A 53,011-nucleotide genomic window follows, 5' to 3' on the forward strand; every position below is an offset into this window, starting at 1 on the left:
TGTCCTTCTCCAGGTCCTGTCCGAACGCATAGTCCGCGGTGAGGAAGAACCAGGTGTCGAGGCCGGACTTCACTGCGGCAAGGCCGGTGACGTTGGCCTGCGCGAACGTGTCGAACACATAGTGCACGGTGAAGGGGCCGCAGGCCTCGTTGGTGAGGCGGATCGAGCCCGGACCGTTGAACATGATGATCTTGCCGCGAGCCTTGGCGATCTCGCCGGCGGCGAGCGCGGTCGCTGAGGCCGCGACGTCGAAGATCATCTCGACGCCCTGGTTGTCGAGCATGTCGCGGGCGATGTTGGCGGCGAGATCGGCCTTGTTGAGGTGGTCGCCGACCACGACCTCGATCTTGCGTCCGAGCACCTCGCCGCCGAAATCCTCCACCGCCATCTTGGCAGCGGTCTCGCTGCCCGAACCGGTGATGTCGGCATAGAGGCTCGACATATCGAGGATGCCGCCGAGCTTCAGCGGGGGTTTGTCCTGCGCCAGCGACACATTCGCCGAGATCGCAAACACGCAGGCCAGTGCACCGGCCAAAACTCGTCTCATCCACAGCCTCCCATCAAGCACGGACCTCATTCCAGGCGGTCCGCTTCGCGGGCGGATCATGCCGCATGGCCACCAGCGCAGCAAGCAGCGGCGTTGCAATGTTGGCGCACGCTTTTTCCATTCAACGGAATGGTCGAAATGTGCGAGCATGGCTTAATGCGAATCCAACGCGCCATAATTTGCTGTCCCCTGCTTGCATCGGCGATCGTCGCGTTCGCTATCTGCCGGGCCGAGGCGGCCGCATGCCATTTCGAGAGCCAGGACGACGGGCGCGTCGCCGCCATTGTCGACGCGCGCAGCTTTCGCCTCGACGACGGCCGCGAGGTCAAGCTGGCCGGCATCGAGGTGGCGGACAGAGTGAAAGCCGCGGCAGTGCTGTCGGCACTGCTGGTCGGCCGCGAGGTCGGCCTGCGCGGCGGCGACGACGCGCCGGACCGCTACGGCCGCCAGCCGGCCTACGTCTTTCTTGCCGGCAGCGAAACTACCGTGCAAAGCGAGCTGCTGCGACAGGGACTCGCTCTGGTGTCATCCGAGATCGCCGACAAGGACTGCGCCACGGCGCTGATGGCAGCGGAGGCCGAGGCGCGGCAGGCCCGATCGGGAACCTGGAGCGGGTCAGCTGTCATAAAAAACGCCGAAAGTCCGGGCGATATTTTGGCCGGGATCGGGCGCTTTATGGTGGTCGAGGGCAGGGTTTTGTCGGTGCGTCAGGCTGGGTCAGTGACCTACCTGAATTTCGGCCGAAACTGGACACGGGACTTTGCGGCGACTATTTCAGGGCGCATAGTCCCTGCGTTCGAGGCGGCCGGGCTTGCACCCAAGTCCCTCGAAAATCGAAGGATTCGTGTCCGAGGCTGGGTGGAAGCGCGACGTGGGCCGCGAATCGAATTGCTCCGGGTGGGGCAACTGGAATTGCTCGGCGGGAACTAGGGGACGTGGGACTCACAGCATCGGCCATGCCCCGGTCAATTCGCTCGAAAATTGTGAGTTTGAGACGTGATTGAGCGCGCAGGACGGCGTGGGGAAGTGACGGGCCGCTGCCTCGTGGCTGCGCCGGCGCTGATCTGCGCCGCGCTGACGCTCTCGGCCTGCGGCAATGTCGGCCGCTTCGAGCAGCCCGGGCCGACCGCCGCGGTCGCCGCGCCGGCGAAGCCGAACCGGGTGGTGCAGCAGACCCCCGCGACCGAGCGCGAGCATGAGCGCATCCTCTCCACCTATGGCGGCGCCTATGACGACCCGAAGCTCGAGGCCCTGATCAGCAAGACCGTCGAGCGGCTGGTCGCGGCCTCCGACCGGCCCGATCAGGCCTACAAAGTCACCATCCTCAATTCCGGCGCGGTCAACGCCTTCGCGCTGCCGACCGGCCAGCTCTACGTCACGCGCGGCCTGATCGCGCTCGCCAGCGACACCTCCGAACTGTCCTCGGTGCTGAGCCACGAGATGGCGCATGTGCTGGCCAAGCACGCCGCGATGCGCGAGGATCAGGCGCGGCAGGCTGCGGTGGTGACGCGCGTCGTCACCGACATGAGCACCGATCCCGATCTCACTGCGCTGGCGCTGGCGAAAACCAAGCTGACGATGGCGAGCTTCTCGCGGCAGCAGGAGTTCGAGGCCGACGGCATCGGAGTCGGCATCGCCGCCCGCGCGCATTTCGATCCCTACGGCGCGGCGCGCTTCCTGACCGCGATGGAGCGCAATGCGGCGCTCAAGGTCGGTCGCACCGCGCTCGATCCGCGCGCGCAGGATTTCACCTCGTCGCATCCGGCAACGCCCGAGCGTATCGCCAATGCGCAGACCACCGCGCGGCAGTACACCGCGCCCGACAACAGCGAGCGCGACCGCGAGACCTATCTCGCCGCGATCGACAACATCGTCTATGGCGAGGACCCCAGCGAAGGTTTCGTCCGCGGGCGCCGCTTCCTGCATCCCAAGCTCGGCTTCACCTTTACCGCGCCGGAGAATTTCACGCTCGACAACACCGCGCAGGCGGTGATCGGCGTGCGCGAGGGCGGCAGCCAGGCGATGCGTTTCGACGTGGTGCGGGTGCCGGCCGAGCAGTCGCTCGGCGACTATCTCAATTCCGGCTGGATGGAAGGCGTCGAGAAGTCCTCGACCGAAGACATCAACATCAACGGCTTCCCGGCAGCCTCGGCCACCGCGCATGGCGACACCTGGCAGTTCAAGGTCTACGCGCTGCGCTTCGGCAGCGACGTCTACCGCTTCATCTTCGCCGCCAAGCAGAAGACCACCGAGAGCGAGCGCAATGCCCGCGAGACCGTCGGCTCGTTCCGCCGCCTGACGCTCGAGGAGATCCAGGCCGCCCGCCCGCTGCGCATCAAGGTGATCAACGTGCAGCCCGGCGACACCGTGGAATCGCTGTCGCACCGCATGGCCGGCGTCGATCACCCCATCGAGCGCTTCCGCGTCCTCAACGGCCTCGACGCCCACGCCCAGGTCAAGCCGCGCGACCGCGTCAAGATCGTGGTGGATTGAGTCCGTAGGCCCTCGGCTTCAGCCCTCGGCTTCGCGCAGGCCGCTCAGCCACAGCGCCAGCAGCGTCCACACCGCGCCGGACAACAGATACGCGCCGGCCGAGATCAGGCCGAAATGGGTTGCCAGCAGGAGCGCGGCGAGCGGCGCGAAGCCGGCGCCGAACAGCCAGGCGAAATCCGAGGTCAGCGCCGACGCCGTATAGCGGTAGGTCGGCGCGAAGCTGGAGGCGATCGCGCCCGACGACTGACCAAAGGAGAGACCGAGCAGCACGAAGCCCGCCACCATGTACACGGTCTCGCCGAACGGGCCGGCATCGAGCAGTTGCGGGGCGAAGCCGCTATAGACCGCAATCGCCACCGCCGATCCGAGCAACAGCGGCTTGCGGCCGACGCGGTCGGCGATCATGCCCGAGGCGACGATCGCGGCGACGCCGACCATCGCGCCGATCATCTCGATGATCAGAAAGCGCACCGGGCTTTCCTTGGTGAACAGGAACACCCAGGACAGCGGAAACACCGTGACCATGTGGAACAGCGCAAAGCTCGCCAGCGGCGCGAAGGCGCCGAGCAGGATGTAGCGGCCTTCCTCCTTGACCGTCTCGCCGACCCGCGAGGGCTGCAGGTCGCGGCTCTCGAACAGCTCGGAATATTCATTGGTCGCCACCATGCGCAGCCGCGCGAACAGCGCCACCACGTTGATGGCGAAGGCGACGAAGAACGGATAGCGCCAGCCCCAGTCGAAGAAATCGTCGGCCGAGAGGTTGCCGGCGAAGAAGGCGAACAGCGCGCTGGCCACGATCAGCCCGAGCGGTGCGCCGAGTTGCGGCACCATCGCGTACCAGCCGCGGTGATGCGACGGCGCGTTCATTGCCAGCAGCGAGGCGAGGCCGTCCCATGCGCCGCCCCAGGCGACGCCCTGCAGCACGCGCGCGGCGGCCAGCAGCCAGATCGCCGCGGCGCCGATCGTGTCGTAGCCGGGCAGGAACGCGATCGCGACCGTCGAGGTGCCGAGCAGGAACAGCGCGATGACCAGCTTGGCGCCCTTGCCGTGGCGGCGGTCGACCGCCATGAAGATCACGGTGCCGAGCGGCCGCGCGGCGAACGCCAGCGCGAAAATAACGAACGAATAAAGCGTGCCGGTCAGTTCGTTGACGAACGGAAACACCAGCTTCGGAAACACGATCACCGAGGCGATCGCGTAGACGAAGAAGTCGAAGAACTCCGAGGTGCGCCCGATGATGACGCCGATGGCGATCTCGCCCGGCTTCGCCTGCCCGTGATCGCGGCGGGCTTCCGGGGGACCGAGAGTGGTTGCAGGGGCCTGTGCCATCGCCATTCGCGCCGTGAATCTCGTTGAACATGAGGGCCGCGGACGGAGTTCGCCAGCCGGTCCAGTGGATTGTCTGCGCCTTCATCCCGCACTGCAACATTGGACAAATTGTCCAATGTCCCGTTTGCTGCATCGCAGCTACCCCTTGGCGGAACTCATAAAATTCCAATGGGGTGAGCCGTGCGCGCCTTGAAATTATTGGCCTTATTGCCGTTTGCGGCCCTGCTCGGCGGGTGCGATTTCGTCGTCCTCGCGCCCGCCGGCGACATCGCCGCCCAGCAGCGGGACCTCGTCGTCATCTCCACCGTGCTGATGCTGATCATCGTGCTGCCGGTAATGGCGCTGACCGTGCTGTTCGCCTGGCGCTACCGCCAATCCAACACCGAGGCGGCCTACGAGCCGGAGTGGGATCATTCCACCCAGCTCGAGCTGGTGATCTGGTCGGCCCCGCTCCTGATCATCATCTGCCTCGGCGCGCTGACCTGGATGGGCACGCATCTGCTCGATCCCTACCGCTCGCTCGGCCGCATCGCCGCCGACAAGCCGATCGAGCGCAAGGACAGCGCGCTCGACGTCCAGGTGATCGCGCTCGACTGGAAGTGGCTGTTCATCTATCCGCAATACGGCGTCGCCGCCGTCAACGAGCTTGCCGCGCCGATCGACCGCCCGATCCGCTTCCGCATCACGGCCTCCTCCGTGATGAACTCGTTCTACATCCCGGCGCTGGCCGGCCAGATCTACGCCATGCCCGGCATGGAGACCAAGCTGCACGCGGTCTCCAACAAGGAAGGTACCTTCCGCGGCTTCTCCGCCAATTACAGCGGCGCCGGCTTCTCCGGCATGCATTTCGACTTCAAGAGCCTGTCGGCATCCGAGTTCGACAAATGGGTGGCCGCCGCCAAGGCGAGCAAGGACATGCTCGGCCGCAGCGACTATCTGCAGCTCGAGCGTCCGAGCGAGAACGTGCCGGTGCGGCTCTACGGCACGGTCGACCGCGATCTCTACAAGGCGATCCTCAACATGTGCGTCGAGCCGGGCAAGATGTGCATGAGCGAGATGATGGCGATCGACGCCAAGGGTGGCCTCGGCCGCGAGGGCGTCAACAACACGCTGCCACTAACTTACGACAAATACGCCCGCCGCGGCGCGCCGCTCGGCAGCGAGCCGACTTTCGTCGCCGGCATCTGCTCGATCGACGAGCTGAAGGATACGCCGCTGCGCGAGGTCACCGCGCCGCTCGACCTGACGCCGCTGCGCGGCGTCGGTCTGAGGCGCCCGCCGTTCTCTCCCGCTTTCTCCCCTGCTCATCCATCGTCGACGTCGCTGCTGCTGTCAGGCCAGCGTTCGAAATCAGAGTCCTGAGAGGGCCGCATGTTCGACAATCCTGAACTCCTCAAGCTGATCTTCGGCCGCCTCACCCTGGACGCGCTGCCGATCCACGAGCCGATCCTGGTCGGCACCTTCGCCGTGGTCGCGACCGGCGGCCTCGCGCTGCTCGCCATCATCACCTATTTCCGCCTCTGGGGCTATCTGTGGCGCGAGTGGTTCACCACCGTCGACCACAAGCGCATCGGCATCATGTACATGATCCTCGGCATCGTGATGCTGCTGCGCGGCTTCGCCGACGCCATCATGATGCGCCTGCAGCAGGCGATTGCCTTCGGCGGCTCCGACGGCTACCTCCCGGCCCATCACTACGACCAGGTCTTCACCGCCCACGGCGTGATCATGATCTTCTTCGTGGCGATGCCGCTGGTCACCGGCCTGATGAACTACGTGATGCCGCTGCAGATCGGCGCCCGCGACGTCTCGTTCCCGTTCCTCAACAATTTCAGCTTCTGGATGACGGTCGGCGGTGCGGTGCTGGTGATGATGTCGCTGTTCGTCGGCGAATTCGCCCGCACCGGCTGGCTCGCCTACCCGCCACTATCCAATATCGGCTACAGTCCCGATGTCGGCGTCGACTATTACATATGGGGCTTGCAGGTCGCCGGCGTCGGCACGACGCTATCGGGCATCAATTTGATCTGCACCATCGTCAAGCTGCGCGCGCCTGGCATGACGATGATGAAGATGCCGGTGTTCACCTGGACCTCGCTCTGCACCAACGTGCTGATCGTCGCCTCCTTTCCGGTGCTGACGGCCGTGCTGGCGCTGCTCTCGCTCGACCGCTACATCGGCACCAACTTCTTCACGAACGACTTCGGCGGCAACCCGATGATGTACGTGAACCTGATCTGGATCTGGGGCCACCCCGAGGTCTACATCCTGGTGCTGCCGGCATTCGGCATCTTCTCCGAGGTGACCGCGACCTTCTCCGGCAAGCGGCTGTTCGGCTACACCTCGATGGTCTACGCCACGGTCGTCATCACCATCCTGTCTTATCTGGTCTGGCTGCATCACTTCTTCACAATGGGCTCCGGCGCCAGCGTGAACTCGTTCTTCGGCATCACCACGATGATCATCTCGATCCCGACCGGCGCGAAGATGTTCAACTGGCTGTTCACTATGTATCGCGGCCGCATCCGCTTCGAGCTGCCGATGATGTGGACGGTGACCTTCATGCTGACCTTCGTGATCGGCGGCATGACCGGTGTGCTGCTCGCCGTGCCGCCGGCCGACTTCGTGCTGCATAACAGCCTGTTCCTGGTCGCGCATTTCCATAACGTGATCATCGGCGGCGTGCTGTTCGGCCTGTTCGCCGGCATCAACTACTGGTTCCCGAAGGCGTTCGGCTTCAGGCTCGATCCGTTCTGGGGCAAGCTGTCGTTCTGGTTCTGGGTATCCGGCTTCTACTTCGCCTTCATGCCGCTCTACGTGCTCGGCCTGATGGGCGTCACCCGCCGGCTGCGCGTGTTCGACGATCCATCCTTGCAGATCTGGTTCGTGATCGCGGCGTTCGGCGCCTTCCTGATCTTCCTCGGCATCATCGCGATGCTGGTGCAGTTCGCGGTCAGCATCCTCAGACGCGAGCAGTTGAAGGACGTCACCGGCGATCCCTGGAACGCGCGGACGCTGGAATGGGCGACCTCCTCGCCGCCGCCGGACTACAACTTCGCCTTCACGCCGGTGGTCTATGACAACGATGCCTGGTGGGACATGAAGCGCCGCGGCTACACGCGTCCGCTGACCGGCTTCAAGCCGATCCACATGCCCTCCAACACCGCGACCGGCATCATCCTAGCGGGGCTGGCGACCGCGATGGGGTTCGGCCTGATCTGGTACATCTGGTGGCTCGCCGCGGTCTGCTTCATCGCGCTGCTCGCGGTCGCGATCGGCCACACCTTCAACTATCACCGCGACTACGACATTCCGGCTGACCAGATCGGCAAGGTCGAAGACGCCAGGACGCGCGTTCTCGCCGCGGGAGCCCAGTCATGAGCATCGCAACCGTCTCCACACAGAGCTCCGAGCCGGTCTTCCACGTCATCGACGAGCATCCGCATCCGGAAGGCGCCAGCACCATGCTGGGCTTCTGGATCTACCTGATGAGCGACTGCCTCATCTTCGCGATGCTGTTCGCGACGTACGGCGTGCTCGGCGGCAACTATGCCGCCGGCCCGGCGCCGAAGGACCTGTTCGACCTCAAGCTGGTCGCGCTCAACACCACCATGCTGCTGCTTTCCTCGATCACCTATGGCTTTGCCATGCTGACGATGGAGAAGTCGAAGCTCGGCGCGACCCAGTTCTGGCTCGCGATCACCGGCCTGTTCGGTCTCGCCTTCCTCGGCATCGAGCTCACCGAATTCCACCACATGATCCATGAGGGCGCGACGCCGCAGCGCAGCGCCTTCCTGTCGTCGTTCTTCACGCTGGTCGGCACCCACGGCCTGCACGTCACCTTCGGCCTGGTCTGGCTGGTGACGCTGATGATGCAGTCCGCGCGCTACGGCCTGACCGTGGCCAACCGGCGCCGCCTGATGTGCCTGTCGATGTTCTGGCACTTCCTCGACGTGGTCTGGATCGGCGTCTTCACCTTCGTCTATCTCCTGGGAGTGCTGCGATGACCTCTGACTCTCACGCCGTGCACGGCGATCACGGCCACCACGACCATGGCGGCGCGGCGCACGGCTCGCTGAAGAGCTATCTGATCGGCTTCGGCCTCTCGGTGATCCTCACCGCGGTGCCGTTCTGGCTGGTGATGACCGGCGCGATCGCCGACAAGGCGATCACGGCGCTGATCGTGCTGGTGCTCGCCGCGGTCCAGATCGTGGTGCACATGGTGTACTTCCTGCACATGAACACGCGGTCCGAGAACGGCTGGACCATGATGGCGATGATCTTCACCGTGGTGATGGTGGTGATCGCGCTGACCGGCTCGCTGTGGGTCATGCATCATCTCAACGTCAACATGATGCCGGTCCACGACATGAGCCAGATGCCGTGACGAACGATCGTCGCGACGAGCTCCCTTCACCTCTCCCGCTTGCGGGGGAGGTCGGATCGCATCGGAGATGCGATCCGGGTGGGGGCTCTTGCCGCGATGCGATTCGTGGAGAGAGCCCCCACCCCGACCCTCCCCCGCAAGCGGGAGAGGGGGCGCAGCGCCCGCGCGGCCGCAATCCTGCGCTTCGTCGCTGCACACTGCTCTCGCTCGGCATGCTCGGCGTCGTGTTGCTGACCGCGCTCGGCGTCTGGCAGATCGAACGCAGGACCTGGAAGCTGGCGCTGATCGAGCGGGTCGAGCAACGCATGCACGCCGCGGCGGTCGCGCCGCCCGCGCCGTCAGCATGGCCAACGATCACGGCCGCCAGCGACGAGTATCGCCGCGTCACCGTGAGCGGCACGTTCCTCAATAACGACGAGACGCTGGTGCAGGCGGTGACCGCGGAAGGCCCCGGCTTCTGGGTACTGACCCCGCTGCGGATGGCCGATGGAACCACGGTGCTGGTCAACCGCGGCTTTGTCCCGCCGGATCGGCGCGATCCGGCGACGCGGCGCGAGGGCGAACCACAAGGCCTGGTCAGCGTCACCGGTCTGTTGCGGATCTCGGAACCGAAGGGCGCCTTCCTGCGCAACAACGACCCGGTGGCCGGCCGCTGGTACTCACGCGACGTTGCCGCGATCGCGGCCACGCACGGATTGCCGCAGGCGGCTCCCTTCTTCATCGACGCCGATGCCGTGCCGAATGCCGGCGGCTATCCGGTCGGCGGGCTCACGGTCGTGCGCTTTCCAAACAACCACCTGATTTACGCGCTGACATGGTTCACGCTGGCCATTATGCTGGCAGCCGCGCTCCTGCGCACGGCACGCGGCAGGAGCCGCGCCGGCGCCTCCACGTCACGACGCGCCGCCGTGCGCCGGCTGATCGGCGCAGCACGCAAGCTGTCTCGCAACCCAGGCCCAGATGCTCGAGCGCACGTCGGATCTGCATGAGGAGAGATCGGCCGCAGGCAAGGCGGTGATGCCGGCCGGCGTGGCCGGTGCCCTGCCGTTCGACCTCGCCGCACCGACCGACGTCGCCACCAACCGCAAGAACATGGCCCTGCTGGTCCAGCTGCGCTGGACCGCCGTGATCGGACAGATCGTCACTATCGCCTTCGTGCAGTTCTGGATGGGCATCGAGCTGCCGCTGCTGCCGATGGCGGTCGTGATCTGCGCCCTGATCGGCCTCAACCTGGTCAGCCATGCCTGGGTGCGCTACCGCGCCGACGTCAACAACCGCGAGCTGCTGATCGCACTGACGCTCGACGTCGCCGCGCTGACGGCGCAGCTCTATCTCAGCGGCGGCGCCACCAATCCGTTCACCTCGCTCTATCTGCTGCAGGTGACGCTCGGCGCCGTGCTGCTCGACGCGCCCTCGACCTGGTCGCTGGTCGGGCTGGTCTGCATCAGCTTCGCCTGGCTGACCGGCGATTACCGGCCGCTGGCACTGCCGCAGCACGGCTTCGCCGATGCCTTCCAATTGTACATTGCAGGCACCTTCATCGGCGTCGTGCTCGACGCCGTGCTGCTCGTGGTGTTCGTGACCCGCATCAACCGCAATCTGCGCGACCGCGACGCGCGCCTCGCCGCGCTGCGCCAGGACGCCGCCGAGCAGGACCACATCGTCAGGATGGGCCTGCTCGCCTCCGGCGCCGCGCACGAGCTCGGCACGCCGCTGGCCTCGCTCTCTGTCATCCTCGGCGATTGGCGGCGGATGCCGGCGCTCGCTTCCGATCCCGAAGTGTCGGCCGACCTGTCCGAGATGGAGACCTCGCTGCAGCGCTGCAAGACGATCGTGACCGGCATCCTGCTCTCGGCCGGCGAGGCGCGCGGCGAAGGCTCGGCGCCGACCACGGTCGCGGCGTTTCTCACAGCGCTGGTAGAGGAATGGCGGACCACGCGGCCCTCGGCGACGCTATACTTCCGCAATGCGTTCGGTGCCGATCTGCCGATCGTCTCCGACATCGCGCTGAAACAGGCGATCTTCAACGTGCTCGACAATGCCGCCGAGGTCTCGCGCGACTGGATCGAGCTGACGGCGGAGCGCAACGGCGACACGCTGGTGCTGCTGGTGACAGATCGCGGTCCGGGCTTCGCGCGCGAGATGCTGCCGCATGTCGGCAAGCCCTATCAATCGACCAAGGGCCGGCCCGGCGGCGGTCTCGGCCTGTTCCTGGTGGTCAACGTCGTCCGCAAGCTCGGCGGCGTCGTGACAGCGCACAACCGGGCCAATATCGGCGCGGCGGTGAAGCTCGAGCTGCCGCTGTCGACGCTCGCGATCGGAGACCATCTTGACGGATGAACGCCAGCTCCTGATCGTCGAGGACGATGCCGGCTTTGCCCGCACGCTGAAGCGCTCGTTCGAGCGCCGCGGCTACAGTGTTGCGGTGGCGACCTCGCTCGACGAGGTCCGCCCGCTGCTCGAGCAGCAATCGCCCGGCTACGCCGTGGTCGACCTCAAGCTCGCCGGCGGCGCCTCCGGCCTTGCCTGCGTCGAGGCGCTGCACGCGCATGATCCCGATATGCTGATCGTCGTGCTGACGGGTTTTGCGAGCATCGCGACCGCGGTCGAGGCGATCAAGCTCGGCGCCTGCCACTATCTGGCAAAACCCTCCAACACCGACGACATCGAGGCCGCCTTCCAGAAGGCGGCCGGCAATGCGGATATCGAGCTCGGCGCGCGCCCGACCTCGATCAAGACGCTGGAATGGGAACGCATCCACCAGACCCTGATCGAGACCGACTTCAACATCTCCGAAGCCGCCCGCCGCCTCGGCATGCATCGCAGGACGCTGGCAAGGAAGCTGGAGAAGCAACGGGTGAAGTAGCTGGGGCCCGGTTGCGTGCGAGAAGTTGTAGCCGGATGAGTGAGTGATCGGGCAAGTCCGCTCATTCCGGCGGGTGCTCTTTCTCCGGTTCCTGCCTGTTCCGCCGGAACCAGGTTCGAGGCTTGCGCGTCATGAAAGCCGATCGGCTATCACGGCAAGGAACCGAAGCTCATGCGGAACCCACTTCGCCTCGCCCAAAATTCTTATGGTGCGGATCGCGCTGATCGCTCTGCCGCGCCATCCAACCATCTGACGTCGGTCGCTGAAGACGAAGCCGAGTTGCGCGAACTCGGAGAACGGCAGGATCGTATCGGCCGCCCCCTGACCGCGCAGCAACGCTCCAGCGGCCGCCAGTTGCAGGACATCATGTCCGACATGGAAGCGGAGCTGAAGGAGCAGGTCGATAGACTGATCGCGGAGCGCCATTAGTGCTGCGGCCCGGACGAAGAGGCCAAGACGGGTCGCGTGAAATCGCGCCAACGACCCGTAGCCTGGATGGAGCGCAGCGCAATCCGGGAGGGATCATCCGCAGTGACTTGCCCTGGATTTCGCTTCGCTGCATCCGGGCTACGCAAACACATCACCAAACAAAAAGCCCGGTCGTGCGACCGGGCTTTCATCAAAGCTCTGTCCGTGCTGCTTACGCAGCCTCGTCCTCGACGGTCGCGTCGTCGCCGTCGGAATCGAGATCCTCACCGTCGGCATCGCCCTCGGCGTCACCTTCAGCGGTCTCGGTCTTGGCGCCGCGGCGCGGGCTCTTGGCGAGCTGGCTCTCGATTTCCTTGACCGCTTCGGTCTCCGTCGAGTGCTGCACGACGGCGATCTCGCGCGACAGGCGGTCGAGCGCCGCTTCATAGAGCTGGCGTTCAGAGTAGGACTGCTCGGGCTGCGATTCCGAGCGGTAGAGGTCGCGGACCACCTCGGCGATCGCGACGATGTCGCCCGAGTTGATCTTCGCTTCGTATTCCTGGGCGCGGCGCGACCACATGGTGCGCTTGACGCGGGCACGGCCCTTCAGCGTCTCCAGCGCCTTCTTGACCAGCGCCGGGTCGGACAGCTTGCGCATGCCGACATTGGCGACCTTGGCCGTCGGGACGCGCAGGGTCATCTTGTCCTTCATGAAGCTGATCACGAACAGCTCGAGCTTGGCGCCCGCGATCTCCTGCTCCTCGATCGCCAGGATCTGGCCGACGCCGTGTGCCGGATAGACCACGAATTCATTGGCCTTGAAGCCCTGGCGCTGGGTCACGACCTTCTTCTCTTCCGGGCGCGGCGCGGCGGTCTTTGCAGCGGCGGGAGCGGCAGCCTTCGGAGCAGCCGGCTTCGGCGCTGCGGCAGGCTTGCTGACCGGAGCCTTGGCAACCGCAGCCTTGGGAGCGGCCTTGGCGGCAGGGGTCTTCGCAGCTGCCGCTTTCGCGGCAGTCTTGGCAGTCTTTTCTGGCATCAGGCTTCTTTTGTTCTTTGAGGACTTTGCGGCCGAAGCCTTCCGGGCAACCTTCACAGGCGCCTTGGCACGGCCCTTGGATGCGCTGCGAGCAACTACAGCGGCTTTCTTCGCGGTCTTTGAAGCACTCTTTTTACGCGTTTTCTGTGACACAGCCTGCGCGTGGAAACTGCCACGCCCCTGTTCGATGTTTGCGGGAACCTCGAGGCCACAAGATACGCATGGCAGGGTTCTTGGCTTGTAATGTGTCCCATATAACACATTTTCCGCAAAAATCAATGATTTACGCCCGATTCCGGACATAAGCGGCCCCGCCGGGGTCATATGTCCGTCATTAGGGTTAAATCGGCAGGGCCCAATCAGGCCGGAAACGACCGGAGCGCTTTACCTCCGGCTAGGGACCCGCAAATCAATCGCCGGTGCCCGGGTTCGGAGAAAAATATTTCTCGAACTTGCCTTCCTTGCCTTCCCACTCCTTGGCGTCCTCGGGCGAGTCCTTCTTCTGGGTGATGTTCGGCCAGTTCTTGGCGTAGTCGCGGTTGACCTCGAGCCACTTCTCCAGGCCCGGCTCGGTGTCGGGCTTGATGGCATCCGCCGGACATTCCGGCTCGCACACGCCGCAGTCGATGCATTCGTCGGGATGGATGACCAGCATGTTCTCGCCCTCGTAGAAGCAATCGACGGGGCAGACCTCGACGCAGTCGGTATATTTGCACTTGATGCAGGCTTCAGTGACGACGTAGGTCATCCAAAACTCCGAAACGATCCAGTTTTTCTGGGGTTGCCTAGCGCAGGAATACCGCAGCCGCAAGGGAAGCGGGGCTCCAAAAAGGCAAGGAATTGCCGACCCTAGATAGCTATTCCCTGCCGCCTTGCAAATCATCATAGAGAACGCGTGCCGAGGCGGCATCGCCGCGCCGCTCGGCAAAGCCGGTCACCTTCAACACACGCACGCCGTGGTCGAGCGCGACGGTGACGACGTCGCCGAGCTTGATCGCATGTCCCGGCGATTTCTCGCGCGTGCCGTTGATGCGAACGTGCCCGGACTCGACCAGCGCGGCCGCGCTGGTGCGGGCCTTCACCACCCGCGCGTGCCACAGCCATTTGTCGAGGCGCTGCCTGTCCAACTTGGTCTGATCAGTCCTTCCGGCCGGAGAGCTGCTCTTTCAGCGCGGCGAGTTTTGCGAAGGGCGAATTCGGATCGATCGGCCGGTCGCGCTCGCGCGGTGCGCTCGAGGCGTAGGGGCGATGCGACGGCCCGCTCTCGCGCTTGTCGCGGCCGCCCTTGTCACGGCCGAAATCGCGGCCACTACGGTCACGATCGCCGCGTTCGCCCTTGCGCTCGCCGCCGCCGAACTTGTTGTCGCGACGCCGCTCGTTGTTGTCGCGATCGCGGCCTTTCCCTTCGAAGCGCTCGCGGCGGTCGCCGCGCTGCTCGCGATTGTCGCGGGGAGCCTGCTGAGCGCCGTCGGCAGGCGCGGCCGCAGCCTCGGCCGGCGCGCCCTCGCGCGGCTTGTGACGGAAATCCTGGTGACGGCGCGGCCGGCGATGCTGCTCGCGCTTCGTGCCTTCAGCCGCTTCAGCCGCCTTCTCGCCGCCCTCGGCCTGCTGGCCCTGATGACGGCCGCGGTTGCGGTCGTGACCGCGATGATGCGGACGGCGTTCGTCGGGGCGGCCGCCGGGACGCCAGACCTCGACCAATTGCGGCTCGGCCGGTGCTTCCGGGGCAGCGGCAACTGCCTCTGCCGGCGCAGCCTCGGCGCTTGCGCTCTCCGCAGGTGCCTCGGCCGCAGCCTCCGCCGGCGTCTCGGCGGTGGCGGCCCCCGTGGATGCGGGCTCGGAAGCAGCCTCAGCCGGGGGCGCTTCGGCGGCCGGCTCGGGCGTGGCTTCAATCGCCGGCTCGGGCTGTGCCTCGAGCACGACGGGCGTCGCCTCGCTGGGCGCGACGGTGGCGAAGCCGACATCGGGCAGCAGCGCGGCTGACGGCGCGGGATCGCCGGAGACCGGCTGGTCCACGGCAGCCTCGGCCTCGGGCGCAGCAGCGGTCTCGACGGCAGCGGTCTCGGCAGCAGTCGCGACGGCTACGTCGGCATCGACCGGAGCGTCGGCGGCGGCCTGCGTCGTGCCCTCGGCCGGCGGCGTTTCGGCAGCAACCGTTTCGGTGATCTCGACCGGCGCCGGTTCGGCTGCCGGCTTCGGCGGCAGCGGCGGACGGCGGTCCATGCGGTAGCCGAGAGCGCGCAGGATCGAGGCGAAGTCTTCACCGGCCGATCCCGTCAGCGAGGTCATCGCTTGGGTGACGACGAAGCCGCGGCCGTCGAACGCGCCGGCGGGCTTCTCGCCCGGCGAGGTCTCGCGCCAGGCCAGCGCCGGGCGGATCAGGTCGGCGAGCCGCTCCAGGATGTCGACGCGCACCGCGCGCTCGCCGCACTGCCGATAGCCGAGCACGCGGTAGGCATCGCGCGGCAGCGCCTTGTCGACCGGAAACGAGGTGCGACCGCTCGAGGCGAGATGCTGCACATTCGACATCGCAGCCATGTCGACATTGCTCTGCTTCTCGGCCCACAGCAGCGATGCCAGCGAACGCGCCGCGGGCTTCAGCAGTTGCGGGAAATAGATGTGGTAAGCACCGAACCGCACGCCGTATTTGCGCAGCGTCGCGCGCGACGGCTGGTCGAGGTCCTTCATCTCGGCAGAGATCTTCGAACGCTCCAGCACGCCGAGCGCTTCGACGAGCTGGAAGGCGATGCCGCGCGCGATGCCCTGCAAATCCTCGGCCTTGGAGAGCTCGAACAGCGGCCCGAGCAGCTTCTCGATATGCGTCTTGAGCCAGAGATCGAGCCTGGTCTGCACGGCCTCGCGCGAGGCGCCGGTCAGCCGCTCGTCGGAGATGATGCGCAGCCGCGGATGCAGCGCGTCGTCGGCCGCGACCAGTTTTGCCACCGCATCGCCGGTCCAGCGGATGGTGCCGTCGGAGGTCAGCACGAACTGCTCGTCGGGCGCGGCGCCCAGTTTCTCGGCCCGCGTATCGATCTCGCGCGCCAGCACCTGCTGCGCGGCCGCCTGCAGCGCCTTGGCGTCGCTGCCGGCCTCCGCCGCATCGGGCGCGAAGGTGAAACCATCGAGCCGGCCGATCACGTGACCTTCCACGATCACTTCGCCGGTCTTGCCAATTTCCGTATTCAAAACTGAGTTCTCCCGCAGGCGGCGCATCAATACACTGGTCCGCCTGTCAACGAAACGCTCCGTGAGCCGTTCGTGCAGCGCATCGGATAATTTATTTTCCAGCTCGCGCGTGATCCCCTGCCAGTGGTCGGGGTCATACAGCCAGTCCGGCCGGTTGGCCACGAAGGTCCAGGTCCGGATTTGCGCGATCCGGCCCGACAGGGTGTCGATATCGCCGTCGATGCGGTCGGCCTGGTTCACTTGCGCGGCGAACCATGCGTCAGGGATACGGCCCCTTTGCATCAGGAAGCCGTACAGGGTGGTCACGAGTTCGGCATGGGCCGCCGGCGAGAGCTTGCGGTAGTCGGGAACCTGGCAGGCCTCCCAGAGCCGCTCCACCGCCGCGCCGCCATGCGCCATGTCGCGCACCTCGGCATCGCGCGCGACATGCTCGAGCACGCGCATGTCCTCGGTGACCGGCGCCCGCGTCAGCGCCTCATGGCCGGGCGAGACCGCCAGCGACACCTGCAGCGCGCCGAGCGAGGCGAAATCGAGCTTTGCATTGCGCCATTGCAGCACCTTGACGGTATCGAACGTGTGGTTCTGCAGCGCATTGATCAGCTCAGGCTCGAACGGCGCGCAGCGGCCCGTGGTGCCGAAGGTGCCGTTGCGCGTCGCGCGCCCGGCTCTGCCTGCGATCTGCGCGAATTCGGCCGGCGTCAGGCGGCGGAACTGGTAGCCGTCGTATTTGCGGTCGGAGGCGAAGGCGACGTGGTCGACGTCGAGATTGAGGCCCATGCCGACGGCGTCGGTGGCGACGAGATAATCGACGTCGCCGTTCTGGAACATCGCGACCTGCGCATTTCTTGTGCGCGGCGAGAGCGAGCCGAGCACCACCGCGGCGCCACCGTGCTGTCGGCGGATCAATTCGGCGATCGCATAGACCTCGTCCGCCGAGAACGCGACGATGGCGGTGCGGCGCGGCTGCCGCGTGATCTTGCGGTCGCCGGCGAATTCGAGCTGCGACAGCCGCGGCCGCGTCACCATCGAGGCGCCCGGCAGCAGCCGCTCGATGATCGGCCGCATCGTCGCCGCCCCGAGCAGCAGCGTCTCGTCGCGGCCTCTGCGGTTGAGGATGCGGTCGGTGAAGACATGGCCGCGCTCCAGATCGGCCGCGATCTGGATCTCGTCGACGGCGAGGAAGGAGACGTCGAGATCGCGCGGCATCGCCTCCACGGTCGACACCCAGAAGCGCGGCGCCTTCGGCTTGATCTTCTCCTCGCCGGTGATCAGCGCGACGCTCTCCTCGCCGGCGCGCGCCGCGATCTTGTTGTAGACCTCGCGCGCCAGCAGCCGCAGCGGCAGCCCGATCAGGCCGGACGAATGCGCCAGCATCCGCTCGATCGCGAGATGCGTCTTGCCGGTGTTGGTCGGCCCGAGCACGGCAGTGACGCCGGCGCCGGGCGCGCGGTCAGTTCCGAACGAAGATGAGAAGGCCATATTTTGCAGGTGTTTCTTGTTGCCGCGTGTCGCGCGGATGCGCGCCTAGAAAATCACCTCGCCCTGCCCTTGTCCGCCGAAGCCTTGGCGAAGGCGGATGAAGGGAAGGGTCGCCGCGCTTGTGCGGCGGGCGAGGGGGAATCTCCACGCGCTGCGCCCGTGATGAGAGCCCCTCACCCCAACCCTCTCCCCGCAAGCGCGGGGCGAGGGAGAACATACAGCGCGTTCTTTCAATGTCGTCACTCCACCGCAGTCCGACAACACGTCGGACTCGCGCAATATCTGTCTCACAATGCGACGCTTTCCGCTGTCCGCTTAAGCTTCGGAACGAGTCTAGAACGAATCGCGGCCGAATCGCTGACTCCATTCCAGGCCTGAAACGTTCACCGCAACATCTCGGGTGCTGCCCAGGCGCCGGCACTAGATCAAGTTTGAACGGGCTCCACAAGCACAGGATATGCGGACTGAATTCCTTAAGTTCCAGAGGTGCACGAGTCGAATCAGAAGCGGGCCGGAGTCAACTGGATTCCGATGACGTTTGTTGACGGCCTGGGCCCGTGGCCCGCATGAGCGAAGCGATATGCGGGATCACGCCATCCGCGGACGGGCCGCCCCCGGATATCGCTTCGCTCATCCGGGCTACGAACGCGCAGCGCCTCGAGAGCACCCTCTCCCCTTGTGGGAGAGGGTGGACATAGGCGGCCTTTGGCCGCCGTCCTCTTAAGAACGCCGATGCCTCGCATCGGCTATGGCGGCAGCATCGAAGCCGGGTGAGGGGTATCTCTCCGCCGATGCCAACCCCTCATCCGGCGCGGACTTCGTCATGCCCGGGCTTGACCCGGGCATCCATCAACAAAAAACCTTCTCGAAACGAATGGATTGCCGGGTCAAGCCCGGCAATGACGAAACGTCCTGTCCGAGCTACTGCGTTTTCGCGACGCGCGGCGGCGCGGCTGTGGTCACGAACGAGGTCGCCTCCAGCATGGCCTGGCCGAGCGGGGTCGGGATCGTCATGCGGAACGGCACCATGAGGCGCGTGCCGGCGATCGGCGCGAAGGCGATCTCGATGTTGCGCTGGGCGGCGAGATATTTGATCACGGGGCGATCCGGGATGTAGCCCGCGATCGGCACGAAATAGACTGCGCAGACCAGCACCGGGCCGTGATAGCCGCGCTCGGCCTTCACCATCTCCACCCGCTTGAAATCGAGCTTGAGATCGTAGCGCATGCGGCCGTCGAACACGCCGGCGGAGGTGCGGCAGACATCCGGGCTCATCAACTCGGCATTGCCGGGCACGCGGAGCAGCGAGCCGGTCATCGGATCGAACACGCCCTTCTTCTGCGCCTCGGTGACCGGGATGCGGTCGGCATCGACCGGCGGCTCCGGGTCGATCGTGGATTCCTTGATGGTGCCGCTGGCCAGCACCATGCGGATGGTCTCGGACTTCTTCGCGGTGGTGGTGGTCGCGGTATAGGAGGTGGCGACCGGCACGCCGCCGACGACGCGGCCCTGCGAGGCGCCGCTGCCGGTGCCGCCGGAAAATGCTTTCAGGAGCCCAGCGGTGCCGCCTTGGGCCGAGGCCGAGAACGTCTCCTCGCCGATCTCGACGGTCCAGGTGCCCTTGCCGACCGGGATACCGGCGAGCGTCGCTTCATACTGGGCATCGAGCCGGCCCTGCGCTTGCGACGTCTCGGGGGCGAACAGCAGAATCGCGCCGGCCAGAAGGCCGACGAGCCACCCAGACGGGGGCAAAATGGCAATCGGGGTGGTCACTTACCTGACGGTCCTGCTATCGGCGCGGCGTTCTGTCATTTAGGCCGTAAATCCGGCTCGACAACGCGTATTCCGCAAAAGTGGATACCGGTTTTGCGAACGGAGCACGCGTCACCAAAATCCCGCGTCCTTATGGAACTGAGAATTGCAGCCGAATGCGCCCTTTATATGGTTGCCATATCGGCCGTTAAGTGGCTGGAACAGCTTATGAACCGGGAATCTGCGGCGCGCCATTGGCAGTTTAGAACCTTGACGCTTTGGCATTCTGCCCCTATACACCCGCGGTTCCTGGAAAATGGACGCGAATTCAAAACCCCTGCACGGGCCGCGTGACTGCACGCTCCGCCCGCAAGAGGCGGGGATGGAAAAGGATTTTGTGACATGTCGCGGCGCTGCGAACTGACGGCCAAGGGCCCCCAGACGGGCCACAAGGTGAGCCACTCGAACATCAAGACCAAGCGGCGCTTCCTGCCGAACCTGGCCAACATCACCTTCATCTCCGAAGCGCTCGGCCGCAACGTGCGCCTGCGCGTCTCGACCAATGCGCTCAAGAGCGTCGACCACAATGGCGGCCTCGATGCCTATCTGCTCAAGGCCAAGCCCGACGTGCTCTCGCCCCGCGCCCTCGAACTGAAGCGCGCGATCGAGAAGAAAGTCGGCAAGCCGGCGCCGGTGAAACAGGCGAGTTGAGCGAGAAGCGGAAAGCGCGGAGAGAGATTTGAGCGGCCGGGTCGAATGACCCGGCCGTTTTTCTTGTGGGCAAGAAAGCCTTCTCTCCTACAACCTTAAGGCGCAGGCGTAAAATGGGTTGGTTTTTTAGAATCAGATGAAGAAATGGATGAACTGCCAAAAGGCTTGCTGCCGATAAAATTCAAAGGGCGAGCGGTTGCCCCACACAAGGCAATCATCTCTCCCGTAATCGGATCGCGGAACGTTCTCACGAACAGTCCCTGGACATACGTTGCACTCTGGCTGAAGCGAAGCGGAAAAGACAGAGCACTATTCTATTGGCAGCAGGCACAGGAATTCCACAAGGCTTCATTAGGACTGCCGCCGCAATCAGCGCCACTATTGCTGTACTATGCGTTCCTCAACGCGACCAAGGCGTTGTTGTCGGCAAAAGGAATTATTTTTAACGAGCGACACGGCGTCTCTGAACACTCGAACACATCTCAAGGAGGCGCAGCTCTCAATCATCTCGGAATAAGGATTCAGCCACACGGAGTGTTGCCCAGTCTGTCGGCTTACTACGGCGAGACAGAGTCAGGCAGAACCCACACGCTCCAAGCGCTCTTTTTTAACATGGTCTTCATTCACCGCACATATTGCCTAACCTATACCTCGCAGCCAGAGATGTTTATCCCGATTGCAAACTGCGCCTTCGTTGCAGAAAAATCGACAAAGCAGATATATTTTAGGGCCGACGTCACGAAGAATATGTCATTTGATCGCGCAGCAAGGCGCCTTCCGGTTCAATTCGCGGCAGATCGGAAGTTCGGCCCGCGAGCCATACGCTCGACCGACTATGTTACCAGCCGAAAGCCCGGCAGAATAAGCCAGACCGACTTGAATCAAATAACTGTTCTGAATGCCCGATTGCGGCGCGAGCTTTTTTTCATCAATGGGTCGGAGCCTCTTTGGTACATTAAATCAAGAACAAGAGGTCCTGCGAGAATAGAGCGTCAGCTACCGACCTTGATCCTTGGCGCTATGCATCGCCTCAGTGAGATTAGTCGCTACAACCCGCCGCAGATGGCGTCTCTCCTCGCTGGACAGAAGAACTGGCTCCTTACTGAGTTCATCCGGATGTCCGCCGATCAGTTCATCGACGAGATCGCTTCGGAACTCACCGGGTTTCAATTTCTCATCCCCAATATTCGAGCCGCTGCCTAATGAAGATCTATATCGCATGCGCACTGACCCATGTGCCGAGATCACGTTTCGATGAACACGTTGCCTTCATTCATCAACTCGCAGACGCATTGCGCAGTAGCGGTCACGCCTCACAGGTCAGGTACGCACTGGTTGATAGCGATCCGCAACTTGCCGCGCGCCCCTCTAGTGAGCGTCCACGCCTCTGCTACTTGTGGGACAGAGCAATGGTCGAGGAGGCTGACTTGGTGGTCGCGGAGGCGTCCTTTCCGTCGACCGGACTTGGAATCGAACTACAACTGGCTGAGTCGAGGGGGATACCGATAGTCCTTTGCTTCCGCGATTTCGGCACAAATAAGGTCGACTCGCAGACTTACGAGAATCCTGACCACACGCAGCACGAACTACAGGTGGGCGAAGGCTTCGTAACTCTGATGGCCCTCGGAATACCGACCATCTTTCGCACTATTCAGTACAGCGAACGAGAACAAGGAATCGAGCAAGTTATCGACGCTGTAAGCGCAGTGGAGCGACGCTAAGGCCACCAGAGTTGAGACCGACAGGACCGATGTCGTGGAGGAAATGGCACGATGGCATCGTTCGAGCAGGATATTCTGATCCTTTGCAAGACTTATCCATCTCCAAGCGGGAAATATGTTGAGACCTCATGCGTTGCTGGAACAGACAGCAACGGCAAACTGATCCGGCTCTATCCGGTACCCTTTCGACTTATCGATGGAGCCCAACAGTTTAGAAAATGGCAATGGGTAAGAGCCCGCATCGATCGGGCAATTGGCGACCGCCGACCGGAGAGTCACAAGCTGTTTGTCGATACAGTAAAGTTCAATGGACCGCCACTCTCAGCAGCTAATGAGTGGCAAGCGCGGCGCGCACCACTAGGCATGGTCAAAGTGTTCAGTGACTTCGCAGCCCTAGACGCAGATCGGATAGCATACGGTACTACACTCGGCTTAGTTCGCCCGTCCTGTGTGCGTGCACTCGAGGTCTCCGCAGCGGCGAGACCTGACTGGACCGATGATGAAAGGGCAAAATTGCTTCAGAGCCAGCGCCAAGGAGGACTCTTCGACGATTCCGACGCAAAGGCGCTGACAATGCTGCGGAAGCTGCCATATGATTTTCATTACCACTATGAATGCGAGGGAGCTCATCAAACGTACAAACACAAGATTGTCGATTGGGAGGCTGGCGCCCTATTCTGGAATTGCTTGCGACGACACGGCAACGCTTGGCAGGAACCGTTCAGACAGAAGTTAGAAGTGGAGCTGCCGACGGCCGACCTGATGTTTCTGATGGGCACAATTCACAGATTTCCGGACCAGTGGCTGATTGTCAGCCTAATCTATCCACCTAGGCAGCCACCCTCGCAATCCGATCAACAATTGACGCTATCGTTGTGAGATGAACGACGTTCGCATTGAGCGCCGGAGCCGCCGCTCTTGCAACAAACGTCCGATGGCAATAATTGAAATCTGCTTCAAAACAAATGAGGCAGGAGCGCGACTGCTCCGCGATCGACGCTACCCGAGCAACGGCTTCTTCTTGATCTGCGATGTAGTCAAGGAACCCCCTAGTGTACGCGGTCCAATCGCGGTCTGCCTTGTAACGATCGCGGACTGACTTCGGGCAGCCCATCTCGACGAGGTGAACATACTTTATTTCCGCGTTCGAGAGGTGCTCCGCGAGCGCCCTCTTTGAGAGTCCTGGCTTCCGTGAAAGCGGATTTGCCCGAACATCGATAACCGTTTCGATCATCGCCGAACGCAAGCGGGCAACAAAACGTTCAACGCTCAGTCCCTCATAGCCGAATGTAAATATTTCCCGGTTCACCGCTGGTGGCCTCTTTGAGAAACTCGACGATACTAGAGATGCTCCTGGTTAATTCTTTGCGTATTCACAATTCTTGAGTTGCACAAGGCCCTTACGATTTTGCGCCGATCAGTCGGCCGCCTTGGTTGCAGTGGTCGCGCCCATGACCTCGCGACCTCGCTCCATGGCCGGCGATCACAGCCGCCCTTGCCGCCGCGTACGCCGCCATTAGTCTTGGTGACAGCAAGGTCACCCAGCACAGCAGAACCCGGCCTCCGCCTCTTCCGCGTGGTCAATCGCTATGTCGGCAACCTGCCGCCGATGCCGGGGGTGTTTCCGGATTATCCGGCCGGTGGTGCGCCATGCCGGCGGCGAGCGGGAGATGGTAATGATGCGCTGGGGCATGCCGCCGCCGCGGCGCAGCGGCGGGCTGCCGGTGACCAACATCCGCAACACCTCTTCCCTGCACTGGCGCGGCTGGCTGACGGAGCAGCACCGCTGCCTGGTGCCGCTCAACAGCTTTGCCGAGTACGCGCCCGAGCCGAACCTGGCGACGAAGAAGGACGTAGTGTGATTCGCGCTGTCGGACGATCGCCCGCTCTGTGCGTTTGCCGGCATCTGGACTAAGACCAAAGCGGATCGCGGCACCAAATCGAAGCCGATGCCCGGGCCGCATCTGGTCTATGGCTTCGTCACCACGGCGCCGAACGCGATCGTCGCGCCGATCCACGACAAGGTGATGCCGGTGATCCTGACCGCGGACGAGGAGCGCGATGTCTGGCGGCACGCGCCGTGGAGCGAGGCCAAGGCGTTGCAGCGGCCGCTGGCCGACGACGCGAAGAGCGTGATGCGCGGCGAGGAAGACAAGCCGGCCGCGTAATTCTACGTCGGCGCCTTCAATCCGCGCGACGCCACCCAAGCGTCGATGCGCGACGCGGTTTCGGCCTGGCGGGCCATGCGCATGAGGCGGTCGCGGGCGACGCCTGACGGCATCGCGCTGGCCTGCTCGCGCAGGCGGATCGATTCATCCGCAAGGCGCTGCTGCGGGGATTTGCGGGTGTTGGGAAGCTTGATCTGCATCACGCGGCTCCATTCCAAGAGGGGGCGGGAGCGCAACGGGCGTCCTCGGTCACCGCTAGCTGCCAGGATGTCGTGCGGTGGTGAAAGAACGCTACGCCTGCCGCGGCGGCAAGACTGTCCACTCGTGAACATAGCGGCGAAGAATTCGGGCGGCGCACCGGCGTGCGCATGGAGGCTAATTTTCACAGCATTTTCAGTGCGATATATCCTGTCCAGTCCTTGCCAAGAAAATATTCCGCTTTCAATTTACGGAAATCAGCATTACAAAATGCGCATCCCGCCTCCTCCAGGAGGGGCGTATCGCGGTCGTCACGGACGTTGGAAGCGGGATGCGGTGGACGCGAAGGGGCTCGCCCGACGATGCGGGCCTTGATCGCGGACGGTGAAGTCGTGTGGTCCTTACGTCCCAGTGGCAGGCGTTGCGCCGCGCATGACGAATGCGCGGCAGCGGTGACAATCAAGCCAGGTCTCGCCGGGGAGAGCACGTATAAGCCGTAAACCATCCGCGCGGGGAACGCCGGGTTACCCGGCCGTACCTGTGGTCCTACCCCCCGTGCTTTTTGTTGCACGGGGACCATGGGTGCGTGCTGGCACCCGGCGTTCCCTGCGCCCTCTGCCCGACAAGCGAGGGTTACCGGCTGCAAAGCTCGGGCCTGACCGGCCGCGAGGATGCGCGCGCTCACCCGCTGTCTGACATGTGAATCGAGTGGCGATGACGGCGTCGCGAGCTGCGACGGCGCCCGGGAGATTTGTTCTCTGCATCTGAGCGCATGGAGCAAAGCAACCCACGGCGCTGCGCGTCGAGAGATTGATCCGCCTGCGCCAAGGCTTCGGCGCGACAAGCTGGCAGCAGATGTCACGCGCATCATCACACAGCGCGCGCGAGGCGGAGCGCGGTGAAAGAATGCTTAACGCAAGCGATTTGCTCACGACATTGCGAGCACATGAGGCGCATGCAAAAGACCGCTACCTCGCATCGCGCATTCTGTGCGAACGAGGCTGCCCGCGATGCTCGCGATTCGGCGCGATTGTTTTGGAGCCGTTCCAGCGTTGCAGGAAGATCACGGTCAGCACAACTCATCGTGAGGCGCTTGCGCCGCACTCTTGGGAAGATGCCGCACCGCACCTAGATCGTATCTCAAGAACGACCTCAACGAAGGAATTGGTCAATGCAAGTTCGCGCAGCCGATCCGCGCGGAAGACTGGTGCCTGCGCTCGCAGCCGCTGCCGTGGCAGTGCTGGCGACGACGGCGCTGTTTCTCCTCGAATTCCACCCGCCCCGCAACGTGACGGTCGGCCAGACCGGCATGATCACATCAGCCGCCGCCAGCCGCGCCGGCGCCACCGTGCTGCCGACCGATCCGGTCACCACCGGCAGCGTGCGGGTAAGGTAAGGGCACGCTCTCTCATCATCGTCGTCCCGGCGAAAGCCGGGACCCATTGCCCCAACTGTTTATGTGACGCGAAGCTGGGGCCACATTCCGTCTAACGGCAAACAGTTGTGGTTATGGGTCCCGGCCTTCGCCGGGACGACGAAAATAATTTAAACCTCGCCACATTTCTGCATCCCTGCCCCGGCGTCTCGCCGCAAGCCGCATCCCACGGCGTCACGTAAGCTCTGCCTCCCAACAACAAGAACGCCACAGGGAGGCTCCCAGATGACATGGAAGGCCATCACGCTCACCGCCGTGCTCGCGATCGCGACGCAGGCGCACGCCGCCGAGAAGAAATACGGCCCAGGTGCCAGCGACACCGAGATCAAGCTTGGACAGACCTCCCCGTTCTCGGGCGCGGCATCCGCCTACAGCGTGATCGCGAAGACGCAGGCTGCCTATTTCAAGATGATCAACGACAATGGCGGCGTGAACGGGCGCAAGATCACCCTGATCACGCTCGACGACGGTTACTCGCCGCCGAAGACGGTGGAGCAGACGCGCAAGCTCGTCGAGCAGGAGGAGGTCGCGGCGATCCTCAATCCGCTGGGCACGCCGACCGGCCTCGCGGTGCGCAAATATCTCAACGACAAGAAGGTGCCGCAGCTGTTCGTCGGCGCCGGCGCCACGCTGTGGGGCGACTACCAGCATTATCCGTGGTCGATCGGCTTCCAGCCGTCCTACCAGGCCGAGACCGCGGTCTATGCGAAATATGTGCTGACGCAGAAGCCGGACGCCAAGATCGCGCTGTTCTACCAGAACGACGACGCCGGCAAGGATTACGGCAATGGCTTCAAGAAGGGTCTGGGTGCGGAGAACACCGCGAAGATGGTGGTGGCGGAGGCGACCTACGAATCGACCGATCCGACGGTCGACAGCCAGATCGTGAAGCTGAAATCGTCCGGAGCCAATGTGCTGTTCATGCACGCGATCCCGAAGCAGGCGGCGCAGGCGATCAAGAAGATCGGCGAGATCGGCTGGAAGCCGGACCTGTTCTTCCTCGCGGCGACCTCGACCTCGGTGTCCTCGGTGCTGAAGCCGGCCGGCTTCGATCACTCCAAGGGCATCATCTCGTCCTACTCGCTGAAGGATCCCAACGATCCGCAGTGGAAAGCGGACCCGGACGTGATCGCCTGGCAGGACTTCATGAAGAAGTATTTTCCGGACGGCAATCTGCAGGACCAGCTGATCGTCTACGGCTATGTGGTGGCGGAGGCGACGGTGCAGGTGCTCAAGCAATGCGGCGACGATCTCACCCATGAGAACATCATGAAGCAGGCGGCCAACCTCGACATCGCGCTGCCGATGTTCCTGCCCGGCATCAAGGTGAAGACGTCGGCCACCGACTACTTCCCGGTCGAGGCGATGCGGCTGCAGAAGTTCAACGGCGAGACCTGGGAGCTGTTCGGGGATACGATCGGGAATGATTGAGGGGAGTAATTAACCTCTGAGCGCTCCACACGACCGATGTCGTCCCGGCGAAGGCCGGGACCCATCACCCCGACTGCACATTTGGTACGACGCTGTGGCCGCAACCCGCTCCCGCAACGGGCTGCGGTGGTTATGGGTCCCGGCTTTCGCCGGGACGACGAGGAGGCTAGGCGCCCTTCTCCAACAACGCCTTGAAATCTGCCCGCGCGCGCCGCGCTTCCGCGCGCGAGGTCTCCGAGGCATCGCCGAGGCCGAAATAGCCGTGAATGAGACCCTCGCCGGAATGATACATCACCGGCACACCGGCGGCCTTGAGCGCCTTCGCATAGGCGTCGCCCTCGTCGCGCAGCGGATCGAACCAGGCGGTGGTGACCACCGCCGGCGCGACACCGGCGAGGCTCTTCGCGCGCAGCGGCGAGACGCGCCAGTCGGCGCCCTCGGCCTTGTCGGCGAGATAATGGCCGCAGAACCACTCCATCGTCGCGCGCGTCAGGAAATAGCCCTCGGCATTCTCGGCGCGCGACGGGAATTTGGCGTTCTCCGCCGCATCCGCAAAATTGCCGACCACATCGGTGACGGGATAGACCAAGAGCTGCCCCGCAAGCTTGATGCCGGCATCGCGGCAGGCCAGCGCCGTGGTGGCGGCGAGATTGCCGCCCGCGGAATCGCCGGCGACGCCGACCCGCGCGGGATCGCCGCCGAACTCGGCGATGCGCGCGATGACGTCGCGCGTGGCGGCAAAGGCATCCTCGAACGCGCCGGGGAAACGCGTCTCCGGCGGGCGGCGATAGTCGACCGAGATCACCACCGCGCCGGTCTCGATCACCAGGTTGCGCGCCTGGCGGTCGTGCGTCTCGAGATCGCCGGCGACCCAGCCGCCGCCGTGGAAGAAGATCACCGTCGGCGCCTTGCCGTTGCCGTTGCGATAGACCCGCGCGGGACGCTTTCCGGCACCACCCTGCACTTCGATGTCGGCGACATGCTCGACCGGCGGCGGCGGCACCGCGGCGCGGGCATCGGCCAGCGCGCGCAACTGCTCGCGCGCGCTCTGCGGCGTCATCACGGTGGGATCGCGCAGCGGCAGCAGCGGGATGATTTTTTCTACGACGGGATCGAGGGGAAGCGGCATGAGGATGCTTTCTTTCGGGAGCAGTTGCCAGCCATCTGACAACATGCTCCCGGAAAGCACAACCCGTCCGTCATGCGACGTGCTGCTGCGGCTCCCGTTCGGCCTCCTCGCCGGCAGGCTCGGCCTGCGGCGCGGACGCGGCGGCAGATTGCTCGGCCAGTTCCTTGGCCAGCGCGGTGGCGCCGACATAGTCGGTCTTGCCGGTGCCGAGCAGCGGCACCTTGTCGACCACGCGGATGTCGGCGGGCACCGCGAGCTCGGACGCGCCGCTGCTCTTGGCCTGGCGCTGCATGGCGGCGCGGTCGGCGTCCTTCTGCGTGGTGAGCAGCACGACGCGTTCGCCCTTGCGCTGGTCGGGCAGCGTGACCGCGACCGACATCGCCTGCGGCCACAGTGACGTGGCCATCGCCTCCACCGCCGCCAGCGACACCATCTCGCCGGCGATCTTGGCGAAACGCTTGGCGCGGCCCTTGATGGCGATGAAACCTTGCGCGTCGACCGTGACGATGTCGCCGGTGTCGTGCCAGCCCTCGGCGAGCGGCTCAAGCACGCCGGGATTTTCCGCGCGGAGGTAGCCGAGCATCACATTCGGACCCTTCACCGAGAGACGGCCACCCTCCGTGATGCCGGGGACCGGATCGAGTCGGTATTCCATCAGCGGCGAGATGCGGCCGACGGTGCCCTGGCGGTTGGCCATCGGCGTGTTCATCGCCAGCACCGGCGCGGTCTCGGTGACGCCATAACCCTCGAGGATGCGGATGCCGTACCGCTCCATGTAGATCTGCCTGGTGCGCTCCTTCACCGCTTCCGCGCCGGCGATCACGAGCCGCAGCGTGCGGAAGTCATAGGGATGCGCCGAGCGGGCGTAGCCGGTGAGGAACGTGTCGGTGCCGAACAGGATGGTGGCGCCGGTCTGGTAGATCAGCTCGGGCACGATCCGGTAATGCAGCGGCGACGGATACATGAAGATCGGGATGCCGCCGAGGATCGGCATCATCATGCCGCCCGTGAGGCCAAACGAGTGGAACACCGGCAGCACGTTGAAGACCTTGTCGCGCGCATTGGCGTCGACCCGCGCCAGCGCCTGCGCGGCATTGGCGAGGATGTTGCGGTGGGACAGCACGACACCCTTCGGCGTGCCTTCCGAGCCCGAGGTGAACAGCACCACGGCAGGATCGTTGGCCTCGCGGGCGACGCGCGGCGCGATGCCGGCGCGGAAGCCCGCGATCTTGTCGCCAAGGCCGATGCTTGCGCGAACGTCCTCGAGATAGACCACGCGGGCCTGGCCGGCGATCGCGGCAACCAGTTTGTCGAGCTTGCCCTTCTCGATGAAGGCCTTCGAGGTCAGCACGGTCTTCACCCGCGCCGCCTTCATCGCGGCCAGCACGTTGACCGGGCCGGCCGAGAAGTTGAGCATCGCCGGAACCCGGCCGATGGTCTGCAGCGCCATGAACACCACGGCGACGCCGGCCGAGTTGGGGAGCAGCACGCCGACATACTCGCCGACCGCCGTGCCCTGCTCCAGCTTGCGGCTGAGCACCTGGGCGCCGAGGATCAGCTTGCGGTAGGTCAGCTTGGTGCCGAGCGCATCCTCGATGATCGGCTTGCCGGTATCGCGGTCGCGATAGGCATGGCCGAGGCCCTCGAACAGCGTCTGGTCGAGCATCGCGTTCTTGACCATGGCGTCGATCATAACGTCCTGCAGCGCAGCGCCGGCAGCGTTGCGGCGGGCCTTGCCGCGCAGGGACTGGTCGACCGGCAGCTTGACGGGCGGCAGGATCGTGATCGTCACCTTGGGGAACCAGGAGCGCTTGATCTCGCCTTGCTTGAGATAGCTGAGGTGCGAGCGCTGCGCGCCCTCGATGCGGACCGGAACGACCACGGCGTCGGCCTTGTCGGCGATCATCGCAGTGCCGTCGTAGACCTTCATCAGCGAGCCCGACAGCGTGATGCGGCCCTCAGGAAAGATCACCACCGGCTCGCCGGCGGCGACCAGCTTGATTAGATCGCGTGCCGCCAGCGGCTTCGACGGGTCCATCGTGTAGTGCCTGATCATCTTCAGGAACGGTTTTGCCCACCACGCCTTGGAGATGCCAGTGTCGACCGCGAAGCTGGCGTCGATCGGCAAGGTGGCGTGCAGCAGCGGGCCGTCGACCAGGCTGACATGGTTCGGCGCGATCAGCATCCGCGTGCCCGCGGGCGGCAGATTTTCCATGCCGCGGACCTCGACGCGGAACAGCGCGCGGAACAGTAGCGCGCCGAAATCGCGCACGCCCTCCTTGCCCCACTTGCTCAGCACGAACCACACCGTGCCGAAGCTCGCGATCGCAAGGCCGAAGAAGATCCACGCGATCGCAAGGCCCGCAGCCTGCAACGCCGCGACCAGCAGCGCACCGGCGACCATGAAGCCCGCCTGCAGGATGTTGCCGGCGGCGATGATGCGGGCACGCTCGGACGGCGCGGTCCAGGCCTGCACGGCGGCAAAGGACGGCACCACAAATAGGCCGCCGCCGAAGGCGAACAAGAAGAAGTCGACCAGCATGCGGAAGCCACTGAGCGAGGTCGCGAACGCCGCCGCGCTGACATCCTTGCCGAGCGAAGTGTGGCCGATCGCCCAGGCGAGATCGAGCCCGACCACGCCCATGATGATGGCGCCGATCGGTACCAGCGCGAGGTTGGGACGGACATGGCTGAGCTGGGCGGCGAACAGCGAGCCGGCGGCGATGCCGATCGCGAAGATCGCAAGGCACAGCGTCACGACGCCCTCGGTGCCGCCGACGCCCTCCTTGATCAGCGCGGGCAGCAGCGACAGCACGATCGCGCCGACCATCCAGAACCAGGACACGATCACCATGCCGTCCCAGAGCCGCGGCTCGGCATAGAGCGACTTCAACAGACGCACGGTCGAGGTCCAGGGGTTCTTGGTGATCGGCAGATCCGGCGCCGAGGGCTGGCTCATTGGGATGCGCGAGGCGAACGCCCAGGACAACACCGAGAGGCCGACCACGGCCGTGCTGATCCAGCCCATGTGGCTGGCACCCGCAACGAACAGACCACCGGCGATAGTGCCGATCAGAATCGCCATGAAGGTCGCGCCCTCGACCAGCGCGTTGCCGGTGGCGAGCTCCGATACCGCGAGCTGGTCCGGCAGCACGGCGTATTTCACCGGGCCGAATAGCGCGGCGACCGTGCCGAACAGCGCCAATGCGACGAACAGCAGCGGGATCGAGTGCAGGAAGAAGCCGGCGGCAGCGAAGGCCGCGGCGAAGATCTCGAAGAACTTCAGCCGCCGCGCGACCACCGACTTGACGTATTTGTCGGCCAGCTCGCCGCCGAGCGCCGACAGCACAAAAAACGGGAAGATGAAGACCGCGCCCGCGACCGTCACCAGCATCGGCCCCTGCTCGTTGGCGACGCCGTACAGCAGCATGATCACCAGCGCGTTCTTCAGCACATTGTCGTTGAGGGCCGAACAGAACTGCGCCCAGAACAGCGGCGCGAAGCGGCGGGACGACATCAATTCCTTGATCATGACCGTTTCCTTGGGTGCGCGCACACGGCGCTAAGGGACTTGCGAGCTGGCGCGTCCTGCGATCGCGAGAGAGGTGAAATGAACGGGATGCCGCAGCCTTTAGTCTTTTTCGTCACGTATCGGTTCGAACCGGCGCAAATCAGCCGCACCGGGGCGCAGCGAGATTGCCGGGCGAAGATGTATGGGACCTTAGCTAGGGCTGCGGTCGACCGACGCGGGCTTCGACAAAGGCGGGACATGGTGAGTGCTTTGTTGCGGATTCGGCGACAATTCCCGGTTGGTTGGCCCAGTCCTCAGGTCAGTTCGCCGAGGTTGCCGAACGGCGACATCGGGCAGTTGCGCTGGCTGCAACGTCCGCCGCCCGCGACCGCGGGGCGCGGCGCGCGCCGGTTGGCGCGCCGCTGCTCGAGCACGCCGGCAACGTCGCTGGCGCGGGCGATCCGCTCGATCGGGGCGGTCACCAGTTCGACGATCGAGTGGGCGAAGCCCTTCACGAGATCGATCGCGTAGTCGAAGGTGGAGGTCTGTCGAAGTGCTAGGGTCTGCATGTGAGTGGCCTCCTGAGCCGATTTGAGCAACGCTCAAGTTAGTAGCGCGAAAATGAACAATGTTCAAGAAGAATCTCGGCGGGACCGGAAAAGACTTCAGCGGCGGGTTGTGCTGATCGAGATCGCCCGCCGCCTAATTGCCGCTAACGGCTTGAGATCGTTGAAAGTTCGCGACGTCGCCGAGGCTGCGGAATGCTCCATCGGCAGCGTCTATAACGAGTTCGGCGACTTCGACGGGCTGATCCTGACAGTGAACCGGGACACGGTTCAGGCGCTCACCGACCGGCTCAACGCCGTTCCGGCCGACGACCCGATCCGCCAGCTCCACGACCTTGCCGATGCCTACCTCGGCTTCGCGACCGAGCACGCCAATCTGCTGCGCGCGCTGTTCGAGCACCGGATGGAGGACGACCGGCCGTTTCCGGATGACATCCTTTCGATGGTGATGGACGCGTTCGCGCTGATGCATGCGCCGCTGGTGCGGCTATTGCCCGACCGCGACGCGAGCGACGTTGCGCTGCTGTCACGGATGATGTTCTCCGCGGTGCACGGCATCATCTCGCTCGGGCTCGAGGAGCGCATGGTCGCGGTGCCGCCGGAGCAGCTGCGCGAGCGGCTCGCGCTATTCATCGACACGCATCTTGCGGGGCTCGGCTTGCACGGATAGAGCGTTTTCGAGCGAAGTGGACACCGGTTCGCGTAAAGAAAACGCGTCAGACAAGAAACCAGAGTCCCGCTTCGATGCAATCGGAACGGACGGGCCCTGAAAGTCAGGCGCGGCTGCGCGCGATCGTGCCGGCGACGATCTGCATGGTAACGCCGAGCACCCAGCCCACCATGATCGCCGCGGTCCAGCTGATACCCGGCTCGCTGCGCAACACGATGACGCCGACCGAGAAGAATGCGACCAGCGTCGCGAGGAAGGTGCCGACCGCGCTGAGCAGCTCGGCCGCATCGATCTTGCGGGTCGAGGCCGAATCCTTCGGATGGAACAGCTTCGGCGGCGTATCGATGCCGAGATAGAAGCCGATCGCGCCACCCAGCATCATGATGAGCAGGAAGGCCTGCGAGGTCAGCGCCGCGACGCTCGAGCCGACATGGATGGCGACGAACAGGCCGCTCGCTGCGCCCGCCATGGAGAGGCCGAAACGTTCAAGGACATGGGCAAATTTTCTGACGCGGCTGCGCATTGCTATGCCTCATCAATGAATTGCACCGCCGTTCAGCGTAGGCCTTTTCGTTGCATCGCGATAGTCGCCGCTCTCTCACATGACTGCGACCAGCCGACGCTTTGTGCGCCAGTTCACACCCAGCGCGGCAGGGAGTGATTAAAGAACGATCAAAGGTAGCATTTGCTCCTGCGCCACCAGCGCGCGCTGTTCGTTTTATTCCTTTCAGCGAGCAACTTCGATGCCGAGCCCGAAGATCATCATTCTCTCAGACGGCACCGGCAACGCCGCCTCCAGCGTCTGGCGAACCAATGTCTGGCGGATATTTCAGTCGCTCGATTTGCAGAGCAATTGCCAGGCGGCGAAGTACGATGACGGTGTCGGCACATCCTCCTTCGTTCCGCTTGCGCTGCTCGGCGGCGCCTTCGGTTACGGCCTCAAGCGCAACATCCTGGACGCATACAAGTTCATTTGCCGGAACTACGATCACCAGAGCCATTCGAAGATCTACCTGTTCGGATTCAGCCGCGGTGCATTCACCGTACGCGTGCTCGCCGCACTGATCCTCGATCAGGGTCTGGTTGTCGCGGACACGGAGTCTGAGCTGCACGACGGCGCAGTGAAGGCGTACCGCGCGTACCGTGCCAAGGGCTACCATTCGATATGGCGCATCGAGGTGATCTTCCGCGCGCTTCGCGATTACATCCTCGTGCCGGTGTGTGACCGCCTTCGGGGCAACAAGCCTTATGCGAAGATCGTTCGGAAGGCGGTCCCGACGATCGAATTCATCGGAGTCTGGGACACCGTCGCGGCCTATGGCCTGCCCATCGACGAGATGACCCGCGGCATCAGCAACTGGGTATGGCCGCTCGAACTGCCGAACCGGATCCTCAGCCCGCGGGTCAATTGCGCACGACACGCGCTTGCTCTCGACGACGAGCGCACCACCTTCCATCCGGTGCTGTGGACCGAGCAGGAGCCGGGACACCCTCCGCCTCCGGTGCCGACGACCATCGACGGCGAGCGCCTCGTCCAGGTGTGGTTCGTCGGCATGCATGCCAATGTCGGCGGCGGCTATCCGGACGATGCCGTCGCGTTCGTGCCGCTGGCATGGCTGGTCGATGAGGCCGTCAAGCGCGGTCTCGTGTTCAAGAGCGCGCCCGCTTCCGACCCCGACGCGATCAAATCGATCACGTCCTCTGAGGACAAGGACGGCCGCCTGTACGATTCACGCGCGGGCCTCGGCTCCTACTACCGATATGGGCCCCGCAAGGTCGCCGATCTCTGCAACGACCGCTATGTCGACGTCAGCGTGCCGATGCCGAAGATCCATGAAAGCGTGTTCGAGCGGATCGACAGCGGCTGCAATGCCTACGCGCCGATCGGACTTCCGCCGAATTACGTGGTCGTCTCGCGAAGCGGTAAGGTGACCCCATTGGGCGATGACACGTTCGAGACCCCGGCCGGAGCGCCGGCCCGCTACGCGGCGCAGGAGAAGCTGTGGAATTACGTTTGGCTTCGTCGGATCGCCTACTTCGCCACGCTGGCGGCATCGCTTCATTTGGCCGCGTTCTGGCTGTTCCATAGCCAGCACAAGGAGCACGAATTCAGTTCTCCTGTCAGGATGATTTCGGAGCTCGTGCGCTTCATCGAATCGTTCCTGCCCGATTCGTTTCATTGGTGGACCGATTGGTATGCCGGAAATCCCGAGTGGTTCGCCGGCGGAATCCTTGCTGTCGTCGTGCTAATGCTGGTCGGCAGTTCGCTCAGTGCAACGATCAGCGACCGGATGCGGATCATCTGGCGCGATCGCGCCAACCCGGCTCCGTTGTCCGGGGCCATCCACGACGCGATCTATCGCTTCCGCACCTGTGCGATCTATCAGTGGATCCTCAATGTCGGAAAACGACATGTCGTTCCGCTCGTGCTGACTGCCCTCATGGTCTGGTTCGGCGCCACGCTGCTCAGCCATTTCCTGTTCAATGCCGCCGATTCGATGGGCGCCTTCTGCAAGGGGACCGCGGCCGACAGACTGGTCGCCGTCGACAAGGGCATCCCTCAGGACGCGGCCGACTTCGATACGACGGCCATCTGCGCGCCGACCGGACTCAAGGTCCGGACTGGCTTCAAGTACGAGATCGCGATCACCATGAGCGAGCCATGGGAGGACGCCGATCGGTCGGTCACGCCGATCGGCTACCGGACGTCGACCATCGAAGCCTCCAAACGCTGGCGTGGCTATGCGACCATCTTCCTTCGCCGCATCCTGTTCCGGCCATGGTTCAGGCTGATCGCGCGGGTCGGAGAAACCGGCGTCGACGAGTATTTTCTTGATCCGATACCCGCGCCGAACACCGATCCGCAGGTCTACAAGGCAAGGTTCACCGCCAATCGCAGCGGCGAGATATTCCTCTATGCCAACGAGGCCGTGATCGGCCTTCCCTGGATCTACGATTGGTTCTACGGCGATCACAAGGGCAAGGCGAAAGTGACGGTGCGGCTGCTGTAGGCGCCGAAAAGCGGGCCGCGCGCATCGCCGCGATCTCAACCAAATCGTGCAATCCGTGATCCAGCCGACAGACCGGGGTCTGGATCGGCTGTCATACTCCTCTGGTCAAACAGCTTCGAGGCTGCGGGGCGATCCCGCCGGGCACCGGCGGTTTGTTTCTGACCAGCAATACGGAAGGCATCACCCATGATTTCCAGGATTCAGGCGTTTCCGACCACCGACGGCATCTTCGTGGTCTGGGACGTGCCGAAGATGATTCCGGATTGTCTCGGCTTTGCACTCTACCGCCAGCCGAAGGGCAAGAGCGCGAAGGTGGTTGATACCTGGGTCGGCTTCGAGGACCAGGCCGAGGGCCACAAGGACGGCGAGCATCGGCCGAGCACCGAATGGCCGGTGCAGAAGACCAGTTGGACCGACTTCCTCGCACCGATCGATGCGCCGGTCCGTTACGGGGTAGTTGCCGTGCTCAAGGATGGCGGCACCAAGGTGAAGCCCGCCGCCAACGCACCATCGCAGTGGACCGATTATGTCTCCGCGATGCCGTCGGGCGCGCTGAAGCCGTGGTTCAACCGCGGCACCATCTCGGCGCAATGGCTGGCGCGGGCGATCGGCGGCGACCCCAAGCCGGCGCAGACCCTGGACAAGGCGATCGCCACCAAGGGCAACAAGATCCGCGACTTCCTCAAGGGACAGCTCGGCGCCCGCCTGCTTGCGCTGCTGGCGGAGGCCAGGGCAGGCAAGCACGACGTCTATCTCGCGCTCTACGAGCTCAATGATCCCGAACTGATCGCCGCATTGAAGGCGCTGAAGGGCAAGGCGCATGTCGTGCTCGGCAACAGCACCGGCAAATCCGATGCCACTGCAAGGGACACCGAGACCAATGCCGGCGTTCTGAAGCAGGCGGGCGTCGATATCGTTCGCCGCAAGATCGCGCCGAGCCGCTACGCCCACAACAAGTTGGCCGTGTTCTGTGACGGCGCGCAAAAGCCGAAGGTGGTGTGGACCGGCAGCACCAATTGGACCCGCACCGGTCTCTGCACCCAGAACAATAACGGACTCGAGATCTCCGACGACAACATCGCCGCGGCCTATCACGCGCACTGGAAGTTGATTTATGCCGACGGCGACACATCGCCGAAGGCGCTGGCCGTCGCGGGCGACAAGGAGTGGCCGTTCACGGTCGGCAAGTCCAAGGTCAGCGTGTGGTTCACGCCGACCACCAAGAGCGGCGACCTCAAGGAGGCCACCAGGCTGATCGAGGACGCCGAGCACGGCGCGGTGTGCCTGATGCTCAATCCCGGCAACAAGGGCCTGCTCGGCCCCTTCCTGGAGAAGGCGCAGGACAAGAACCTGTACGTGCGCGGGGTGCTCAACAATTTCCCGGCACAGGGCAAGGACTCTCCGAAGGATCAGCTGCAGCTCTTGACCAGCGACGGCCAGCAGCAGGTGTTCAAGGGCAAGCAGATTGCCGATGTCATCCGGCCGGCCGGGATCGACAAGACCGCGGACTGGTGGCAGCGCGAGATCAAGAACAGCGGCAAGTTCATGATCGCCGTGCACAGCAAGGTGATCGTGCTGGATCCCGCCGGCAAGAACCCGATCGTGATGACCGGCTCGCATAATTTCAGCGACCGCGCCAGCACCAAGAACGACGACAATCTGGTGATCATCCGCGGCGACTCCACCCTCGCGCTGACCTATGCCGCGCGCATCGTCAGCATCTACGGCCAGTATCGCTGGCAGGCCTGGCGCAACACCGCGGAAGGCCGAAAGGACAAGGGCCTCAAGCGCAACGACGACTGGCTGAGCAAGCGCATCGGCAAGGGCTGGGCCGAGACCGAGATGCGATTCTGGCTAGGGACGACGTGAGGTCTTGTCAGCCGACCCGACCCGTCACCCTGAGAGGGTGTGAAAGTGAAACACGGGACGATACACTGCCCCGCGTCTCTTACGCGATGCTACGCCGCGCGGCCGACCGAGGCGTCGAGGTGTTTCAGCTTCGGCAGCACTTCCTGCTTCAGCAGGCGCAGCGAATTGTGCCAGGCCTCGGGCTTGTGCTTGTAGTCGAAGCCGAATACCAAGAGCACGCCGAAGCCGCCGACCTCGCGGTAGATCTTCTCGATTTTTTCGGTGACGGTCGCGGGCGAGCCGACGATCCAGTTGTTGCGGGCGCAATATTCGACGGTGACGTCGCTGTCCGGCACGTCGGGCGTCGCTTTCAGATAATCCTTGAAGCCGAAATGGCCGAGCAGCGGCAGGAAATACTCGCTCATCATCCGGCCCATCATGTCGCCGGTCGAGAGCTTCCAGGCCTCTTGGTCGGTGTCGGCGACGAACACCTCACGTACCATCCGCCAATCCTTGCGGCTCGGTGTGCGACCGGTCTTCGCGGCGCCGGCTTCCACCGAATCCCAGTGGCTGCCGACATAGGCCGGGTTGAGGTTCAGGCTCATCGGGATGAAGCCGCGCTCGCCGGCAAGCTTCAGCGTGTCGGAGTTCTTCGATAGCCCCGCAACACCGATCGGCGGATGCGGCGCTTGCTGCGGCCTGATGTGCGGTTTAAGGAAGTCGAACATCGTGTCCGGTTTGGTCACCGTCCAGAACTTGCCCTTGTGGGTCCACGGCGCTGGCTCGGTCCAGAGCTTCAGGATGATTTCCAGCGCTTCGCGGGTCATGTCGCGATTTTGCCCGCTCATGCCGTCGACGTTGAACATCGCCCAGTCGCTCGGCAGGCCGGAGGCGGCGACGCCGAAGTTCAGCCGTCCGTTCGAGAGGTGATCGAGCATCGCGACGCGGTTGGCGAGCTCGGCGGGGTGGTGATACGGCAGCAGGAAACCGCCGGGCCCGATGCGCAAATTCCTGGTCTGCAGCAGCGCCTGCGCGATCAACAGATCGGGCGACGGGTGCGGCTCCCACGGCGCGGTGTGGTGCTCGCCGATCCAGGCCTCCTGATAGCCGAGCTCATCCAGCCAGCGCAGCACCTGCAGGTCCCAGTCGTGGCCCTCCTTCAATCCGCACTCCGGCGGGTGCGAGGGCATCGCGAAGTATCCGAGTTCCATGGGTTTCCTCTCACCTTGTTTGGTGCGTGTCTTGCGCACGCGATTGGAGAGTAGCTGCGCCGGTTGCGGCGGAATAGAGGCTTTGCGTAGCCCGGATGGGAGCCGTCAGTCACCTCGCCCCGCTTGCGGGGAGAGGTCGGATCGCATCACGGATGCGATCCGGGTGAGGGGGACTCTCCTCGAACGCATCAATCACCGTCCTTGCCGAGACTCCCCCTCATCCCGACCTTCTCCCCGCACGCGGGGAGAAAGGGGGATAGAGCTACCGCGCCCCGAACGTGGTCTTGCCGAACAGCGCCTTCTGCGTCGAGGGTTGCGAGCGCCAGTATTGCGGCGGCGCGGTGACCTCGCCGCCGAGCTCGGCGGCGGCATGCCAGCCCCAGCGCGGGTCGTAGAGCATGCCGCGGGCCAGCGCGACCATGTCGGCCTTGCCGGACGAGACGATCTCCTCGGCCTGCTTCGCCTCCGTGATCAAGCCGACCGCCATCGTGGTGACGCCGGTCGCCTCCCTCACCGCCTGCGCCGCCGGCACCTGATAGCCCGGCCCGAGCGGGATCTTCTGCAGCGGCGAGACGCCGCCCGAGGAGACGTCCATCCAGTCGACGCCGCGCTTCTTCAGCTCCTTGGCAAATTCGATGGTCTGCGCGAGATCCCAGGCGCCCTCGACCCAGTCGGTCGCCGACACCCGCATGCCGATCGGCTTGTGATCCGGGAATACGGCGCGCACTGCGTCGAACACCTCCAACGGGAAGCGCATGCGGTTTTCGAGCGAGCCGCCATAGCGGTCGGTCCGCTTGTTGGCGATCGGCGACAGGAACTGGTGCAACAGGTAGCCGTGCGCGCCGTGCAGCTCGAGCGCGTCGATGCCGAGCCGGTCGGCACGCTTCGCGGAGGCGACAAAGGCCTCGCGGATGCGCGTCAGGCCGGCATCATCGAGCGCCACCGGCGCGGCCTCGCCGTCCTTGTGCGGCACCGCCGACGGCGCCACGGTCTGCCAGCCGCCTTCTGCAATCGGGATCAACTGGCCGCCGTCCCAGGGGCGGTTGCTCGATGCCTTGCGGCCGGCATGGGCGAGCTGCATCGCCACCGCGGCTTTGGAGTGCTTGCGCACCGAAGCCAGGATCGGCTTCAGTGCCGCCTCGTTGGCGTCGTTGTAGAGCCCGAGGCAGCCCGGCGTGATCCGGCCGATATCCTCGACATGCGTCGCCTCGATGCAGAACATCGCCGCGCCCGACAGCGCGAGCATGTTGATGTGGGTGAAGTGCCAGTCGGTGGCGGAGCCGTCCTCGGCCGAATACTGGCACATCGGCGAGACCATGATGCGGTTTGAGAGTTTCAGGCCGCGCAGTTCGATCGGCGAAAACAGGGTGCTCATGCGGGGAATATCCGGACCGGAGGAAAGGGGGCATTGCTAACATAGAGGCGGTGCGCACGATCACCAACCACCCGGAATGTCGCGCGGACCGGGATGCAGATCAGCAATGCTCTGACGGCGTCCCTGGCGCGGCCGCTCACTCCACCAGTGTGAACTGCAGCAGCAGATTACGCTGGATCAGGGAAAAATTGTCGTCGGAGATCATGGTCAGCACGGTCTCGCCCTCCGGCGTCACGGTGGCGTCGATGCCTTCCATGTTGTCGATCTCATTGCCGAGATCGGCCTTGAAGATCACGGGACCGTCGACCAGGGCGCCGGGCGCGATCTGCGCCAGCGCGATGCGCCGGATGCGGATGCCGACGCCGCCGAACCAGGAGAATTTCCGCTCCAGGATCAGGACATCGCCGGACGGCAACAGCACCGCGTCGCTGATGTCGAAATTCTCGGTCCGGTGCACGCCGAACTGCCCCGGCGTCTTGCCGCCGACCAGAAAGGCGATGAGGTTGCCGCTGGCATCGAGCCCGCGCTCGGAGAACGCGATCAGCGTGCCGGCCAGCGGAAACGGTTTTGGCACGAAGACCAGCGCCTCGAGCCCCTTGTTCGACGGCAGCTTGCGCGCCGCCGGCGGCAGCGGCACCACCTCGCCGCGCGACCGGGTAAAGCCTTTGGCGAAATCGTAGCGCAGCAGCTGGTTGACGCGTTCGAGCCCGACATAGACCAACGAACCGTCGAGCGCGAGCGATTCCGAATCGTACCAGCCGCGGGTCGCGGTGATCGGCCTGCCGTCGGCGCCGAGCAGCGGGGCTGCCTCGACATCGGCGAGGCCGACCATAGTGCGGCCGTCATAGACAATGCGTCCGGTGAACCAGGTGCCCTGGTCGCTGACCGCGATGAAGCGTTCGCCTTTGGGATCGAGCCGCAGCCCCGACAGGCCGCCAAAGCCGGAGAACGACGACGTCAGGATCAAGCCGCTGCGATATTCCAGCGAGCCGAACCGCGTCCGCGCGCGATCGCGGATGTCGAATGACGGCAGCGGCCGCGCGTTGACCTCGACCGAAACGGGCTCGTTGACGCGATACGGGCTGGGAGTGGCGGCCGGTCGCGGCAGCGGCTGCGTGACGCTCTGCGCCTGCGCGACATCGCCATCCCCAAGCCGGGGCAGCACGGCGGCCGACAGCCCCGCCGCCACACCCTCGAGGAAACGGCGGCGGCTAGGGGATGGGGCCATGTCTCACGAGTGGAGGCGGCGACGGGTGCCCTGAGCAGGCGCGGCGCCGTGGGTCTCGCTGAACAGCTCCGCGAGCTTTTCGGTAATGGCGCCGCCGAGTTCTTCGGCGTCCACGATAGTGACGGCGCGGCGATAGTAGCGCGTGACGTCGTGCCCGATGCCGATCGCGATCAGTTCGACCGGCGAGCGGGTCTCGATCTCGTCGATGATGTGGCGCAGATGCCGCTCGAGATAGTTGCCGGGGTTGACCGACAGCGTGGAGTCGTCGACCGGCGCGCCGTCCGAGATCATCATCAGGATGCGGCGCTGCTCGGGACGCGCCAGCAGGCGCTTGTGCGCCCAGTCCAGCGCCTCGCCGTCGATGTTCTCTTTCAAGAGACCCTCGCGCATCATCAGGCCGAGATTCTTGCGGGCGCGCCGCCACGGCGCGTCGGCCGACTTGTAGATGATGTGGCGCAGGTCGTTGAGGCGACCGGGATTGGCCGGCTTGCCGGCGGCAAGCCACGCCTCGCGCGACTGCCCGCCCTTCCAAGCCCGGGTGGTGAAGCCGAGGATCTCGACCTTGACGCCGCAGCGCTCCAGCGTGCGCGCCAGGATGTCGGCGCAGGTGGCGGCGACCGTGATCGGGCGGCCGCGCATCGAGCCGGAATTATCCAGAAGCAGCGTCACCACGGTGTCGCGGAAGGTCGCCTCCTTCTCATGCATGAAGGACAGCGGGTGATAGGGATCGGTAACGACGCGCGACAGCCGCGCCGGATCGAGGATGCCCTCTTCCAGATCGAACTCCCAGGCGCGGTTCTGCTGCGCCATCAGCCGGCGCTGCAGCCGGTTGGCGAGCCGCGCCACGATGCCCTGCAGATGCGCCAGCTGCTTGTCGAGATAGGAGCGCAGCCGCTCCAGCTCGTCATGGTCGCAGAGATCCTCGGCCGCGATCACCTCGTCGAACTTCGGTGCGAAGGCGTGATACTCCGGACCGCGCGGCTCGTTCTGGCCGCGCGCGTTGGGCCGCGTCGCCTCGCCTGGCGTCTCGTCGTCGCCGAGTTCGCCGTCGTCGAAAGTGTCCGATGTCGAGGCCTGCGCGCTCTCCATCGCGCTTTCGCTCATCTCTTCCGCGCTGGTCTGCGCCTGGTCGGCGCTCATCTCCTGCGCGGCGTCGGAATCCGGCGAGCCCTCGGCACCGGACTGATCGCTCTCGCCGTCCTGGTTCTCGTCCTGATCTTCGTCATCGTCGGAGTCCATGTCGCGCTCGTCGCCGAGGTCGAGCGCCGACAACAGATCATGGACGAGGTCGCCGAACTTGGCCTGGTCCTCGGTGAAGCGGCTCAGCTTGTCGAGCCGCGTGCCGATCTTGTCCTCCAGCAACGGACGCCAGAGATCGACCATCTTCTTGGCGGCCGCGGGCGGCGCCATGCCGGTGAGGCGTTCGCGCACCAGCATCGCCAGCGCGTCCGACAGCGGCGCATCGGCGCGGTCGGTGATCTCGTCATACTTGCCGCGGTGGAAATGATCGTCGAGCATCGCGGTGAGGTTTTTCGCAACCCCCGCCATCCGCCGCGAGCCGATTGCCTCGACCCGCGCCTGCTCGACCGCCTCGAACACGCCGCGCGCCTGCGGATTGCCCGGCATCAGCTTGCGATGCACCTTGGGATCGTGACAGGCGATCTTGAGCGCGATCGAATCGGCGTGGCCGCGCACGATCGCCGCGTCGCGCTTGGTCATCTTGCGCGCCGGCTCCGGCAGCCGCGCCTTGCCGGGCGCGAGGCCCGGCCGCTCGGCGGCGAAGCTGACCTCGAGCTCGGGCTTCTTGGCGATCGCCTTCAGGCACGCGCTGACCGAGCGCTTGAACGGCTCGGTCGGCGCTTCCTTCGAACCCGGACGGAATTTGATGTTGGAGGCTGTCATCGCACCCTCACCGCCGTCGTCCCTGCGAAGGCAGGGATCCATAACCACAGGCGGCAGTTAGTTTCCCGATCTCTTGCACCATCATTCCAGCGAAAGGCCGCGCCGGATCGGTCCCGGCTTTTCGCCGGGACGGCCACGACTAGGACAACGCCACGTTGACCGAGGATTCGGCCAGCTCGACGTTGAAACACCGCTGATAGAACTCGGCGACCAGCGGCCGCTCCAGTTCGTCGCACTTGTTGAGGAAGGTGACGCGGAACGCGAAGCCGATGTCGTTGAAGATGTCGGCGTTCTCCGCCCAGGTGATCACCGTGCGCGGGCTCATCACCGTCGACAGGTCGCCGTTGGCGAAGGCGTTGCGGGTCAGGTCGGCCAGCCGCACCATCTTGTTGACGATGTCCTTGCCTTCTGACGTGCGGTAGTGCTTGGCCTTGGCGAGCACGATCTCCACTTCCTCGTCATGGGCAAGGTAGTTCAGCGTGGTGACGATCGACCAGCGGTCCATCTGGCCCTGGTTGATCTGCTGCGTGCCGTGATAGAGGCCCGAAGTGTCGCCGAGGCCGACCGTGTTGGCGGTCGCGAACAGGCGGAACGACGGATGCGGCTTGATCACCTTGTTTTGGTCGAGAAGCGTCAGGCGGCCGGAGACTTCCAGCACGCGCTGGATCACGAACATCACGTCCGGACGGCCGGCGTCGTACTCGTCGAACACCAGCGCGATGTTGTGCTGCAGCGCCCAGGGCAGGATGCCGTCACGGAATTCGGTGACCTGCTTGCCATCCTTGACGACGATGGCGTCCTTGCCGACGAGGTCGATACGGCTGATGTGGCTGTCGAGGTTGACGCGCACGCAGGGCCAGTTGAGGCGGGCCGCGACCTGTTCGATGTGGGTCGACTTGCCGGTGCCGTGGTAGCCGGTGACCATCACGCGGCGGTTCTTTGCGAAGCCGGCGAGGATCGCGAGCGTGGTGGCGCGGTCGAAGCGGTAGTCGGTGTCGACCTCCGGCACATGCGGATCGACTTCCGAATAGGCCGGAACTTCCAGATCGCTATCGATCCCGAAGACCTGCCGGACCGACACCTTCATGTCGGGCAAGCCGACGGGTTCTTGCTGTTTGGTCTGGACGGCGGTCGTCATTCATCCTCCGAGGTCCCGGGCAATCCCGAAACCAGATTAATCGTTTGGCTGCGGATGGGGTGCTACGCACAAGCCTAGCAGAGAGCATCGACCGGCAGAAGCCCGCGGGGAAATCAAAGTTCCGTTGTTGTATCATAAAGATAGTAACGGAAAGCAGTTTTTGGAAGGCTGCTCTGCGAATCCCGCCGTACTTTTACCGCAGCGCAAGGGCACGGCCCGGCTGGGCACTTTTCGCTTCCGCAGGGGTTTGTTAGCTCTCACACCCCGGCCCGTCGCCGCAGCAAGGGATTTTTGTGACTTCTTTCCTTGACCCGTTCATCGCCTTCGTTTCGGCCCATGCCTGGCTCGCCTATCTGACGCTGTTCCTCGCCGCCTTGCTGGAAGCCGTCCCGGTGGTCGGCTCGCTGGTGCCCGGCTCGACCATCATCCTGGCGCTCAGCGCGCTGGTGCCCGGCGGGGAATTGAAGCTGTGGCCCGTGCTCGCCGCCGCAGCCGCTGGCGCACTGCTCGGCGACGGCACCGCCTATCTGATCGGCTATCGCAGCCAGCGCGAAATCCTGTCGAATTGGCCGCTCTCCAACTATCCGCGCGTCGTTACGCAGAGCGAGGCGTTCTTCCAGCGCTGGGGCGTGTTGGCGGTGTTCTTCGCCCGCTTCGTGCCGCCGATCCGCGCTTTCGTGCCGATCACGGCCGGCGCGCTCGACATGCCGCCGTCACGCTTCTACGCCGTCAACATCCCCGCGATCCTGCTGTGGGCGCCGGCGCATGTGCTGCCCGGCGTGCTCGCCGTCACCGCACTGCACGACTACGCCGGGCTGCCGCACCACGTGCATATCGGCAAGAATATCTGGATCATCGCGGTCGTCGGCGGCGCGTTGATCATCGCGGTCGCGATCAAGATCATCCGTCACCGAAACGGCCGCAGCCAGGTCGAGCCGGCAACACCGGCAAGATAGTCAGAGACTGTTGGTGGTGCCGCTGCGCCCAGGCGCCGGACCGACATAGCGCGCGCGGGGCCGGATCAGCTTGCCGAGTTGCAGCTGCTCGCTGGCATGGGCGATCCAGCCGACGCTGCGAGCCATCGCGAACAGCGCAAGCTCGCTGCCGGCGGGCATCCGCAGCGCGTGCACCAGCACGGCAAGCGCGTAGTCGATGTTGACGAATTCGCCGGTCGCCTCCGCGATCCGCTCCGGCACCTCGCGGGTGAATTTGCGCGGCGCACCGGCACGGCTCAGCGCCTCGAGCAGCGAGATCGCGCGCGGATCGCCCTTCTTGTAGACACCATGGCCGAAGCCGGCAAAACGCTCGCCGAGCGCGACGCGCTCGCGGATCACGGGGGCGACGTCGTTGTCGACCATGGTCTTGACCAGCCGCGAGGCGAGCACGCCGGCACCGCCATGCATCGGCCCCTTCAGCGCGACGAGGCCCGCGATCACCGCGTCGTAGAGATTGAGACCGGTCGATGCCGCGCAGCGCGCCGTGAAGGTCGAAGCGTTGAGTTCATGGTCGGCAAGCAGCACCAGCGCACGGCGGATCAGGTCTGGCGCATGCTTGTTGTCGGGCGTCCAGACCCGCGCCACCTGCTGATGCAGCGGCGCGGCCGATGGTACAGCGTTCAGCATGGTCGCCACCAGCAGACGCAGGATCCGGCCGCCGACCATCGCGCGGCCGTCCGGCGCGCGGGTGAAGGCGCCGGGATCGGCGCTGGATGCGAGCGCCAGCACCGCGACCGTCCGCTCGATCGGTTGCGCGCGCCGTGCGGCGTCCGCGATCGCGCGCATCTCATCCGAGACATGAGGGCAGTTGTCGGGCGCGAACGGATCGACCTCGGTGACGTCCCACAGCAGCGTCGCGGTGTGCTCCAGCGTGTCGCGCTCGGCGAGGTCGACGCAGTTCACGCCGCGATAGATCGGGCCCTGCTCGGTGATGGTCGCGATCGCCGAATCCATCACCGGCAGGTCGGCATCGAAATTGCGGAAGCCGCGCGGCTCCGGCGACGGGACGCGGCGCTCCTTCAATCCCCTGATGTCCTCGGCGCGGTAGCGGTGGCTGCGCGAATCCGGCGACGGCTCGGAGCGGATCAGTCCCCGGCTGACATAGGCATAGAGCGTCGCCGGCGAGATCGCGAGCTCGGCGGCGGCTTCCCGGGCGGAGAGGTAGAGCTCGGCGGATTTTTTCATATTGATTTATATAATCAAGATTGATCAATGCGTCGAGAGGCCTGACCTTGAGCTGGATGAAGCAAGGAGATCGGGCCATGAATATGCATCTCACCAAGAGCCAGATCGGTCTGGACGGCATCCCCGCCGCCGAGACCGTGTTGAGTCACGTCGACGGCGAGCGCGGCGAGCTGATCATCGGCGGCGAGCACGTTGCCAACCTCGCCGGCAAGTCGAGCTTCGAGGGCGTCACCGCGCGGCTGTGGAACGGCGCCACCGGCAAGGCGCTGAACGAGGCCAATGTCCGCGCCAGCCTAGGCGCGGCCCGCGAGCGCGCCTTCGCGCGCCTGCCGGACCTGCTGCCGGCGACGCGCGGCATGTCGATCGTCGACGGCTTTCGCGCCGCCATCGCAGGTCTGCGCGGGGAGAGCGGGCTGGAGCACGAGGCGACCATCGTGGGCGCCTTCCCGGTGATCGCCGGCGCCCTGGTGCAGCGCGCGAAGGGCAGCGATCCGATCGCGCCCGACCCGAACGTCGGCCACGCCACCGACACGCTGCGGATGCTGCTCGGCCGCACGATCGCGCCGCGCGAGGCCACCGCGCTCAATGCTTATTTGGTCACCGTCTGCGACCACGGCATGAACGCTTCGACCTTCACCACGCGGGTGATCGCCTCGACGCAGGCCGACCTGTTCGCGGCGATCACCGGCGGCTATTGCGCGCTGACCGGTCCGCTGCACGGCGGTGCACCGGAGCCGGTGCTGGAGATGCTGGACGCGATCGGCACGCGCGAGCGGATCAAGCCGTGGGTCGACGATGCGCTGGCACGCGGCGAGCGGCTGATGGGCTTCGGCCACAGGGTGTATCGCGTGCGCGATCCACGCGCCGACGTGCTGAAGGCCGCGATCGAGCGGCTGGCGGCCGACGGCGCCGACCTGCCCTTCGCCGGCGAGGTCGAGGCCTATATCCGCCAGGCGCTGCGCAAGAAGAATCCGGAGCGGCCGCTCGAGACCAATGTCGAGTTCTTCACCGCGATCCTGCTCGACGCGCTGGAAATCCCGCGGCAGGCCTTCACGCCGATCTTCGCCGTCGCCCGCGCCGCCGGCTGGACCGCGCACGCCCTCGAGCATCGCCGCACCGGACGATTGATCCGGCCGAGTTCGTCCTACGCGGGCGCAATGCCGAAGGGCTGAGGAAGAGCGCGCCGCAACCTCTCTCCCTTCTCCCTTTGTGGGAGAAGGTGGCGCGCCGGATGAGGGGTTGTCACCGCTTGCTCGAAACGGGGAAGACGGACTCGCGGAGAGATACCCTCACCGGATCGCACTGGCATGCGATCCGGCCTCTCCCACAACGGGGAGAGGCGAAGCGGAGTATGCGCAGGCGTAAAGCGGTTTACGCCTCGCGCACTACGGTCTTCAGGTAATTATACGCCTTGATGATCTCGATCAGGCGATCCTCGGTGGAGCGATCGCCGCCATTGGCGTCGGGGTGGTGCTGCTTGACCAGCGCCTTGTACTTGGCCTTGACGTCTTCCAGCGTCGACCCGGCAGCGAGGCCCATCACTTGCAGGGCCTTGCGCTCGGCATTCATCACCTTGCGCGTTTCCGGCTTGGCCTGCTCTGCGCCACCCGGGCCGGGCCGCCAGCGACCGCGGCCATTGAGCTCGGAGAACATGTGGAACGGATCATGCGCGGCGTCGAAGCCGCCCTCGTCCTTCTTGCCGCTGTTGGCGCCCATCTTCCAGGTCGGCCGATGGCCGGTCAGCGCATCCTTCTGGTAGCGCGCGACATCGTCCGGATTCATGCCCTGGAAGAAATTGTAGGACTGATTGTACTCGCGGACGTGATCGAGGCAGAAGTGCCAATACTCGCGCGAGTTCTCACGGCCTTTCGGGGCGCGGTGCGCGCCCTTGTTCTGGCAACCCGCCCACTCGCAGGCAACCGCCTGCTCGCCGGCCTGCGCCTGGCGCTTCGCACTCACCTTGGTCGGCTTGATGCGAATGGAGTCGAAGAATTTGGATGAATCGATCGGCATGCTGTCTTTGACTACGCAATGCACAATTCTTCAAGTCTTGACATTGCGCAGACCTCGTTTCCCGCTAGCACCATTGACGAAAAGCCGTCGCGAACCTAACTCCGCCGCCATGAGCACCAAGGACGTTATCATAAACAAGTTGCGTGAAGCTTTCTTGCCGGAAAGCCTCGACGTGGTCGATGAGTCACATCTGCATGAGGGCCACGCCGGCCACAGGCCAGGCGGCGAGACGCATTTCCGAGTATATATTGTATCTCCGGCCTTCGAAGGGAAGAGCCGGATCGACCGCCATCGCATGATAAATGCGACACTGGCGCCGGAACTTGCCGGCTCGGTGCACGCGCTGGCGCTGCATGCACACGCTCCCGGGGAAAGCCGCGCTAGCGCCCGCTTGCCTTGAGACGCCGCCGGTTTTCATCTATCCATGATGGAGACTTGCGGCGATCGACCTGCTCCAGAACTGAACAGGGTATCACGGACCGCATCGACATCGATTGGAGGGGCCGTTGACGATCCCTTGCAGGAAGCGCTTCCGGTCGATTGCAGCGATTGCCGGCCTCGTCATGATCACCGCGACGCGCCCGGCCGCCGCGCTGGACATGCCAAGCCCATTCGTCCAGGAGGTGTTGATCAAGAGCATCCTGATCTCACTCAATGACGCCGTGGCGGCCAACAATTTCACTGTATTCCACGCCAAGATATCAAAGCCGTTCCGCGACCAGTTTCCGCCGGACAAGTTGCAGGCGATCTTCAAGGACCTGGTCGACAAGCACGCGGTATTCGATGCAGTCGTGGCCAAGCCGATCATTGCCGACGAGGACGCCAGGATCGACGACAAGGGCGTGCTGCGGCTGAAGAGCCATTTTGACACTTCGCCCAAGCAGGTGAAGTATCAGCTCGGCTTCGTTCCGTCCGAGGGCGCGTGGAAGCTCTCGGGCATTTCAATCGATATCGAGTGAAGGGCGCATCGGCATGTCGGAGGTGAGATGCGCCACCCACGGCCTTCAGCAAGCGACCTTCGTATGTCAGCACATCGCTGACGGGCTGCTGACGCGCAATCGGGTCGGATTTTTCTGGACCGACGAGACTCCCGAAAACCCGCGCCCCGATGCCTGGTGTTCAGCCTGTAACGACAGGGTCCAGGCGACGAATGGCGACTGGATTGGCGAGGCTTTGGCGCATCTTGAGGTCAAGACCCTGTGCGGCGCCTGCTACGACATGGCCAAGGTTTTCCATACAGGTGACAATCCCTGGTCCTAGAGCATGATCCAGAAAAGTGCGAAGCGGTTTCCCTCGCGACAAGCGCGAAGCGCTTGCGCGGAGATCACATTCAAACAAAGAGCTAAAGCGCGATGACGATTCAACCAACCTCATCGCGCTTTAGACCGCGCGGGATCCGTTTCAGAACGCCGTTCCCGCGCGCTTCGGCTTCTTCTCGTCGGGCTCGGACTCGCGCGGCACCGCGACGATGCGCAGCGCGGTGATGCGGTTGCGCTCGCGGCGGAGGACGCGGAAGCGGAAGCCGTGGAAGGTGAAGCTCTGGCCGCGCTCGGGGATCGAGCGCGCCTCGTGGATCACGAGGCCGGCGACCGTGGTCGCCTCCTCGTCCGGCAGGTGCCAGTCCATCGCGCGGTTGAGATCGCGGATCGGCACCGAGCCGTCGACCACGACCGAGCCATCCGGTTGGGCGCGCACCCCGGCGACGACGACGTCGTGCTCGTCGGAAATGTCGCCGACGATCTCCTCCAGGATGTCCTCCAGCGTCACCATGCCCTCGACCTCGCCATACTCGTCGACGACCAGGGCGAAGTGGGTCTTGCGGCGGCGGAACGCCTTGAGCTGCTCGGAGACCGGGCGCATCTCCGGCACGAACCACGGCGGCAGCGCGATCGACGACGCATCGATCGTCGACATGTCGCCGTCATTGGCGCGCATCGCGCGCAGCAGGTCCTTGGCGTGCAGCACGCCGATGATGTTCTCCGGCTTCTCGCGCCACAGCGGAATGCGGGTGTACTCGCTCGCCAGCACCTCGCGCACCAGTTCCTCCGGCGGCAGGTCGGCATTGACCATGGTCATTTCGGTGCGGTGGACCATCACGTCGGAGACCTGCAATTCGCGCAGATCCAGCAGGCCGCCGAGCATGTCGCGGTCCTGCTTCTCGACCTTGCCCTCATGATGCAGCAGGTCGACCGCGCCGCGCAGGCGCTCGGTCGGCGACAGCACCGCCTGATGGGTGCCGACCTTGATGCCGAGCAGCTTCATCAGCGCCAGCACGATGGCCTCGATGATCGCGAGCAGCGGCCCGAGCAAAAGGATCGTCAGCCGCATCGGCCGCGCGACCAGCAGCGAGATGCGGTCCGGCGCGTTGATGGCGATGGTCTTGGGCAGCACTTCCGCGAACACCACGACCATCACGGTCATCACGGCGGTGGCGTAGAGCACGCCGACATCGCCGAACCAGGCGGTGAAGACGCCGGTCGCCAGCGCCGAGGCGCCGATATTGGCGATGTTGTTGCCGAGCAGCAGCGCGCCGATCATGCGCTCGCGCATGTTGATCAGCCTCGAGACGACGGTGGCGTCGCTATTCCCCTGCTTCGACAGCCGCAGCATGCTGGCGCGCGAGGCGCCGGTCAGCGCGGTTTCGCTTGCAGCGAAGAACGCGGAGACGAACAGGCAGAGCAGCACGATCGAGAAGGTGAACCAGCCCACTGAGTTGATCCGTGGTTTAGGCCTTCAACTTGGCTTGCAGGAAGTCGCGCACCAGCTGTGGCTCGACATCGTTTGATATCACCGCGCGGCCGACGGCCTCGAGCAGGATGAAGGTGAGCTTGCCGCGCTTGACCTTCTTGTCTTGCGCCATCAGCGCCAGCAGCGCGTCGGCGTCGGCGAGGCCCTCCTGCCTGAAGCCGGCGATATCCTGCAAGCGCGTCGGCAATCCGACCGCCGACAGATGCCGCGCGATGCGGGCGGCATCATCAGGCGAGATCATGCCGAGCTGCGCGGAAAATTCCGCGGCCAGCACCATGCCGACCGAGACGCCCTCGCCGTGGAACAGGCGATCGGAGAAGCCGGTCGCGGCTTCCAGCGCATGACCGAAGGTGTGGCCGAGATTGAGCAGCGCGCGCTCGCCCGTCTCGCGCTCGTCGCGGGAGACGACCCCCGCCTTGGCGCGGCAGGAGGTGGCGATCGCATGCTCGCGCGCCGCGCCGCCCGAGAACAGATCGGCATGGTTCTTCTCCAGCCAGGCGAAGAACGCCTCGTCGCCGAGGATGCCGTATTTCGCGACCTCGGCGTAGCCGGCGCGAAACTGGCGCGGCGACAGCGTGTCGAGCACCGAGGTGTCGGCGATCACGAGCACCGGCTGGTGGAACGCGCCGATCAGGTTCTTTCCCTGCGGCGAGTTGATGCCGGTCTTGCCGCCGACGGAGGAATCGACCTGCGCCAGCAGCGAGGTCGGCACCTGCACGAAATCGACGCCGCGGCGCAGGATCGCCGCCGCGAAGCCGGCGAGATCGCCCACCACGCCGCCGCCGAGCGCGATGACGAGGTCGTTGCGCTCGATCTTGGCCGCGATCAGCGCCTCGCTTACCTCGGTCAGCGTGGCATAGCTCTTCGAGCCCTCGCCCTCCTCGACGACGATCCGTGAGGTCGGAATGCCGGCGGCGGCGAGCGACGCCTCGGTCGGCTCCAGCCAATGCTTGGCAACCGTCCGATCGGTGACGATGGCGGTGCGCACGCCGGGGCGCAGCGCCGCGACACGTTCACCCAGCGAGCGCAGCACGCCGCGGCCGATCACGATGTCGTAGGCGCGGTCGCCGAGCGCGACGTCGACGGTAACGGAGGCGGCGTGTTTCAAGGGCGCAGTCATGAGGTCGTGTTCATTCCATCAGCAGGTGGCTCGACGGCCGGCCGCGGGCCGCACAGATGCGCGTGCAGCGCTTCCAGGCATTCGTCGACGATGCGATCGTGCGGCACGTCGCGCGAGGCGACCGTGAGGTCGGCATTCGCGTAGACCGGCTCACGCTCGCTGAGCAGCCGGTTGACCGTCGCCTCGGGATCGGGCGTGTGCAGCAGCGGGCGGT

At 64.8% G+C, this 53,011-nt stretch carries 47 protein-coding genes and 2 pseudogenes (1 of these 49 running past the window's edge); 24 read left to right on the top strand and 25 right to left on the bottom strand.

Annotated elements, in window-relative coordinates; genetic code table 11:
• Nucleotides 1–547, bottom strand: the start of a protein-coding gene (locus tag J6500_RS22600) for an ABC transporter substrate-binding protein (RefSeq protein WP_225714900.1). Its footprint begins 659 nt before the window's first position; the window shows 547 of its 1,206 coding nt (coding positions 1–547); its start codon is at nt 545–547; its stop codon lies off the left edge, out of view.
• A gap of 156 nt (nt 548–703) precedes the next feature.
• Between J6500_RS22600 and J6500_RS22605 the strand changes: the two genes are divergently transcribed.
• Together J6500_RS22605 and J6500_RS22610 are read left to right on the top strand one after the other, a co-directional pair.
• Nucleotides 704–1,477 (top strand): thermonuclease family protein, encoded by a 774-nt coding sequence (locus J6500_RS22605; protein WP_225714901.1) that lies wholly within the window; start codon nt 704–706, stop codon nt 1,475–1,477.
• A 96-nt stretch (nt 1,478–1,573) separates the two neighbouring features.
• Complete coding sequence (locus tag J6500_RS22610; RefSeq protein ID WP_225714902.1) at nt 1,574–3,040, top strand: M48 family metalloprotease; 1,467 nt, start codon at nt 1,574–1,576, stop codon at nt 3,038–3,040.
• An 18-nt stretch (nt 3,041–3,058) separates the two neighbouring features.
• Here J6500_RS22610 and J6500_RS22615 read toward each other — a convergent pair whose 3' ends face one another.
• On the bottom strand, nt 3,059–4,375 hold the full coding sequence (locus tag J6500_RS22615) for an MFS transporter (protein WP_376707842.1): 1,317 nt from the start codon (nt 4,373–4,375) through the stop codon (nt 3,059–3,061).
• Nucleotides 4,376–4,549: 174 nt separating this feature from the next.
• Here J6500_RS22615 and cyoA point away from each other — a divergent pair, with 174 nt between their 5' ends.
• The 7 genes from cyoA to J6500_RS22650 all read left to right on the top strand — a co-directional run bounded on the left by cyoA (nt 4,550) and on the right by J6500_RS22650 (nt 11,622).
• Nucleotides 4,550–5,731: a ubiquinol oxidase subunit II gene (cyoA, locus tag J6500_RS22620; protein ID WP_225714904.1), complete on the top strand. Its 1,182-nt coding sequence runs from the start codon at nt 4,550–4,552 to the stop codon at nt 5,729–5,731.
• 9 nt (nt 5,732–5,740) lie between these two features.
• Nucleotides 5,741–7,750, top strand: a complete 2,010-nt coding sequence (gene cyoB / locus J6500_RS22625) for a cytochrome o ubiquinol oxidase subunit I (RefSeq protein WP_225714905.1) — start codon at nt 5,741–5,743, stop codon at nt 7,748–7,750.
• Nucleotides 7,747–8,376, top strand: a complete 630-nt coding sequence (cyoC, locus tag J6500_RS22630) for a cytochrome o ubiquinol oxidase subunit III (RefSeq protein ID WP_225714906.1) — start codon at nt 7,747–7,749, stop codon at nt 8,374–8,376. Before cyoB ends, cyoC begins: the two co-directional genes overlap by 4 nt.
• Nucleotides 8,373–8,756: a cytochrome o ubiquinol oxidase subunit IV gene (gene cyoD / locus J6500_RS22635; protein ID WP_225714907.1), complete on the top strand. Its 384-nt coding sequence runs from the start codon at nt 8,373–8,375 to the stop codon at nt 8,754–8,756. The genes cyoC and cyoD overlap by 4 nt, the downstream gene beginning before the upstream one ends.
• A gap of 212 nt (nt 8,757–8,968) precedes the next feature.
• Nucleotides 8,969–9,745, top strand: a complete 777-nt coding sequence (locus J6500_RS22640) for an SURF1 family protein (protein WP_225714908.1) — start codon at nt 8,969–8,971, stop codon at nt 9,743–9,745.
• Complete coding sequence (locus J6500_RS22645) at nt 9,717–11,096, top strand: ATP-binding protein (RefSeq protein ID WP_376707843.1); 1,380 nt, start codon at nt 9,717–9,719, stop codon at nt 11,094–11,096. The genes J6500_RS22640 and J6500_RS22645 overlap by 29 nt, the downstream gene beginning before the upstream one ends.
• Nucleotides 11,086–11,622 carry a response regulator transcription factor gene (locus tag J6500_RS22650; RefSeq protein ID WP_225714909.1) on the top strand — a complete coding sequence of 179 codons (537 nt, stop codon included), beginning with the start codon at nt 11,086–11,088 and terminating at the stop codon, nt 11,620–11,622. The genes J6500_RS22645 and J6500_RS22650 overlap by 11 nt, the downstream gene beginning before the upstream one ends.
• A gap of 129 nt (nt 11,623–11,751) precedes the next feature.
• Here the strand turns inward: J6500_RS22650 and J6500_RS22655 are convergent, their stop codons facing one another.
• From J6500_RS22655 to J6500_RS22680, 6 genes are all read right to left on the bottom strand, one after another.
• A complete protein-coding gene (locus tag J6500_RS22655; RefSeq protein ID WP_225714910.1) occupies nt 11,752–12,048 on the bottom strand; it encodes a hypothetical protein in 297 nt (98 codons plus the stop codon).
• A gap of 214 nt (nt 12,049–12,262) precedes the next feature.
• Nucleotides 12,263–13,066: a CarD family transcriptional regulator gene (locus J6500_RS22660; protein WP_376707844.1), complete on the bottom strand. Its 804-nt coding sequence runs from the start codon at nt 13,064–13,066 to the stop codon at nt 12,263–12,265.
• A gap of 409 nt (nt 13,067–13,475) precedes the next feature.
• Complete coding sequence (gene fdxA, locus J6500_RS22665; protein WP_225714911.1) at nt 13,476–13,814, bottom strand: ferredoxin FdxA; 339 nt, start codon at nt 13,812–13,814, stop codon at nt 13,476–13,478.
• Between the two features lie 109 nt (nt 13,815–13,923).
• A complete protein-coding gene (locus J6500_RS22670; RefSeq protein ID WP_225714912.1) occupies nt 13,924–14,193 on the bottom strand; it encodes an RNA-binding S4 domain-containing protein in 270 nt (89 codons plus the stop codon).
• 10 nt (nt 14,194–14,203) lie between these two features.
• Nucleotides 14,204–17,731, bottom strand: coding sequence for a helicase-related protein (locus J6500_RS22675; RefSeq protein WP_225714913.1), 3,528 nt, complete (start codon nt 17,729–17,731; stop codon nt 14,204–14,206).
• 921 nt (nt 17,732–18,652) lie between these two features.
• A complete protein-coding gene (locus tag J6500_RS22680; protein ID WP_376707845.1) occupies nt 18,653–19,483 on the bottom strand; it encodes a DUF3108 domain-containing protein in 831 nt (276 codons plus the stop codon).
• Between the two features lie 402 nt (nt 19,484–19,885).
• Here J6500_RS22680 and rpmB point away from each other — a divergent pair, with 402 nt between their 5' ends.
• The 4 genes from rpmB (at nt 19,886) to J6500_RS22700 (ending at nt 22,794) form a co-directional block, all read left to right on the top strand.
• Nucleotides 19,886–20,194 (top strand): 50S ribosomal protein L28, encoded by a 309-nt coding sequence (gene rpmB, locus J6500_RS22685; RefSeq protein ID WP_225714914.1) that lies wholly within the window; start codon nt 19,886–19,888, stop codon nt 20,192–20,194.
• 144 nt (nt 20,195–20,338) lie between these two features.
• Complete coding sequence (locus tag J6500_RS22690) at nt 20,339–21,397, top strand: YaaC family protein (RefSeq protein ID WP_225714915.1); 1,059 nt, start codon at nt 20,339–20,341, stop codon at nt 21,395–21,397.
• Nucleotides 21,397–21,915 (top strand): TIR domain-containing protein, encoded by a 519-nt coding sequence (locus J6500_RS22695; RefSeq protein ID WP_225714916.1) that lies wholly within the window; start codon nt 21,397–21,399, stop codon nt 21,913–21,915. Before J6500_RS22690 ends, J6500_RS22695 begins: the two co-directional genes overlap by 1 nt.
• 51 nt (nt 21,916–21,966) lie before the next feature.
• Nucleotides 21,967–22,794 carry a DUF8757 domain-containing protein gene (locus J6500_RS22700; RefSeq protein WP_225714917.1) on the top strand — a complete coding sequence of 276 codons (828 nt, stop codon included), beginning with the start codon at nt 21,967–21,969 and terminating at the stop codon, nt 22,792–22,794.
• Here the strand turns inward: J6500_RS22700 and J6500_RS32245 are convergent.
• Nucleotides 22,745–23,224, bottom strand: coding sequence for a DUF488 domain-containing protein (locus J6500_RS32245; RefSeq protein WP_225714918.1), 480 nt, complete (start codon nt 23,222–23,224; stop codon nt 22,745–22,747). The two genes, J6500_RS22700 and J6500_RS32245, sit on opposite strands and share 50 nt — an antisense overlap.
• A 213-nt stretch (nt 23,225–23,437) precedes the next feature.
• Here J6500_RS32245 and J6500_RS22710 point away from each other — a divergent pair.
• Nucleotides 23,438–24,083: pseudogene (locus J6500_RS22710) on the top strand (SOS response-associated peptidase).
• Nucleotides 24,084–24,085: 2 nt separating this feature from the next.
• On the opposite strand, the gene J6500_RS22715 reads toward J6500_RS22710, so the two are convergent.
• Together J6500_RS22715 and J6500_RS22720 are read right to left on the bottom strand one after the other, a co-directional pair.
• Complete coding sequence (locus tag J6500_RS22715; RefSeq protein WP_225714919.1) at nt 24,086–24,283, bottom strand: hypothetical protein; 198 nt, start codon at nt 24,281–24,283, stop codon at nt 24,086–24,088.
• Nucleotides 24,284–24,465: 182 nt separating this feature from the next.
• On the bottom strand, nt 24,466–24,744 hold the full coding sequence (locus J6500_RS22720; protein WP_225714920.1) for a hypothetical protein: 279 nt from the start codon (nt 24,742–24,744) through the stop codon (nt 24,466–24,468).
• A 708-nt stretch (nt 24,745–25,452) separates the two neighbouring features.
• Between J6500_RS22720 and J6500_RS22725 the strand changes: the two genes are divergently transcribed.
• Nucleotides 25,453–25,677, top strand: coding sequence for a hypothetical protein (locus tag J6500_RS22725; RefSeq protein ID WP_225714921.1), 225 nt, complete (start codon nt 25,453–25,455; stop codon nt 25,675–25,677).
• A gap of 264 nt (nt 25,678–25,941) precedes the next feature.
• A complete protein-coding gene (locus tag J6500_RS22730) occupies nt 25,942–27,147 on the top strand; it encodes an ABC transporter substrate-binding protein (protein ID WP_225714922.1) in 1,206 nt (401 codons plus the stop codon).
• Between the two features lie 166 nt (nt 27,148–27,313).
• On the opposite strand, the gene J6500_RS22735 is transcribed toward J6500_RS22730, so the two are convergent.
• The 3 genes from J6500_RS22735 to J6500_RS22745 form a co-directional block, all read right to left on the bottom strand.
• A complete protein-coding gene (locus J6500_RS22735; protein ID WP_225714923.1) occupies nt 27,314–28,276 on the bottom strand; it encodes an alpha/beta hydrolase in 963 nt (320 codons plus the stop codon).
• Between the two features lie 70 nt (nt 28,277–28,346).
• Nucleotides 28,347–31,808, bottom strand: a complete 3,462-nt coding sequence (locus J6500_RS22740) for an acyl-[ACP]--phospholipid O-acyltransferase (protein ID WP_225714924.1) — start codon at nt 31,806–31,808, stop codon at nt 28,347–28,349.
• Nucleotides 31,809–32,101: 293 nt separating this feature from the next.
• Complete coding sequence (locus J6500_RS22745) at nt 32,102–32,356, bottom strand: hypothetical protein (protein ID WP_225714925.1); 255 nt, start codon at nt 32,354–32,356, stop codon at nt 32,102–32,104.
• A gap of 52 nt (nt 32,357–32,408) precedes the next feature.
• Between J6500_RS22745 and J6500_RS22750 the strand changes: the two genes are divergently transcribed.
• Nucleotides 32,409–33,023 (top strand): TetR/AcrR family transcriptional regulator, encoded by a 615-nt coding sequence (locus J6500_RS22750; protein WP_225714926.1) that lies wholly within the window; start codon nt 32,409–32,411, stop codon nt 33,021–33,023.
• A gap of 103 nt (nt 33,024–33,126) precedes the next feature.
• On the opposite strand, the gene J6500_RS22755 is transcribed toward J6500_RS22750, so the two are convergent.
• Nucleotides 33,127–33,546 (bottom strand): hypothetical protein, encoded by a 420-nt coding sequence (locus tag J6500_RS22755; RefSeq protein ID WP_225714927.1) that lies wholly within the window; start codon nt 33,544–33,546, stop codon nt 33,127–33,129.
• Nucleotides 33,547–33,766: 220 nt separating this feature from the next.
• On the opposite strand from J6500_RS22755, the gene J6500_RS22760 reads away from it, so the two are divergent.
• Nucleotides 33,767–36,034 (top strand): T6SS phospholipase effector Tle1-like catalytic domain-containing protein, encoded by a 2,268-nt coding sequence (locus tag J6500_RS22760; RefSeq protein ID WP_225714928.1) that lies wholly within the window; start codon nt 33,767–33,769, stop codon nt 36,032–36,034.
• A 186-nt stretch (nt 36,035–36,220) separates the two neighbouring features.
• Nucleotides 36,221–37,903, top strand: coding sequence for a phospholipase D-like domain-containing protein (locus J6500_RS22765; RefSeq protein ID WP_225714929.1), 1,683 nt, complete (start codon nt 36,221–36,223; stop codon nt 37,901–37,903).
• An 89-nt stretch (nt 37,904–37,992) separates the two neighbouring features.
• Here J6500_RS22765 and J6500_RS22770 read toward each other — a convergent pair whose 3' ends face one another.
• The 5 genes from J6500_RS22770 to cobS form a co-directional block, all read right to left on the bottom strand.
• Nucleotides 37,993–39,093 (bottom strand): LLM class flavin-dependent oxidoreductase, encoded by a 1,101-nt coding sequence (locus J6500_RS22770; RefSeq protein WP_225714930.1) that lies wholly within the window; start codon nt 39,091–39,093, stop codon nt 37,993–37,995.
• Nucleotides 39,094–39,355: 262 nt separating this feature from the next.
• Entirely contained in the window at nt 39,356–40,468 is a 1,113-nt protein-coding gene (locus tag J6500_RS22775; RefSeq protein ID WP_225714931.1) for an NADH:flavin oxidoreductase/NADH oxidase, read from the bottom strand.
• A 136-nt stretch (nt 40,469–40,604) separates the two neighbouring features.
• On the bottom strand, nt 40,605–41,696 hold the full coding sequence (locus J6500_RS22780) for an esterase-like activity of phytase family protein (protein WP_225714932.1): 1,092 nt from the start codon (nt 41,694–41,696) through the stop codon (nt 40,605–40,607).
• Between the two features lie 3 nt (nt 41,697–41,699).
• The gene (gene cobT, locus J6500_RS22785; protein ID WP_225714933.1) at nt 41,700–43,598 is read right to left on the bottom strand and encodes a cobaltochelatase subunit CobT; all 1,899 of its coding nucleotides are present in this window, start codon (nt 43,596–43,598) and stop codon (nt 41,700–41,702) included.
• A gap of 139 nt (nt 43,599–43,737) precedes the next feature.
• Nucleotides 43,738–44,736: a cobaltochelatase subunit CobS gene (gene cobS / locus J6500_RS22790; protein ID WP_225714934.1), complete on the bottom strand. Its 999-nt coding sequence runs from the start codon at nt 44,734–44,736 to the stop codon at nt 43,738–43,740.
• Nucleotides 44,737–45,029: 293 nt separating this feature from the next.
• Here cobS and J6500_RS22795 point away from each other — a divergent pair, with 293 nt between their 5' ends.
• The gene (locus tag J6500_RS22795) at nt 45,030–45,692 is read left to right on the top strand and encodes a DedA family protein (protein WP_225714935.1); all 663 of its coding nucleotides are present in this window, start codon (nt 45,030–45,032) and stop codon (nt 45,690–45,692) included.
• Here the strand turns inward: J6500_RS22795 and J6500_RS22800 are convergent, their stop codons facing one another.
• The gene (locus J6500_RS22800; protein ID WP_225714936.1) at nt 45,693–46,916 is read right to left on the bottom strand and encodes a citrate/2-methylcitrate synthase; all 1,224 of its coding nucleotides are present in this window, start codon (nt 46,914–46,916) and stop codon (nt 45,693–45,695) included. It abuts the gene before it with no gap.
• A 77-nt stretch (nt 46,917–46,993) separates the two neighbouring features.
• On the opposite strand from J6500_RS22800, the gene J6500_RS22805 reads away from it, so the two are divergent.
• The gene (locus J6500_RS22805) at nt 46,994–48,088 is read left to right on the top strand and encodes a citrate synthase/methylcitrate synthase (RefSeq protein WP_225714937.1); all 1,095 of its coding nucleotides are present in this window, start codon (nt 46,994–46,996) and stop codon (nt 48,086–48,088) included.
• A gap of 199 nt (nt 48,089–48,287) precedes the next feature.
• Here the strand turns inward: J6500_RS22805 and J6500_RS22810 are convergent, their stop codons facing one another.
• Nucleotides 48,288–48,929, bottom strand: a complete 642-nt coding sequence (locus J6500_RS22810; protein ID WP_225714938.1) for a J domain-containing protein — start codon at nt 48,927–48,929, stop codon at nt 48,288–48,290.
• Between the two features lie 109 nt (nt 48,930–49,038).
• Here J6500_RS22810 and J6500_RS22815 point away from each other — a divergent pair, with 109 nt between their 5' ends.
• The 3 genes from J6500_RS22815 to J6500_RS22825 all read left to right on the top strand — a co-directional run bounded on the left by J6500_RS22815 (nt 49,039) and on the right by J6500_RS22825 (nt 50,189).
• Nucleotides 49,039–49,329 (top strand): BolA family protein, encoded by a 291-nt coding sequence (locus J6500_RS22815; RefSeq protein ID WP_225714948.1) that lies wholly within the window; start codon nt 49,039–49,041, stop codon nt 49,327–49,329.
• Nucleotides 49,330–49,435: 106 nt separating this feature from the next.
• Nucleotides 49,436–49,888, top strand: a complete 453-nt coding sequence (locus tag J6500_RS22820; protein WP_225714939.1) for a hypothetical protein — start codon at nt 49,436–49,438, stop codon at nt 49,886–49,888.
• Nucleotides 49,889–49,901: 13 nt separating this feature from the next.
• Nucleotides 49,902–50,189: a hypothetical protein gene (locus J6500_RS22825; protein WP_225714940.1), complete on the top strand. Its 288-nt coding sequence runs from the start codon at nt 49,902–49,904 to the stop codon at nt 50,187–50,189.
• Between the two features lie 141 nt (nt 50,190–50,330).
• Here the strand turns inward: J6500_RS22825 and J6500_RS22830 are convergent, their stop codons facing one another.
• The 3 genes and pseudogenes from J6500_RS22830 to J6500_RS22840 all read right to left on the bottom strand — a co-directional run.
• Entirely contained in the window at nt 50,331–51,638 is a 1,308-nt protein-coding gene (locus J6500_RS22830; RefSeq protein ID WP_225714941.1) for an HlyC/CorC family transporter, read from the bottom strand.
• Nucleotides 51,639–51,654: 16 nt separating this feature from the next.
• A complete protein-coding gene (aroB, locus tag J6500_RS22835) occupies nt 51,655–52,797 on the bottom strand; it encodes a 3-dehydroquinate synthase (protein ID WP_225714942.1) in 1,143 nt (380 codons plus the stop codon).
• Nucleotides 52,794–53,011, bottom strand: a pseudogene (locus tag J6500_RS22840) (shikimate kinase); the annotation flags it as partial. The pseudogene J6500_RS22840 and the gene aroB, both read right to left, overlap by 4 nt.

Source organism: Bradyrhizobium semiaridum, from assembly GCF_020329505.1.
GTDB classification, from domain to species: domain Bacteria; phylum Pseudomonadota; class Alphaproteobacteria; order Rhizobiales; family Xanthobacteraceae; genus Bradyrhizobium; species Bradyrhizobium semiaridum.

Bases quoted from the DNA above. Each gene is read 5' to 3' on its own strand.
- J6500_RS22775 (WP_225714931.1), bottom strand. From the start codon at position 40,468: ATGAGCACCCTGTTTTCGCCGATCGAACTGCGCGGCCTGAAACTCTCA.
- J6500_RS22750 (WP_225714926.1), top strand. From the start codon at position 32,409: ATGAACAATGTTCAAGAAGAATCTCGGCGGGACCGGAAAAGACTTCAG.
- cyoC (WP_225714906.1), top strand. From the start codon at position 7,747: ATGAGCATCGCAACCGTCTCCACACAGAGCTCCGAGCCGGTCTTCCAC.
- J6500_RS22695 (WP_225714916.1), top strand. From the start codon at position 21,397: ATGAAGATCTATATCGCATGCGCACTGACCCATGTGCCGAGATCACGT.
- J6500_RS22825 (WP_225714940.1), top strand. From the start codon at position 49,902: ATGTCGGAGGTGAGATGCGCCACCCACGGCCTTCAGCAAGCGACCTTC.
- J6500_RS22660 (WP_376707844.1), bottom strand. From the start codon at position 13,066: ATGCCAGAAAAGACTGCCAAGACTGCCGCGAAAGCGGCAGCTGCGAAG.
- J6500_RS22645 (WP_376707843.1), top strand. From the start codon at position 9,717: ATGCTCGAGCGCACGTCGGATCTGCATGAGGAGAGATCGGCCGCAGGC.
- fdxA (WP_225714911.1), bottom strand. From the start codon at position 13,814: ATGACCTACGTCGTCACTGAAGCCTGCATCAAGTGCAAATATACCGAC.
- rpmB (WP_225714914.1), top strand. From the start codon at position 19,886: ATGTCGCGGCGCTGCGAACTGACGGCCAAGGGCCCCCAGACGGGCCAC.
- J6500_RS22740 (WP_225714924.1), bottom strand. From the start codon at position 31,808: ATGATCAAGGAATTGATGTCGTCCCGCCGCTTCGCGCCGCTGTTCTGG.
- J6500_RS22675 (WP_225714913.1), bottom strand. From the start codon at position 17,731: ATGGCCTTCTCATCTTCGTTCGGAACTGACCGCGCGCCCGGCGCCGGC.
- J6500_RS22715 (WP_225714919.1), bottom strand. From the start codon at position 24,283: ATGCAGATCAAGCTTCCCAACACCCGCAAATCCCCGCAGCAGCGCCTT.
- aroB (WP_225714942.1), bottom strand. From the start codon at position 52,797: ATGACTGCGCCCTTGAAACACGCCGCCTCCGTTACCGTCGACGTCGCG.
- cyoD (WP_225714907.1), top strand. From the start codon at position 8,373: ATGACCTCTGACTCTCACGCCGTGCACGGCGATCACGGCCACCACGAC.
- J6500_RS22780 (WP_225714932.1), bottom strand. From the start codon at position 41,696: ATGGCCCCATCCCCTAGCCGCCGCCGTTTCCTCGAGGGTGTGGCGGCG.
- J6500_RS22725 (WP_225714921.1), top strand. From the start codon at position 25,453: ATGCAAGTTCGCGCAGCCGATCCGCGCGGAAGACTGGTGCCTGCGCTC.
- J6500_RS22735 (WP_225714923.1), bottom strand. From the start codon at position 28,276: ATGCCGCTTCCCCTCGATCCCGTCGTAGAAAAAATCATCCCGCTGCTG.
- J6500_RS22755 (WP_225714927.1), bottom strand. From the start codon at position 33,546: ATGCGCAGCCGCGTCAGAAAATTTGCCCATGTCCTTGAACGTTTCGGC.
- cobS (WP_225714934.1), bottom strand. From the start codon at position 44,736: ATGACGACCGCCGTCCAGACCAAACAGCAAGAACCCGTCGGCTTGCCC.
- J6500_RS22805 (WP_225714937.1), top strand. From the start codon at position 46,994: ATGAATATGCATCTCACCAAGAGCCAGATCGGTCTGGACGGCATCCCC.
- J6500_RS22760 (WP_225714928.1), top strand. From the start codon at position 33,767: ATGCCGAGCCCGAAGATCATCATTCTCTCAGACGGCACCGGCAACGCC.
- J6500_RS22800 (WP_225714936.1), bottom strand. From the start codon at position 46,916: ATGAAAAAATCCGCCGAGCTCTACCTCTCCGCCCGGGAAGCCGCCGCC.
- cyoB (WP_225714905.1), top strand. From the start codon at position 5,741: ATGTTCGACAATCCTGAACTCCTCAAGCTGATCTTCGGCCGCCTCACC.
- J6500_RS22690 (WP_225714915.1), top strand. From the start codon at position 20,339: ATGGATGAACTGCCAAAAGGCTTGCTGCCGATAAAATTCAAAGGGCGA.
- J6500_RS22605 (WP_225714901.1), top strand. From the start codon at position 704: ATGCGAATCCAACGCGCCATAATTTGCTGTCCCCTGCTTGCATCGGCG.
- J6500_RS22615 (WP_376707842.1), bottom strand. From the start codon at position 4,375: ATGGCGATGGCACAGGCCCCTGCAACCACTCTCGGTCCCCCGGAAGCC.
- J6500_RS22700 (WP_225714917.1), top strand. From the start codon at position 21,967: ATGGCATCGTTCGAGCAGGATATTCTGATCCTTTGCAAGACTTATCCA.
- J6500_RS22810 (WP_225714938.1), bottom strand. From the start codon at position 48,929: ATGCCGATCGATTCATCCAAATTCTTCGACTCCATTCGCATCAAGCCG.
- J6500_RS22655 (WP_225714910.1), bottom strand. From the start codon at position 12,048: ATGGCGCTCCGCGATCAGTCTATCGACCTGCTCCTTCAGCTCCGCTTC.
- cobT (WP_225714933.1), bottom strand. From the start codon at position 43,598: ATGACAGCCTCCAACATCAAATTCCGTCCGGGTTCGAAGGAAGCGCCG.
- J6500_RS22770 (WP_225714930.1), bottom strand. From the start codon at position 39,093: ATGGAACTCGGATACTTCGCGATGCCCTCGCACCCGCCGGAGTGCGGA.
- J6500_RS22745 (WP_225714925.1), bottom strand. From the start codon at position 32,356: ATGCAGACCCTAGCACTTCGACAGACCTCCACCTTCGACTACGCGATC.
- J6500_RS22815 (WP_225714948.1), top strand. From the start codon at position 49,039: ATGAGCACCAAGGACGTTATCATAAACAAGTTGCGTGAAGCTTTCTTG.
- J6500_RS22765 (WP_225714929.1), top strand. From the start codon at position 36,221: ATGATTTCCAGGATTCAGGCGTTTCCGACCACCGACGGCATCTTCGTG.
- J6500_RS22730 (WP_225714922.1), top strand. From the start codon at position 25,942: ATGACATGGAAGGCCATCACGCTCACCGCCGTGCTCGCGATCGCGACG.
- J6500_RS22640 (WP_225714908.1), top strand. From the start codon at position 8,969: ATGCTCGGCGTCGTGTTGCTGACCGCGCTCGGCGTCTGGCAGATCGAA.